This window comes from Stenotrophomonas sp. YJH_SMC_32 (assembly GCF_059369975.1).
Genome location: NZ_JCAFTE010000005.1, coordinates 111,919 through 167,868 on the forward strand (window position 1 = coordinate 111,919; position 55,950 = coordinate 167,868).

At 67.2% G+C, this 55,950-nt stretch carries 50 protein-coding genes (2 of these 50 cut by a window edge); 21 read left to right on the top strand and 29 right to left on the bottom strand.

Translation table 11 applies throughout. The annotated features are described in order from the left end of the window. Positions 1 to 246 carry the 5' portion of a hypothetical protein gene (locus AC5P7S_RS09560; protein ID WP_095377127.1) on the bottom strand. Its footprint begins 141 nt before the window's first position, so the window shows 246 of its 387 coding nt (coding positions 1-246); it begins with the start codon at positions 244 to 246; its stop codon lies beyond the left edge, outside the window. A 186-nt stretch (positions 247 to 432) separates the two neighbouring features. Here AC5P7S_RS09560 and AC5P7S_RS09565 point away from each other — a divergent pair, with 186 nt between their 5' ends. After that, positions 433 to 1,257 (top strand): alpha/beta fold hydrolase, encoded by an 825-nt coding sequence (locus AC5P7S_RS09565; RefSeq protein ID WP_095377128.1) that lies wholly within the window; start codon positions 433 to 435, stop codon positions 1,255 to 1,257. A gap of 102 nt (positions 1,258 to 1,359) precedes the next feature. Here the strand turns inward: AC5P7S_RS09565 and AC5P7S_RS09570 are convergent, their stop codons facing one another. The 7 genes from AC5P7S_RS09570 to AC5P7S_RS09600 all read right to left on the bottom strand — a co-directional run bounded on the left by AC5P7S_RS09570 (position 1,360) and on the right by AC5P7S_RS09600 (position 8,139). Next, the gene (locus AC5P7S_RS09570) at positions 1,360 to 3,009 is read right to left on the bottom strand and encodes an MFS transporter (protein ID WP_065196125.1); all 1,650 of its coding nucleotides are present in this window, start codon (positions 3,007 to 3,009) and stop codon (positions 1,360 to 1,362) included. Further along, on the bottom strand, positions 3,003 to 4,286 hold the full coding sequence (locus tag AC5P7S_RS09575) for an alginate export family protein (protein ID WP_095377129.1): 1,284 nt from the start codon (positions 4,284 to 4,286) through the stop codon (positions 3,003 to 3,005). Before AC5P7S_RS09575 ends, AC5P7S_RS09570 begins: the two co-directional genes overlap by 7 nt. Then, a complete protein-coding gene (locus tag AC5P7S_RS09580) occupies positions 4,265 to 6,112 on the bottom strand; it encodes an amidohydrolase (protein WP_170944893.1) in 1,848 nt (615 codons plus the stop codon). The genes AC5P7S_RS09575 and AC5P7S_RS09580 overlap by 22 nt, the downstream gene beginning before the upstream one ends. 119 nt (positions 6,113 to 6,231) lie before the next feature. After that, complete coding sequence (locus AC5P7S_RS09585) at positions 6,232 to 6,657, bottom strand: DoxX family protein (RefSeq protein WP_065185735.1); 426 nt, start codon at positions 6,655 to 6,657, stop codon at positions 6,232 to 6,234. Positions 6,658 to 6,659: 2 nt separating this feature from the next. Then, the gene (locus AC5P7S_RS09590) at positions 6,660 to 7,316 is read right to left on the bottom strand and encodes a hydrolase (RefSeq protein WP_005417006.1); all 657 of its coding nucleotides are present in this window, start codon (positions 7,314 to 7,316) and stop codon (positions 6,660 to 6,662) included. Further along, entirely contained in the window at positions 7,313 to 7,756 is a 444-nt protein-coding gene (locus AC5P7S_RS09595) for a helix-turn-helix transcriptional regulator (protein WP_050562701.1), read from the bottom strand. The genes AC5P7S_RS09590 and AC5P7S_RS09595 overlap by 4 nt, the downstream gene beginning before the upstream one ends. A 50-nt stretch (positions 7,757 to 7,806) precedes the next feature. Then, positions 7,807 to 8,139 (bottom strand): hypothetical protein, encoded by a 333-nt coding sequence (locus tag AC5P7S_RS09600; RefSeq protein WP_005417009.1) that lies wholly within the window; start codon positions 8,137 to 8,139, stop codon positions 7,807 to 7,809. 96 nt (positions 8,140 to 8,235) lie between these two features. On the opposite strand from AC5P7S_RS09600, the gene AC5P7S_RS09605 reads away from it, so the two are divergent. Then, entirely contained in the window at positions 8,236 to 11,265 is a 3,030-nt protein-coding gene (locus AC5P7S_RS09605; RefSeq protein WP_095377131.1) for a sensor histidine kinase, read from the top strand. Next, the gene (locus AC5P7S_RS09610; RefSeq protein WP_095377132.1) at positions 11,258 to 11,911 is read left to right on the top strand and encodes a response regulator; all 654 of its coding nucleotides are present in this window, start codon (positions 11,258 to 11,260) and stop codon (positions 11,909 to 11,911) included. The genes AC5P7S_RS09605 and AC5P7S_RS09610 overlap by 8 nt, the downstream gene beginning before the upstream one ends. A gap of 598 nt (positions 11,912 to 12,509) precedes the next feature. Here the strand turns inward: AC5P7S_RS09610 and AC5P7S_RS09615 are convergent. Continuing rightward, positions 12,510 to 13,703 carry an MFS transporter gene (locus AC5P7S_RS09615; RefSeq protein ID WP_095377133.1) on the bottom strand — a complete coding sequence of 398 codons (1,194 nt, stop codon included), beginning with the start codon at positions 13,701 to 13,703 and terminating at the stop codon, positions 12,510 to 12,512. A gap of 93 nt (positions 13,704 to 13,796) precedes the next feature. Here AC5P7S_RS09615 and AC5P7S_RS09620 point away from each other — a divergent pair, with 93 nt between their 5' ends. Beyond that, positions 13,797 to 14,726, top strand: a complete 930-nt coding sequence (locus AC5P7S_RS09620; protein ID WP_005417015.1) for a LysR family transcriptional regulator — start codon at positions 13,797 to 13,799, stop codon at positions 14,724 to 14,726. A gap of 93 nt (positions 14,727 to 14,819) precedes the next feature. On the opposite strand, the gene AC5P7S_RS09625 is transcribed toward AC5P7S_RS09620, so the two are convergent. Together AC5P7S_RS09625 and AC5P7S_RS09630 are read right to left on the bottom strand one after the other, a co-directional pair. Then, positions 14,820 to 16,277 (bottom strand): amidohydrolase family protein, encoded by a 1,458-nt coding sequence (locus AC5P7S_RS09625; RefSeq protein WP_095377214.1) that lies wholly within the window; start codon positions 16,275 to 16,277, stop codon positions 14,820 to 14,822. Positions 16,278 to 16,331: 54 nt separating this feature from the next. Beyond that, positions 16,332 to 17,033, bottom strand: coding sequence for an ankyrin repeat domain-containing protein (locus tag AC5P7S_RS09630; RefSeq protein WP_065185738.1), 702 nt, complete (start codon positions 17,031 to 17,033; stop codon positions 16,332 to 16,334). A 115-nt stretch (positions 17,034 to 17,148) separates the two neighbouring features. Between AC5P7S_RS09630 and AC5P7S_RS09635 the strand changes: the two genes are divergently transcribed. Both AC5P7S_RS09635 and AC5P7S_RS09640 read left to right on the top strand, forming a co-directional pair. After that, complete coding sequence (locus tag AC5P7S_RS09635) at positions 17,149 to 18,030, top strand: LysR substrate-binding domain-containing protein (RefSeq protein WP_065185739.1); 882 nt, start codon at positions 17,149 to 17,151, stop codon at positions 18,028 to 18,030. A gap of 131 nt (positions 18,031 to 18,161) precedes the next feature. Beyond that, a complete protein-coding gene (locus AC5P7S_RS09640; protein ID WP_095377134.1) occupies positions 18,162 to 18,599 on the top strand; it encodes a DUF3806 domain-containing protein in 438 nt (145 codons plus the stop codon). A gap of 48 nt (positions 18,600 to 18,647) precedes the next feature. On the opposite strand, the gene AC5P7S_RS09645 is transcribed toward AC5P7S_RS09640, so the two are convergent. Further along, positions 18,648 to 19,808, bottom strand: a complete 1,161-nt coding sequence (locus AC5P7S_RS09645; protein ID WP_005417027.1) for an amidohydrolase family protein — start codon at positions 19,806 to 19,808, stop codon at positions 18,648 to 18,650. Between the two features lie 183 nt (positions 19,809 to 19,991). Here AC5P7S_RS09645 and AC5P7S_RS09650 point away from each other — a divergent pair, with 183 nt between their 5' ends. After that, the gene (locus tag AC5P7S_RS09650; RefSeq protein WP_005417028.1) at positions 19,992 to 20,633 is read left to right on the top strand and encodes a hypothetical protein; all 642 of its coding nucleotides are present in this window, start codon (positions 19,992 to 19,994) and stop codon (positions 20,631 to 20,633) included. Between the two features lie 78 nt (positions 20,634 to 20,711). On the opposite strand, the gene AC5P7S_RS09655 is transcribed toward AC5P7S_RS09650, so the two are convergent. Further along, positions 20,712 to 23,438 carry a TonB-dependent receptor plug domain-containing protein gene (locus AC5P7S_RS09655; protein WP_495213625.1) on the bottom strand — a complete coding sequence of 909 codons (2,727 nt, stop codon included), beginning with the start codon at positions 23,436 to 23,438 and terminating at the stop codon, positions 20,712 to 20,714. Positions 23,439 to 23,617: 179 nt separating this feature from the next. Between AC5P7S_RS09655 and AC5P7S_RS09660 the strand changes: the two genes are divergently transcribed. Further along, positions 23,618 to 24,253 carry a GNAT family N-acetyltransferase gene (locus AC5P7S_RS09660; protein WP_065185742.1) on the top strand — a complete coding sequence of 212 codons (636 nt, stop codon included), beginning with the start codon at positions 23,618 to 23,620 and terminating at the stop codon, positions 24,251 to 24,253. On the opposite strand, the gene AC5P7S_RS09665 is transcribed toward AC5P7S_RS09660, so the two are convergent. Beyond that, the gene (locus AC5P7S_RS09665) at positions 24,250 to 25,029 is read right to left on the bottom strand and encodes a CDP-diacylglycerol diphosphatase (RefSeq protein ID WP_095377136.1); all 780 of its coding nucleotides are present in this window, start codon (positions 25,027 to 25,029) and stop codon (positions 24,250 to 24,252) included. The genes AC5P7S_RS09660 and AC5P7S_RS09665 overlap by 4 nt on opposite strands. A 68-nt stretch (positions 25,030 to 25,097) precedes the next feature. Then, positions 25,098 to 25,757 (bottom strand): hypothetical protein, encoded by a 660-nt coding sequence (locus AC5P7S_RS09670; RefSeq protein ID WP_032954259.1) that lies wholly within the window; start codon positions 25,755 to 25,757, stop codon positions 25,098 to 25,100. Positions 25,758 to 25,926: 169 nt separating this feature from the next. Between AC5P7S_RS09670 and AC5P7S_RS09675 the strand changes: the two genes are divergently transcribed. Continuing rightward, positions 25,927 to 26,223 carry a hypothetical protein gene (locus AC5P7S_RS09675; RefSeq protein WP_005417035.1) on the top strand — a complete coding sequence of 99 codons (297 nt, stop codon included), beginning with the start codon at positions 25,927 to 25,929 and terminating at the stop codon, positions 26,221 to 26,223. 98 nt (positions 26,224 to 26,321) lie between these two features. Here the strand turns inward: AC5P7S_RS09675 and AC5P7S_RS09680 are convergent, their stop codons facing one another. From AC5P7S_RS09680 to lldP, 5 genes are all read right to left on the bottom strand, one after another. Beyond that, complete coding sequence (locus tag AC5P7S_RS09680) at positions 26,322 to 27,206, bottom strand: hypothetical protein (RefSeq protein ID WP_095377137.1); 885 nt, start codon at positions 27,204 to 27,206, stop codon at positions 26,322 to 26,324. 110 nt (positions 27,207 to 27,316) lie between these two features. Further along, positions 27,317 to 29,023 carry a D-lactate dehydrogenase gene (dld, locus tag AC5P7S_RS09685; RefSeq protein ID WP_095377138.1) on the bottom strand — a complete coding sequence of 569 codons (1,707 nt, stop codon included), beginning with the start codon at positions 29,021 to 29,023 and terminating at the stop codon, positions 27,317 to 27,319. Beyond that, positions 29,020 to 30,159 (bottom strand): FMN-dependent L-lactate dehydrogenase LldD, encoded by a 1,140-nt coding sequence (gene lldD / locus AC5P7S_RS09690; protein WP_095377139.1) that lies wholly within the window; start codon positions 30,157 to 30,159, stop codon positions 29,020 to 29,022. Before lldD ends, dld begins: the two co-directional genes overlap by 4 nt. Before the next feature lie 4 nt (positions 30,160 to 30,163). Further along, a complete protein-coding gene (gene lldR / locus AC5P7S_RS09695; protein ID WP_005417039.1) occupies positions 30,164 to 30,928 on the bottom strand; it encodes a transcriptional regulator LldR in 765 nt (254 codons plus the stop codon). A 53-nt stretch (positions 30,929 to 30,981) separates the two neighbouring features. Next, positions 30,982 to 32,640: an L-lactate permease gene (lldP, locus tag AC5P7S_RS09700; protein ID WP_095377140.1), complete on the bottom strand. Its 1,659-nt coding sequence runs from the start codon at positions 32,638 to 32,640 to the stop codon at positions 30,982 to 30,984. Between the two features lie 238 nt (positions 32,641 to 32,878). On the opposite strand from lldP, the gene AC5P7S_RS09705 reads away from it, so the two are divergent. Beyond that, on the top strand, positions 32,879 to 33,271 hold the full coding sequence (locus AC5P7S_RS09705) for a hypothetical protein (protein WP_049422813.1): 393 nt from the start codon (positions 32,879 to 32,881) through the stop codon (positions 33,269 to 33,271). Between the two features lie 71 nt (positions 33,272 to 33,342). Here the strand turns inward: AC5P7S_RS09705 and AC5P7S_RS09710 are convergent, their stop codons facing one another. Together AC5P7S_RS09710 and AC5P7S_RS09715 are read right to left on the bottom strand one after the other, a co-directional pair. After that, positions 33,343 to 33,792, bottom strand: a complete 450-nt coding sequence (locus AC5P7S_RS09710; protein ID WP_049422814.1) for an MgtC/SapB family protein — start codon at positions 33,790 to 33,792, stop codon at positions 33,343 to 33,345. A 126-nt stretch (positions 33,793 to 33,918) separates the two neighbouring features. Next, positions 33,919 to 34,677: an SDR family NAD(P)-dependent oxidoreductase gene (locus tag AC5P7S_RS09715; protein ID WP_095377141.1), complete on the bottom strand. Its 759-nt coding sequence runs from the start codon at positions 34,675 to 34,677 to the stop codon at positions 33,919 to 33,921. A gap of 320 nt (positions 34,678 to 34,997) precedes the next feature. Here AC5P7S_RS09715 and AC5P7S_RS09720 point away from each other — a divergent pair, with 320 nt between their 5' ends. Further along, positions 34,998 to 35,951: a helix-turn-helix transcriptional regulator gene (locus tag AC5P7S_RS09720; RefSeq protein WP_053499560.1), complete on the top strand. Its 954-nt coding sequence runs from the start codon at positions 34,998 to 35,000 to the stop codon at positions 35,949 to 35,951. 251 nt (positions 35,952 to 36,202) lie between these two features. After that, positions 36,203 to 36,667, top strand: coding sequence for an SMI1/KNR4 family protein (locus AC5P7S_RS09725; RefSeq protein WP_134956073.1), 465 nt, complete (start codon positions 36,203 to 36,205; stop codon positions 36,665 to 36,667). A gap of 72 nt (positions 36,668 to 36,739) precedes the next feature. On the opposite strand, the gene AC5P7S_RS09730 is transcribed toward AC5P7S_RS09725, so the two are convergent. The 3 genes from AC5P7S_RS09730 to AC5P7S_RS09740 form a co-directional block, all read right to left on the bottom strand. Then, positions 36,740 to 38,650, bottom strand: coding sequence for a CocE/NonD family hydrolase (locus AC5P7S_RS09730; RefSeq protein ID WP_095377142.1), 1,911 nt, complete (start codon positions 38,648 to 38,650; stop codon positions 36,740 to 36,742). 222 nt (positions 38,651 to 38,872) lie between these two features. Next, positions 38,873 to 39,259: a DUF4440 domain-containing protein gene (locus AC5P7S_RS09735; protein WP_095377143.1), complete on the bottom strand. Its 387-nt coding sequence runs from the start codon at positions 39,257 to 39,259 to the stop codon at positions 38,873 to 38,875. Further along, on the bottom strand, positions 39,256 to 40,617 hold the full coding sequence (locus AC5P7S_RS09740; protein WP_095377144.1) for an MFS transporter: 1,362 nt from the start codon (positions 40,615 to 40,617) through the stop codon (positions 39,256 to 39,258). The genes AC5P7S_RS09735 and AC5P7S_RS09740 overlap by 4 nt, the downstream gene beginning before the upstream one ends. Positions 40,618 to 40,722: 105 nt before the next feature. Here AC5P7S_RS09740 and AC5P7S_RS09745 point away from each other — a divergent pair, with 105 nt between their 5' ends. After that, a complete protein-coding gene (locus tag AC5P7S_RS09745; RefSeq protein WP_095377145.1) occupies positions 40,723 to 41,628 on the top strand; it encodes a LysR family transcriptional regulator in 906 nt (301 codons plus the stop codon). 33 nt (positions 41,629 to 41,661) lie between these two features. Here AC5P7S_RS09745 and AC5P7S_RS09750 read toward each other — a convergent pair whose 3' ends face one another. From AC5P7S_RS09750 to AC5P7S_RS09760, 3 genes are all read right to left on the bottom strand, one after another. Next, positions 41,662 to 42,126 (bottom strand): hypothetical protein, encoded by a 465-nt coding sequence (locus AC5P7S_RS09750; RefSeq protein WP_005417053.1) that lies wholly within the window; start codon positions 42,124 to 42,126, stop codon positions 41,662 to 41,664. An 84-nt stretch (positions 42,127 to 42,210) separates the two neighbouring features. After that, positions 42,211 to 42,783: a hypothetical protein gene (locus tag AC5P7S_RS09755; RefSeq protein WP_141239333.1), complete on the bottom strand. Its 573-nt coding sequence runs from the start codon at positions 42,781 to 42,783 to the stop codon at positions 42,211 to 42,213. Between the two features lie 15 nt (positions 42,784 to 42,798). Then, positions 42,799 to 45,594, bottom strand: coding sequence for a beta-glucosidase family protein (locus AC5P7S_RS09760; protein ID WP_005417057.1), 2,796 nt, complete (start codon positions 45,592 to 45,594; stop codon positions 42,799 to 42,801). 338 nt (positions 45,595 to 45,932) lie between these two features. Between AC5P7S_RS09760 and AC5P7S_RS09765 the strand changes: the two genes are divergently transcribed. Next, positions 45,933 to 46,367: a VOC family protein gene (locus AC5P7S_RS09765; protein WP_005417059.1), complete on the top strand. Its 435-nt coding sequence runs from the start codon at positions 45,933 to 45,935 to the stop codon at positions 46,365 to 46,367. Between the two features lie 304 nt (positions 46,368 to 46,671). After that, positions 46,672 to 47,376 carry an AraC family transcriptional regulator gene (locus tag AC5P7S_RS09770; protein WP_095377146.1) on the top strand — a complete coding sequence of 235 codons (705 nt, stop codon included), beginning with the start codon at positions 46,672 to 46,674 and terminating at the stop codon, positions 47,374 to 47,376. Positions 47,377 to 47,385: 9 nt separating this feature from the next. On the opposite strand, the gene AC5P7S_RS09775 is transcribed toward AC5P7S_RS09770, so the two are convergent. Further along, positions 47,386 to 48,276: a sterol desaturase family protein gene (locus AC5P7S_RS09775; RefSeq protein ID WP_095377147.1), complete on the bottom strand. Its 891-nt coding sequence runs from the start codon at positions 48,274 to 48,276 to the stop codon at positions 47,386 to 47,388. A 104-nt stretch (positions 48,277 to 48,380) separates the two neighbouring features. Between AC5P7S_RS09775 and AC5P7S_RS09780 the strand changes: the two genes are divergently transcribed. The 6 genes from AC5P7S_RS09780 to AC5P7S_RS09805 all read left to right on the top strand — a co-directional run. Beyond that, positions 48,381 to 49,331 (top strand): LysR family transcriptional regulator, encoded by a 951-nt coding sequence (locus AC5P7S_RS09780; protein WP_170944891.1) that lies wholly within the window; start codon positions 48,381 to 48,383, stop codon positions 49,329 to 49,331. Between the two features lie 92 nt (positions 49,332 to 49,423). Then, the gene (locus AC5P7S_RS09785) at positions 49,424 to 50,074 is read left to right on the top strand and encodes a DsbA family oxidoreductase (RefSeq protein WP_032954262.1); all 651 of its coding nucleotides are present in this window, start codon (positions 49,424 to 49,426) and stop codon (positions 50,072 to 50,074) included. Between the two features lie 36 nt (positions 50,075 to 50,110). Then, a complete protein-coding gene (locus tag AC5P7S_RS09790) occupies positions 50,111 to 51,118 on the top strand; it encodes a cyclase family protein (RefSeq protein WP_095377148.1) in 1,008 nt (335 codons plus the stop codon). Positions 51,119 to 51,428: 310 nt separating this feature from the next. Further along, entirely contained in the window at positions 51,429 to 52,043 is a 615-nt protein-coding gene (gene imuA, locus AC5P7S_RS09795; protein ID WP_021204497.1) for a translesion DNA synthesis-associated protein ImuA, read from the top strand. A 9-nt stretch (positions 52,044 to 52,052) separates the two neighbouring features. Continuing rightward, positions 52,053 to 53,462, top strand: a complete 1,410-nt coding sequence (locus tag AC5P7S_RS09800) for a Y-family DNA polymerase (protein ID WP_095377149.1) — start codon at positions 52,053 to 52,055, stop codon at positions 53,460 to 53,462. Between the two features lie 6 nt (positions 53,463 to 53,468). Further along, a protein-coding gene (locus tag AC5P7S_RS09805) for an error-prone DNA polymerase (protein ID WP_095377150.1) crosses the window boundary here: on the top strand, positions 53,469 to 55,950 show its 5' portion. The gene runs 629 nt beyond the window's last position; the window shows 2,482 of its 3,111 coding nt (coding positions 1-2,482); it begins with the start codon at positions 53,469 to 53,471; its stop codon lies beyond the right edge, outside the window.

Sequence of the window (55,950 nt, forward strand, 5' to 3'; positions counted from 1 at the left end):
ACCGTGCGCCCGCGCCGCACGCCGTTGCCGGGGCGATGGCTTCGGTGTCGAGGCCGCTGGCGCCACAGCGCCGCGGGACAATGACTGCTCCGCGGGCACGTCCCAGCGCCATGCGGCACGCCCCTGGCAGGGTGTCTGCTGGTAGACCGGGTGCGGTCCATCCACGCACTTGTAGACATGGGTCTGTGCCGGCGCTGCCATGGGCAGCAGCAGGCACAGCATCAGCGACCATCGCATGGCGGGCATCCGTGCGTTCCTGTGGCGGGCTGCGCTCATCCTCGGCATACGGCTCCCGTCCTGCCAGAGCGATACGCGTCACATCCGATGCAATCCAGCACAGCCGTGCAAGTCGGTCGCCTGCGCCTGCGCTGTACTGCCGAAGGCACCGGCATCCTGCCGAAGCCTTCCCTCCCTTCCGCCAAGGAACCTGCAATGAGCAACTTCGTCACCGTCGCCGATGGCGCCCGCATCTTCTACAAGGATTGGGGCACCGGCCAGCCGATCGTGTTCGCCCACGGTTGGCCGCTGTCTTCCGATGCCTGGGATCCGCAGATGCTGTTCATGGGCCAGAACGGCTTCCGCGTGGTCGCCCACGATCGCCGCAGCCACGGACGCTCCAGCCAGACCTGGAACGGCAACAACATGGACACCTATGCCGATGACCTGGCCGCGGTGATCGAAGCGCTGGACCTGAAGGACGCGATCCTGGTCGGCCATTCCACCGGCGGCGGTGAAGTGGCCCATTACATCGGCCGCCACGGCAGCGCGCGCGTGGCCAAGGTGGTGCTGGTCGGCGCCGTGCCGCCGCTGATGCTGAAGACCGCTGGCAACCCCGCCGGCACCCCGCTGGAGGTCTTCGACGGCATCCGCAAGGTTACCGGCGGCGACCGTTCGCAGTTCTTCAAGGATCTGACCACCCCGTTCTTCGGCGCCAACCGGGATGGCAACAACGTCACCCAGGGCATGCGCGATGCGTTCTGGCTGCAGGGCATGCTCGGTGGCGTCAAGGGCCAGTACGACTGCGTGCACGAATTCTCGGAAGTGGACTACACCGAGGACCTGAAGAAGATCGACGTGCCGGCGCTGGTCGTGCACGGCGATGACGACCAGATCGTGCCGTTCGATGCCTCGGCCAAGCTGTCCTCGCAGATCATCAAGGATGCCGAACTGAAGGTGTACGCCGGTGCGCCGCATGGCCTGACCATCACCCACGCCGACCAGTTCAACGCCGACCTGCTGGCGTTCGCACGCAAGTGAGGTATCGCGGCGGCGCTACCCAGCGCCGCCGCAAAAAAGGGGACGGAGGGGATTAAGTCGTTTGTGCACAAACGACTTAATCCCCTCCGTCCCCTTTTTGTGTCAGATATCGCTGTGATGGTGTGGTACCCCGGTCTTCGGCAGCGGATCATGGCCACCCACGAAGTGGCGTACCACCGGTGCGCGCTCACCGCGATGCAGTTCCCGCAGCACTTCCTGGATCGCCTTGTCGTCGGCGGTGATGCGCTCATGCTGGCGCAGGTGCTCCAGCCACGACGGGGTCACGAAATACTCCAGGTGGATGCCCGGGCTGGCCACGTCCTCGACCACGCCCCAGACCACGGCGCCATCGCGGCGGCGGATCGTGCCCAGCGCGCGCATCTGCGCCTGGAACGTGGCACGATCAGCATCATCGATGCGGTACTCGATGGTGACCAGCACCGGGCCTCGATCATTCGACACCGGCACCGACAGCTCGGGTGCCGGCCAGTGCCCGGCCGGGCGCAGGTTCAGGTCTTCGGTGCCGGCGATGCGCACGCGCCACACCAGCAACCCACCGATCACCGCACCGGCCGCTGCCACCAGCAATGCCAGTTCGGGCGAGGTGCGCTGAGCGAGCGCGCCCCAGCTCAGGCCGCCGGCGGCCATGCCGGCAGAGAACACCATGATGTACAGCGCCAGCGCACGCGCACGTACCCATGCCGGAACCGCAGTCTGCGCAGCGATCTGCAGCGACGACAGCACGGTGATCCACGCAAAACCATTGACCAGCATCACCGCCGGAAGCACGTACCAGCTGCGGGTCAGCGCCAGCCCGACCAGGCTCAGGGCCAGCGACAACGTCGCCAGCAGCACCAGCAGGTCGCGATCCATCCGTGCGCGCAGCTTCGGCAGCAGCAACGCACCACCCACTGCGCCGATGCCGATGCAGCCCAGCAGCATGCCGTACTGCCCCGCCCCACCCTGCATCTGCCCACGCACTACCACCGGCAACAGCGCGTTCATTGCCGCGGCAAAGAAGAAGAAGCCGACCGACTTGATCAGCACCGCCTGCAGCCGTCCGGCACGGCTCGCGTAGCGCAGGCCCGCTTTCAATCCGGCACCGAAGCCTTCCGGCGGCAAGCTCGACTGCTTTGGGTCGCGCTTCCAGCCCCACACCACGAACAGCATCGCGGCGAAGGTGATGGCATTGAAGCCGAACGCCCAGACCGCACCCAGCTGGGCGACGATCACGCCGCCGATGGCCGGGCCGATCGAACGGGCGATATTGATGCCGATCGAGTTCAGCGCCACCGCCGAGGCCAGCATCGGCTGTGGCACCAGTTCGGAGACGATGGCGGCCTGCGCGGGCATTGCCATCGCCGCACCGCAGCCCATGCAGAAGGTCAGCAGCACCAGCAACTGCGGGGTCAGCAGGTCCATCGCGGTCAACGCAGCCATCGCTGCGGCCACCAGCAGCATCCAGCCCTGGGTCGCCAACAGGTACTTCCGACGATCGACAATGTCGGCCAGGGTGCCGGCAGCGAGCGCCAGCAGCACGATCGGCACCGTGGTGGCCGACTGCACCAGGGCCACCATCAGCGGCGAACCGGTGCGCTCGGCCATCACCCAGGCGGCGGCCACATCATTGACCCAGGTGCCGATGTTGCTGGCCAGGATTGCCAGCCAGATCGAACGGAACATCTGGATCTTCAGCGGGGACCAGGCACCTGCGTCCTGTACGGGGGGTTGCGACGCGGTTGCGTTCACCATTGCCATGCTCCAACGATCGAGGCGAACAGCGTGTCCTGGCCTCCAGCCTGCTTCAGTGCAGGACCGGCGTCGACCCAGGCCAGCTGCAGCTGCCATTGCCAGTGTTCGCTGGCCTGCCAGCGGGTTTCGGATTTGTACTGGGTGCCGATGCGGCGCGCGCCACCGGCGCTGCCCGGCAACGCCACCAGCGGCGCCGGCGTGGTGTAGACCGCATCGGCACGACGATGCTTCCAGGCCATCTGTACGCCCAGTTCCGTCGTCACCGCGTCGTGCAGGCGCAGGGCCAGGGTCGGCTGCAGGTCCATCAGATTGGCCGGGGCCAGCAGGCTGGCCTCGCTGAAGTAGGCCGATTTCGGGAACAGTGCATTGAAGGTGCCCAGTCGCCGGTCGTGCAGGTTGCCATCGCCACCGGCGATGTCGGCCTTCAGCCCCAGCCGCGGTTGCAGTGGCCGCTCCCTCCAGCGCCAGCCCGTGTCGGTCGCCAGCGTCCAGGCACGGACGTCGAGTGGGCCGGTGGCGGCACGCAGTTCACCACCCTGCGCCACCAGCTCACTGTTCCAGTCCAGCGGACCTGACTGGCCGAACCAGCGCGCACCGAGTGTCTGCCGGCGCTCGGTTCCCGAGCCCGCCGCAAAGCGCGCACCGTCGCGACGATAGTCCAGCAGGTACAGATCCCACTGTCCCACGCCCTGCCCGCGTGCCGCGGTGGCATAGGCACCCCACAGGTGCGCACCCTGTTCGCTGCGATCATCAAAGGCACCCGGCCGGTTCTCGACCGGCCGCAGGGCCATCAGGTCAAGCGTGCCGAGCCGCCCCTTCCAGCCCAGGCGCGCACCATCGAAGGCCAGGCGGATGTTCGGCCCATCGCGTACCGACAACAGCCGCGAGCTGCCATAGCCGGCTTCCTGCCGGCCGAGCTGCACATGGAAGCCACCGCGCTGCCAGCGCCAGTACGCCTGCTGCACGTCCAAGGCACCACGGTCGGTGCGGCCCGGGCCGCCTGCCTTGCCATTCTCGGCATGCACGCCCAGCTGCAGTTTTGCCTGCCAGGTGTCCTCCACATAGGTGGCCGAAGCCAGTGCGCGCAGCAGGCCATAGCCATCTTCGCTGCCGCCGATACCGAACCGGGTCGGGTCGTAGTGCAGGCCACGCAGGCGCAGCGATGCGTCCAGCTGCAGCTCGCCGTTGCCCGCGTCGCTGCAGCGGCCGCCCTCGCAGGCCAGCGCCAGCGAGGGCACGGACAGCAGCGCCAGGCTCAGAACGCGAAGCACGAGCATCCCATCGCGCCCCAGAACCCGGCCAGGTCATCGGTCGGCGCCGGGTGATGCGCGGCATGACCGTGAGCACCATGCGTACTGCAGGCCACACCGTGATGGTGGCGATGGGCAGCGGCCAATCCGGTGGCGGCACCACCAACGTGGTAACCACCGAACCGGTTGACCGGCGACCAGTCCGGCATCGCCGGCGGCAGCTGCGGCGCCAGCCCAGCATAATCGCCGTCGGCGTGCACGATGCGCCCGCCGACCACGGTCAGCATGCTGGTGATGTCAGCGATCTGCGCGTCGTCGACGCGGAAGAAATCGGCCGAGAGCAGGATGAAGTCGGCCAGCTGACCAACCTTCAATGTCCCCTTCACTGCTTCGTCGCCGGAGAACCAGGCGCTGCCCTGGGTCCACAGGCGCAGCGCCTGCTCGCGTTCGAGCAGGTTTTCCTCGCCATACAGGGCCAACCCGCCCACGGTGCGCCCGGTCACCAGCCAGGACAACGCCACCCACGGGTTGTAGCTGGCCACGCGGGTGGCGTCGGTGCCTGCGCCCACCGGCACGCCCTCGGCCAACATGCGCTTGACCGGCGGCGTGTGCCGTGCCGCCTGCACGCCGTAGCGCTCGACGAAGGCTTCGCCCTGGTAGGCCATGCGGTGCTGCACGGCGATACCCCCACCCAGCGCGCGGATGCGCTCGATATTGCGCGGAGTGATGGTCTCGGCGTGGTCGATGAACCAGTGCAGGCCATCGAATGGCACCTCGCGGTTGACCTGTTCGTATACATCCAGGATGCGGGTGATGCTCTCGTCGTAGGTGGCGTGGATGCGGAACGGCCAGCGCTTCTCGACCAGCAGCTTCACCACGTCGTGCAGTTCGGGCTCCAGCTCCGGCGGCAGTTCCGGGCGCGGCTCGTTGAACAGTTCGAAGTCGGCGGCGGAGAACACCAGCATCTCGCCCGCGCCGTTGTGGCGCAGCAGGTCATCGCCCTGGCGCGGCTGCAGGATCTCGCTCCAGCCACGGAAGTCATGCACTTCCCTGCCCTTGTTCTGGGTGAACAGGTTGTAGGCGATGCGCACCGTCAGCTGGTCATCGCGATGCAGCTTCTCGATGACCTGGTAGTCCTCGGGGTAGTTCTGGAAGCCACCGCCGGCGTCGATCACCGAGGTGATGCCAAGCCGGTTCAGTTCGCGCATGAAGTGGCGCGTCGAGTTGGCCTGGTATTCGATCGGCAGGCGCGGGCCCTTGGCCAGCGTGGCGTAGAGGATCAGCGCGTTGGGCTTGGCCAGCAGCAGCCCGGTCGGGTTGCCCAGCGAATCGCGCACGATCTGGCCACCCGGCGGATCCGGTGTGTCCTTGCTGTAGCCGCAGGCGCGCAGCGCGGCGCGGTTGAGCAGTGCGCGGTCATACAGGTGCAGCAGGAACACCGGCGTATCCGGTGCGATGTCGTTGAGCTCCTGCAGCGTCGGCAGGCGCTTCTCGTTGAACTGCGCGGCGGTAAAGCCACCGACCACGCGGACCCACTGCGGCGCGGGAGTACGGTCTACCTGGACCTTCAGCGTGTCCAGGGCATCGCCCAGCGAACGCAGGCCGTCCCAGCGCAGCTCCAGGTTGTAGTTCAGGCCACCACGGATCAGGTGGGTGTGGCTGTCGTTGAGGCCGGGCAGCAGGCGCCGGCCCTGGGCGTCGATCAAGGTCGCTTCATTGCCCCAGCCGCGCATGATCTCCTCGTCGCTGCCGACGGCGACGATGCGGCCTTCCTGTACAGCCAGCGCCTGCGCATGCGGCTGCTGCGGGTCGAGGGTGGTAATGCGGGCATTGCGGATGACCAGCGTGCTCATGCGACGTTCCTTGGAAGTGGAATCGAGTGCGGCACCGACACGACCTGCCAGACCGAGCGCAACAGCGGCGCCGCTGGCCAGCACCACGTTGCGGCGGCCGTGATCGAGGGGATCGTGACTCATGCGAATTCTCCCGGAAGGCGTTGGCCGTCCAGCGCCCAGGCGCCGGGGCCGGCCAGCGCGAGGGCCAGCAGCACCGTGGTCCACATCAACGGGTACTCACTGCCGCCGCGCATCCAGAACCAGCCCTTGGGCAGGGCCAACAGCACGGTGAAGCCGATGAAGGCAGCCGCCGCAAGCGCGGCGATGCGGGTCTGCCACCCCAGCAGCACGGCCAGCCCGGACAACACCTGCAGCAAGGCCAACAGCAATGGCAACGGTGCCACTGCCGGCAGCCCGAAACCGCGCAGCTCGGTGGCGAAGCCGGAAAGCCCCGGCCCCCCGAACCAGCCGAACAGCTTGCCCAGCGCGTGCGGCAGCAGGAAGCCTCCTGCCGCCACGCGCAGCATCAGCAGGGCCAGGTCGAGGCCATGGCCGGCAACCATGCTCAGTGCCCGCCTTCCTGCGCACCGAACATCCGCTTGGCGTACTGGATGCCGATGCCGTAGCCGCCAGCGTGATCGCGCGCAATGCCGGTGGTCAGGTCGTAGGTTTCACCCCGTGCCCAGTCGCGCTGCAGTTCGAGCAGGTACTGCACGCTGGTCATCGGCACCGCGCCGGCCTGCACCATGCGGGTGATCGCACGCTCGTGCGCTTCCTCGCTGACATCGCCACAGGCATCGGTGATCACATACACCTCAAAGCCCTGCGCCAGCGCCGACAGTGCCGGGCCGACGATGCAGACGCTGGTCCACAGGCCGGCGATGACCAGACGGCGCTTGCCGATGCGGTTGATCTCATCGATCACAGGCTGGTCTTCCCAGGTGTTCATCGAAGTGCGATCGAACACCGTCTGGCCCGGAAAGATCTGCGGCAGTTCCGGGAACATCGGCCCGGAGAACGATGCTTCGGCGACTGTGGTCAGCACGACCGGTACATTGAAGCCCTTGGCGCCCTTGCCGATCAGCGACACGTTGTTGCGCAGCGCGGAAATGTCGATGGTGTGGGTGGCGAACGCCATCTGCGACTGGAAGTCGATCAGCACCAGGGCGTGGTCGGTCGGCGACAGCAGCGCCGGGGCGGGAGTGGCGGTGGCAAGGCTCATGGGTGGACTCCGTTGGAAACACGATCAAGGGGATGCAACAGGGCGGCATCGCCGGCAACGTACTGGCCGGGGCTGCAGCCGGTCTCCGCGCGGAAGCTGCGGACGAAATGGCTCTGGTCGAAGAAGCCCAGCTGCTGGGCCAGGCAGGCCATCGGCAGCTGCGCGCCCGGCAGCAGCTGGCGCGCGCGCTCGATGCGACGGCGGCGGACATAGCGCAGCGGGCTGGCGCCGGTACCGGCGCGGAACAGGCGTACCAGATGGAAGCGGCTGACGCAGGCGGCCGCCGCCAGCTCGGTCACCCGCAGCGGCTGCGACAGATGCTCATCGACATAGCGCAGGGCGCGCTGCAACGCGGCGGCCTGTTGCGGTGCCAGTGAAGCGGCGGGCGGATCAGGCGGGAAGAGGGTGGCCATGCGGGACGCCGCGAAGGGGTGCCCCATGGTGCGTGACCCCTGCGTGATGCCCCACCCCCGTCGGTCGAGGCCAGCACCTACCCGAATGGGGGAGGCCGACGGCCGAGCAGGCGGCGCCCGAACAACCGCGCATCCAATGAATAGGCGCCAGGGCCCAGCATCAACAGCGCCAATGGCAGCACCGCCTGCGGCCACGGCGCCTGCTGCGCGAACATGCCCACGGCCGCCATCAGCGCCGCCAGCGGCGTCAACGCACCCAGCACGAGCATCAGCACTGCCAGCAGGCACAACGCCGACCACCCGCCCGCCTGCATGCCGGGCGTGAACAGCGCAGCGGACAGGCACAACCGCAACCACAGCAGGCCGATGCCCGGACCGCGGTCGGGGAACATCACGAACAGGCGCTGCATGGCGGGGCTCCGGAGGGCATGCCGGCGTGATAGCCGACGCCGGCGCACGCCGCCTACCCCGTTCGGGTCACCCCGGACTGCCCCACACCTGCCAGAATGCGCGCCATGCGTGGCCGCCCCTTCCCGTCCGTGCGTCGCCTGCCGACGCTGCTGACGTGCCTGCTGCTGTTGACCTCCCTGCCCGCCTTTGCCGTGCAGCGCCCGCCGGTGAGCGGCGGGCTGCCCGATTACGAACACACCGCCTGGCGTGTCGGCCAGGGCGCGCCGGGCGATATCTGGGACATTGCCCAGGACCGTGAGGGCCTGTTGTGGCTGGCTACCGGCTCGGGCCTGTACCGCTTCGATGGCCGTCGCTTCGAACGGCAGGCGGCGCCCGCCGGCAGCCAGTTCCCGTCCACCAACATGGTCACGCTGGCGCATGCCGCCGGCGGTGCGCTTTGGATCGGCTACTTCCAGGCCGGCATCAGCCAGTTCACGCATGGGCAGCTGCGCAGCTACGGCCGCGAGCAGGGGGTGCCGGTCGGCGTGGTCCCACGCTTCAGCCAGGATCGCCAGGGGCAGCTCTGGGCGGCGATCAATGGCGGGCTGCGCCGCTTTGACGGACATCGCTGGCAGCCACTGCCGGCCGCTGCCGGCCTGCCAGAGCGCCGTGTGCAGTGGGTGCTGCACGACAGCCGGGGCAGGTTCTGGGTGCTGGCCGACCTGAAGATCTGGATGCGTGCGGCGGGCCAGACCGCGTTCGAGGACACCGGCATCGCGGTCTCGCAGATGGCGACGCTGGCCGAAAGCCCGCAGGGTGAAGTGTGGCTGGCCGACCGGGTGCGCGGCACCTCGCCGCTGGCCAACGCGCAGGGTCTGCTGGCAGACAGCGAACGTGAGGCGCGGCGGTTGCCGGAACTGGTTGCTGCGCGCCTGCAGTTCACTGCCGATGGCGCGCTGTGGGCCACGATGAGCCCGCACGGCGGCGTCGCCCGCATCACCTTCGACGGCACCCGGGCCGTGCGAATGGAACGCTTCGATTCGCCGCAAGGACTGACTGCCACATCGGCAGTGCCGATCATCGTCGATCGCGAAGGCAATCTCTGGGTCGGCACCAATCTCGGCCTCAACCGCTTCCGCGCACGCAGCGTGCACGCCCTGGTGGTCGGCCCGAGCGATCCCTACCGCTCGCTGGTACGGGCCAGCGATGGGCGCGTGTATGGCTATGGCGAAGACCTCAAGCCCTACGACCTGCGGCGCCCCCTGCTGGATGGCAGCGCCACGCAGCTGCAGGCCGCCGCTCGGCAGGCACCCACGCCGATCTGGCAGTTCGACTGGGTCAACCTCGCGCGCACGGTCGCCGGCCACACCACATTGATCCCGCTGCCGGCGCCGTTCACCGGGCAGCCGCTGCATGCCCTGTTGTTCCCCGATGACGGACAGGCCTGGGTCTGCGCCGGAGAACGCGGGGTGCTGCACTACCAGCATGACCAGTGGCAACGTGAAATCCGCCTGCCAGAGCAGGCCTGCTCATCGCTGGCGCTGGATGCCGATGGCCAGCTGCTGCTCGGCTATGCCGATGGCCGCCTGCGCCGCCTGGGTGCGAATGGCACCGAGACCTTCGACGCCGGGAACGGCCTGTCGGTAGGGCCGATCACCGCGATGCTGCACCACCGGGACCTTCTGCTGGTCGCCGGCGAAGCGGGGCTGGCGGCACGGCTGGGCAACGGCCGGTTCGTTCCGGTGCACACCGACATGGCCGGTGTCCTGGAGGGCATCACCGGCATGGTCGCCGATGCCAATGGGCACCTGTGGCTAAACGGCAGCCGTGGCCTGGTACGGATGGAAAGCGGGTTGCTGCGCCGTGCCCTGCGCACCGGTCTGCCAGTGACGCCACGCCTGTTCGATGCCATCGACGGCATGCCCGGCATCGCCCTGCAGAGCGGACCGATCTCCACCGCCGCCCTGGCCGACGACGGCCTGCTGTGGCTGGCCACCAACCAGGGCCTGGCCTGGCTGGACACCACCCGCTCGCACGTCAATACGATGGCTCCCAGCGTGCGTATCGGCGAGGTGCTGTATGGCAGCGAGCACGCGCCGCTACGCGATGGCCTGCGTCTCCCGGCCGGCACCAGCCAGCTGCAGATCGATTACGTGGCGCTGTCGTTGGCACGTCCGGAGCGCAACCGATACCGCTACCGCCTGTCGGGCGTGGATGATGGTTGGCAGGACGCTGGCAGCAGCACACGTGCGTACTACACCAACCTCGCGCCCGGCAGCTACCGGTTCGAGGTGGAAGCCGCCAACGAGGACGGCATCTGGAGCACCGCACCGGCCAGCCGCAGCTTCCGCATCGCTCCCACCTTCATGCAGACAGTGTGGTTCAAGCTGCTGTGCACCGCCGCCGTGCTTGCACTGCTGGTGCTGGCGGTACGCATCCGCAGCGGGCAGCTGGCCGCACTGTTCCGCGCCCGACTGCAGGAACGCAACGGCGAGCGCGAACGCATCGCGCGCGACCTGCACGACACCCTGCTGCAGGGTAGCCAGGGTCTGATCCTGCGCCTGCACGCGATCAGCCAGTCAGCGCAGACACCGGAGCCTGTGCGCAGTCAGCTTGAGTCAGCGATGCAGCTGGCCGAGCGCAACCTGGCCGAGGGTCGCGAGCGGGTCAATGCGCTGCGCGAGGCGCCGTTTGCGGGCCGCGACCTCGCTTCGGCGCTGGCCGACGTGCACGCCGAATACGCCGGGCATGGCATCAATCCCCTGCGCCTGACCGTGGAAGGCGCGACGCCACCGCTGCAGGCCGACGCGGCCGAAGAGGTGTTCCTGATCGGGCGCGAGGCCATCCGCAATGCGTTGCGCCATGCCAATGCCAGTGCCATTGAAGTGGAACTGTCCTATGGCACGCGTTGTTTCCTGCTGCACGTGCGCGACGACGGCGCCGGCATTGCCGACGAGAACGCCGGCCATGGCCATTGGGGCCTGCAGGGCATGCGTGAGCGCGCCCAGCGCCTCGGCGCGGAACTGCAGCTGTGGACCCGCCCCGGGCTGGGCACCGAGGTCGCGCTGGCGGTTCCCGCCCGTCGCCTGTATCACCGCCGCCCATCGCGTTGGCGCTGGCCCTGGAGTAGAACGAGCCATGACTGAATCCCCTACCCCGATCGGCGTACTGGTGGTCGATGATCACCCGCTGCTGCGTGATGGCCTGGCGGCACTGCTGGGCGCCCATGCCGACCTGCGCCTGCTGGGCGAAGCCGCCGATGGCGAAGAAGCCATCGCACGCTACCAGCAGCTGCAGCCTGACGTCGTGCTGATGGACCTGCAGATGCCCCGCCTGGACGGTGTGGAAGCCATCGTGCGGATCCGCGCGCTGGACCCACGCGCGCGCATCATCGTGCTGACCACCTACCGTGGTGACGTACGTGCGGTGCGGGCGCTGCAGGCCGGCGCCAGCGCGTACCTGCTGAAGGACATGCTGCGCCATGAACTGGTCGACACCATCCGCATGGTCGCCGGCGGCCGGCGCGCACCGATTCCCCCGGCCGTGGCGGCCAGCATCGCCGCGCATGTAGTGGAAGATCGCTTGTCGCCGCGCGAGACCGAGGTACTGCGGCACGTGGCCGGAGGGCTGTCGAACAAGCGCATCGGCGAGCGCATGCAGATTTCCGAGCAGACGGTGAAGGCGCACATGAAGAGCCTGATGGACAAGCTCGGCGTGGGTGATCGCACGCATGCGGTAACCCAGGCGCTGCGGCGCGGCATCATCAGCCTGGACGACAGCGGTCACGATTAGGGGGTTGTCCGGCAGGGCTGCGCCCTGCACCCACGGTAGTGCCGGCCGCTGGCCGGCAACTTCAACAGCAAAATCAAAAGCGCGCTCTCCGTGGGATGGCGCGGCGGTGTCGGAGTGCGGGGACGCTGAAAGTACGTCCCTGTAAGCTTGGCAGCCGCATCCATGCGGCTGACACCCCGCACTCCGACACCGCCCCACCTCTGACAGATTCCTGCGGCTGTCGGTAGGCGTCGACCTTGGTCGACACTTCTCTCAGATATCGAAATCAATCTGGGGTCAGATCCGTTTTCCTCCGGAAAACGGATCTGACCCCAAGAGCCATTCAAACAGAAGGCGGGGGGGGCCGGTTGCGGGGGGCCAGATCAGTGAGCGCCATGGATGGCGCGACCGAGCCCCCATGGGTGAGGGCGCTTCGCTTGCGAAGCATTGCTTCGCAAGCGCCCGAACGCCCAGCCGCCAGCGGCTGGGCCGGACTGGGGATTCACGGCGTCCCCCGCAACCGGACCCACCCCGCCTCCCTACAGGAACCCCGCTGTTGCTGTTGCTGTTGCTGTTGCCTCCAGCAGGTGCAGGGCTGCAAGCCCTGCCGAACAACCCCCTACTTCAAACGCAGTGCCAGGCTGCCCCCCGCACACACCACCGCCAGCCAGGCCACGCCGTGCCACCCCCACTGCGCCAGCGCCAGGCTGCCCAGCGCACCACCGGCGGCCATGCCGATGAACATGCCGGTGAACAACAGCGCATTGAGCCGGCTGCGTGCCGGCGGCACCAGCCCGTAGACCAGGGTCTGGTGCGCCACCAGCGCCGACTGGAAGCCGAAGTCGAACAGCAGCGCACTCACCACCAGCAACGGCAACAGCGCGGCGGCCGGCAACCAGGCTTCGGCCAGCAGCAGGCCGAAGCCCAGCAGCGCCACCGCAATCGCCAGCCGTGCCACCGCATGGCACCCCAGTCGATCAGCGAAACGGCCGGCAAACGGCGCGGCCAATGCACCGGCCGCACCGGCGATACCGAACGCACCCGCCGCCGCACTGCCGAGGCCCAGACGTGCATGCAGCATCAGCGCCAGGGTCGACCAGAACGCGCTGAATCCCACGGCCAGCAGCGACTGGCTGGCCACCGCACGGCGCAGCTGCGGCTGCTCGCGCCACAACGCCAGCAACGAACCCAGCAACGCCGGATAGCGCAGCGTGCTGGTCGGCGCGAAACGCGGCAGTGCACGCGCCATCACCGCGCCCATCGCCGCCACGGATACCGCCGCCAGCACGAACTGCGTGCGCCAGCCCCACGCTTCAGCCACCACGCCACTGACCACCCGCGACAACAGGATGCCGAGCAGCAGGCCGGTCATCACCCGGCCGACGATCTGGCCGCGCTGCGCATCCGGTGCCAGCACCGCAGCGGCGGGAACGATGTCCTGCGCCAGCGTTGCCATCAGCCCGACCAGCAGGCTGGCCATCAGCAGGCCCGGCAGGTGCCCGGCCATCGCGGCGGCGCCCAGTGCCAGCGCCAGCAGCGCGGACTTCAACAGGATCAGACGGCGGCGGTCGAAGCGATCGCCCAGCGGTGCCAGCAGCAGGATACCCAGTGCGTAGCCGAGCTGGGTCAAGGTTGGCACCAGGCCGGCGGCGCGCTCACCGGCGCCAAGGTCCTGGGCGATCAGGCCCAGCATGGGCTGGCTGTAATACAGCGACGCGACCGAGAAGCCGGCACCGGCCGCCATTGCCAGCACCAATGGGGCGGAAGGCACGGTCGCCGGTGCGGCCGCAACAGACAGCGAGGGGGTAGACATGGGGGAGCCCCGTAGAGGAAGTGGGCGTATCCTGCCTGTATTCGCCAAACGTCTGTAGTAGGCTCTGGCACATATATTTCATACGCCACACGCATGAATGACCTCGCCACCGGCGCTGATCGCCTGGATCTGCTGCGCACCTTCCTGCGCATCGTCGATGCCGGCAGCCTGTCTGCTGCGGCCCTGCAGCTGGGCACCACCCAGCCGACGGTCAGCCGACGCCTGCAGGCACTGGAGCGGCAGCTCGGCCTGCGCCTGCTGCAGCGCTCCACCCATGGCCTGCAACTGACCGAGGACGGCCTGCGCTGCCAGCGTCATGCGCAGCGCGTGGTCGACGAATGGGAGTCGCTGCAGGCCGAGCTGAACGGCGAACCGGAAACGCTGCGCGGACGCCTGCGGGTGATGGTGCCGCACGCCTTTGGCCAGGCGCAGCTGCTGCCGACCATGCTCGCATTCCTCGCCCAGCACCCGCAGCTGAGCCTGGAGTGGATCCTTGAAGATCGTCGCCCGGATTTCATCGCAGAAGGCATCGACTGCGCGGTGCGGGTGGGCCCTGTCGACGAACCGCGCATGGTTGCACTGCCGCTCGCCGAAGTGCCGCGCATCGTCGTGGCAGCGCCCTCGCTGGTGGACGCCACGGCGGTCAGTACGCCGGAACAGGCACAGTCACTGCCGTGGATCTCGCTGGTCACCTACTACCGCGAACGCCTGCTGCTGCATGATGCGCAGGGCCGGGCGCATACGCTGTCAATCAGCCCGCGCCTGCTCAGCGACAACCTGTTCGTGGTACAGCAGGCTGCACGCGCCGGGCTGGGCGCAGCGGTGGTCTCGGCCTGGCTGGTGGCCGACGACCTCGCACAAGGGCGGCTGGTGCAGCTGCTGCCGGACTGGCAGGCACCGGCACTGCCGGTACACGTCGTGTTTCCTGCCGCGCGCCAGCAGCCGCCACGGCTGCGCGCCTTCATCGATGCGATGAAGGCCGCACTGCCGCAGCTGCACGGCATGCGGCCGGCACCGCGTTAGGTCACCGGCCCCATCATCCACGCATGGCGTGGATTTCGTTCAAGACCACAGGGTCAGAGCCCTTCCCGTTGAGAAGGGATCCGACCCTGTCGATCATTGCGCCTTCTCAGCCTCGGCATTCCACGCCGCGACCTTGGCCTTGGTGTCGGCCAGCATCTTGTCCAGCGCGGCGCGGTCATACACGTTGCCGCGCAGGATCACGCTGTCGATCTTCTCGGTGGCGGCGATGTCCTGCAGCGGGTTGGCGGTCAGCAGCACCAGGTCGGCGGCCTTGCCCCGCGCGACATCACCGTAACGGTCCATCTGGCCAAACCAGGCCGGGCCGGAACGGGTTGCGGCCGACAGCGCCTGCGGCGCGCTCAGGCCCTCCTTCACGAACAGCTGCAGTTCCTGGTGCAGGGCGATGCCCGGGAAGTTGAACGAGTTGAGGAAGCCCGCATCGGTGCCGGCAATGATCGTCACGCCCGCCTCCTGCAGCAACCGCAGCACGGCCGCCACCTGGTGGTACTGCGCGTGGCGCGCCTCGATCTGTGCCGGCGTCGCCTTCGCGGCGCGGTCCACGCGCCACTGGTAGGTCGCGCGCAGGCCCGGGCCGATGTAGGCCAGGTACGGATCGTTGGCGTGGTCATCCTGGTCCAGGAAATCGAGGATACGGCCACCGTTGAGGGTCGGGGTCACGAATACGCCGCGCTTGGCGAAATCACGGTAGGCGTGCATCGCGGTGTCACGGTCGAAGCTGGCGTCGAGGCGGCGATTGGCTTCCGCGCGGTCGATGCGGCCGGCGCCCAAGTCGGCGGCGATCTTCGCTTCGTCCTTGCTGCCGGCCTTGAATGCGTAGTCCAGGTGCTCGATCGAGGCCAGGCCGGCATCGACCGCCTGCTCCACCGTCAGCGCCATCGGAATGTGGCCCGAGGCCTTGAAGCCGGCCTTGCGCGCTGCGCTGGCCGAATACAGGAACAGATCCGGCTTCAGCGTGCTGTCGGTGATCTTCACGAAGTCGACCCTGTCGTGCTGCAGTCGGGTGATCGCCTTGTCGACGTCGGCCTCGCTGCCCACTTCGATCGTGCCCTTCCAGACCGGCTTGATGCCTTCGATCTTCGCGCCGGAACTGAGCAGGCGCGGGCCGAACAGCGTGCCCCTGGCGATCTCGCCACGCCACTGCAGCACCTGCTCGGGCAGGTCGCCCGAGCAGTCACGCACGGTGGTGATGCCGTGCGCGATGTACAGCGGCAACAGTGCCTTGTTCTCTTCGATCAGCGCCGGGCCACCACCGAAGTGCACATGCATGTCCCACAGGCCCGGGATCAGGTATTTGCCCTTGGCATCGATCTGGCGGGCCGCGCTCCACTGGCTGCGCAGCTGCGCGTCCGGGCCCACCGCGACGATGTCCTCGCCGCGGATCACCACGCTCTGCCCGGCCCGCGTGCTGGCGTGCTCGACGTCGACCACGATGGCATTGCGGATCAGCAGGTCGGCGCGCTCGGCAGCAGATACCGACAGCGGCGCCACCGCAAGAAGGATGGCAAGGGACAACGGGCGGGAACGGAACATGATGGACAGCATCCTGGTAGGCACGGCCAGCGTGCGGGTGGAAGGAGTAGCGGTTCAGCGCGCCGCGCCGTGCTGGCGCAGCAGGGTTTCAATGCCGGCATAGCCACGCTGGCGCGCGTGCGCCAGTGGCGTTACGCCATCGCCATCGGCCAGCTCCGGGTCGGCACCGGCCTCCAGCAGCAGCTGCACGATCTGCACATGGCGTTCACCACCGTCTCCGAGCAGGATCGCTTCCAGCAGCGCGGTCCAGTGCAGGCGGTTGACGTGGTCCACCGCCACACCTGCACGCAGCAGCATGCGCACGGTGCTGACGTGGCCGCGCTCGGCGGCCGGAATCAACGCAGTGCCCCCATAGCGGTTGGTGCTGCGCAGATCGGCGCCGTGCGCCAGGGTCATCGCCAGGATCTCATCCAGGCCGCGCGCGCCGGCATACAGGTAGGCACTGTCCTGCAGCGCATCCTTGGCATTGACGTCCGCCCCGGCCTCGATCAGTTCGCGCGCGGCGTCCACGTTGTTGCCCTGCGTGGCCAGCAGCAGCGCCGTGCGGCCCTGGCCATCGTGCGCCTCCAGCGTGGCGCCATCCTCGATCGCCTGTCGCACCGCATCGGCGTCGCCGCGGCTGGCGGCATCACGCAGGCGCGCGTCTGCGTCGGCTCTGGAGGTGGCAGTGCAGGCAGGGGTGACCATGGCCAGCAGACACAACAACAGCACGCGCGTGAACGGTGCAGGCCAGCCAGCAGGGCAATGGAAGCGCATCACGGTGTCTCCTTTTCTCCATCGCCGCAGGGCGATGGTCGCAGGGGCCGCGCATTGCCGGCCCCTGCCCCGCATGGTAGAAGTCGGCCTGGGTATCCAGAAGTGAAATGTTCAAATGCAAGACAGTGCCAAATCGAATAGAACCCTGTTCGAACTGGACCTGCTGCGGGCGCTGGTGATGGTGGCCGACTGCGGCAGCTTCACCACGGCGGCCACGCGCCTGCATTCGACGCAGTCCACGGTCAGCCAGAAGGTACGGCGGCTGGAGGAACTGGCCGGGCATCGCCTGCTCGAGCGCGGCCACCGCGATGTACACCCCACCGACGCCGGCCACACCCTGCTCGGCTATGCGCGGCGCATGCTCGACCTGAACGAGGAAATGGCACAGGCGCTGGCCGGCGCGACGGTGGAAACTGCGGTCCGCATCGGCGTACCCGAAGACTTCGTCAACCCGCAGACCACCCGCATGCTGGCCGCCTTCAGCCGCCGCCACCCGCAGGTGAAGCTGGAGATCAGCAGCGGCCTGAGCCGTGACCTGGCCCAGGGCTTCGACCACGGCGAGCTGGACCTGGTGCTGGTCAAGCAACGCCGCAACAGCCGCCAGGCGGTGCATTGCCGGCACGAGCCGATGCACTGGATCGACAGCCTGCGCAGCAGCTGCCTGCAGCAGGACCCGCTGCCGCTGGTCACCTTCCCGCCGCGAGGGCTGTACCGCGACGAGATGATCCACGCCGTGGAAGCGTTGGGCCTGCGCTGGCGCATTGCCTTCACCAGTTCGTCGCTGAGTGGCATCCAGGGCGCGGTGGCTGATGGCATCGGCATCAGCCTGCTGCCGCGCCGCGCGGTCACGCGCGAGCACCGCATCATCGATGGCGAGCGCGGGCTGCCGGTGATCGACAACTACGAGATCGGCCTGCTGCATCGCGCGGACGCCGATGATGCCGTGCGCGCACTGGCCAGCGAGCTGTGGCGGCAGGTGCAGCGCGAACCGGATTGACCACGGTAGATCCACGCCATGCGTGGATGCCTTTCGCGCATTGATCATCGATATCTGATCAATCTTGCCGCACGGCGGGCATCATCGCCTCGTACAGTGCCCCCTGCTTCCGTGCTCCACGGCGCCTCGCCATGTCCGACCAACCCCCGACCCGATTCGATCCCCTGCCTGCAGCCCTGCAGACGCACCTGCAGCACCAGCGTGCACGGATCGCCTCACGCGTGGCCGCCAGCTTCCCGACGTTGCCGGTGCGATGGCCGCTGGCCGCCAGCACATTGCAGTGCGTGGTCGATGCCGAACTGATCGATCGTGACGACTGCGGCGGCTGGGAAGCGCTGGGCGTGGCGTTCGGTGACATTCTGGCCCAGCGCGTGCCGGGCCTGGCCTGGATGCAGGTCACCGATGCCTGGGGCATCGATGCGGTGCTGCGCTATGCCGACAGCAGCCTGCAGATCGGCGCCAGCACCCTGCTGCTCAAGCGCGTGGAGCAGGGCGAGGTCATCGACATCGCCCATCTGCTGGCGTGGCTGGAAGAGTTCGTCGCCACCCGCGCAGACGATTACGCCTGAAAGCCGCCGGGCATGGCTCGGTGCTACAGAGGTTGGCGCGGCCTGGATCTACAGCCAGCGGCCGTCCACCACCACGCGTCGCTCCACCGGCACTGCGGCCACGGCCGCCGGACCGTGATCGGCGCGCACCGCCACGAAGGTGGCCGGCAGGCCTTCGGCAATGCCGTGCTGCGGCAGCCCGATCACCTGCGCGGCGTGGGTGGTGACCATGTCCAGCGCCAGCATCAGGTCGGCATCGGTGTAGAAGCCCGAGCGGTAGCCCAGCAGCATCGCCCGCTGCAGCAGATCGCCGTTGCCGTACGGCCACCAGCAGTCACGGATGTTGTCATTGCCAGCGAACACGCGCACGCCGGCATCATGGAGCGCACGCAGCGGCGGGAACGGATGATCCCCCGGCGCGTTGCTCATGATCGCCACACCCGCCGTCGCCAGCGCCTCGCCCACCTGCACCGCGCGCGCCAGCGGCACTTCGCCCAGCGAGTAGGCATGACTGACCGCCACCCGCCCCTGCAGGCCAGCGGCCCGGGTCCGCGCGGCAATGCGCAGCAACTGGGCCAGTCCGGTTTCGCCGGGCTCGTGCAGGTGGATGTCCAGGCGCACGCCATAGCGCTCGGCCAGGCCGAACAGCAGTGCCAGTTGGCCTTCGGCATCGCCATCCAGCGTGGTCGGGTCGATGCCTCCCAGCACCTCCACGCCCGCTGCAAGGGCCTGCTCAAGCACGGCGGCGGTACCCGGACAGGACATCACCCCGGCCTGCGGGAACGCTACCAGCTGGATGCGCATGAGGCCGGCACAGCGGAGCGAGGCTTCGCGTACCGCCTCGAGATGACGCAGGCCCGTGCTGCCGTCGATGTCGACGTGGCAGCGCATGGCCACCGTGCCGAAGCGGCTGCACTGGCGGATCAATGCCTCGGCACGGTCCACCATCGGCGCGGCACCCGCTACCGCGGCCTTCTCCACCGCCAGCCGCTCACGCAGGCTGTTCACCGGCTGATGCGGGTGCCAGCGGTCGCCGACAAAACTCTTGTCCAGATGGATGTGGCCGTCGACCAGCCCGGGCAGGACCGCGAAGCCCTGCAGGTCGACGCATTCCGCCCCGTCGGCCGGCGAGGCCTCGCCATTGAGGCCGCTGATGCGGCCATCACGGATATGGAAATGCAGCGGCGCACCGTTGCGGTCGACACCGCCATGGACGAACTGGAGGGTCATCGGGAACTCCCGGAATGCCAAGACTGCCGCCATCGTGCGCCCCGCTGCACCCATCGACCAACGAAATATCTGGATGGCACGCATTCACCAGGACGATGATTGCGCCTGCGACAACCGGTCGCAGCCACGCCGTGCACACCCCTGAACAGGTAACATGGGCGCCTGTTTCCGTTGTGATGCCGCATGGGCCCGTCCGACCGCCACGATCGTCTCCGCCGCTGGCAGGCCGCATCCCTGCTTGCCGCCGCCCCGATCGCCAGCCTGTCCGCCACTGATGCTGCGGCCGCTGCACCGCTGCAGTCGCCGCCGGGCCAGCAGCGCATCGCACCGGCTGCACTGGTCGAGCGCCTGCACCAGCGCGTGCTGTCCGGGCAGAGCGCCACCGCCACGCTGGAACACTGGTGCGCCGAACATGGGCTGGCCGAACAAGCCCGGGTGCGCGCGGTGCGCGTGCACGGCCAGGACAAGCCTGCCCCCGCCGACGTTCTGCAGGCGCTGGGCGCGACGCCGGGTACCGAACTGCGCTATCGCCGCGTACAGCTGGTCTGCGGCAGCCGCGTGCTGTCCGAGGCCGACAACTGGTACCTGCCTGGCCACCTCAGCCCGGCCATGAACCAGGTGCTGGACAGCACCGACGAACCGTTCGGTCGCGTGGTCGGCCCGCTCGGTTTCCAGCGCCAGACCCTGGCTGACCAGACGTTCTGGCCGCCGCGGGGCGAAGGCGATCACGGCGTGATCCTCGAGGTGCGTGCCTTGTTGCGCGACCGCCAGCAGCAGCCTTTCAGCTACGTCATCGAGTCGTACCTGCAACAGGCGCTGCCCTAGGCGACCGCGCGCGCCATCACCGCGGTGTCTAGACAGCAGAAGGCCCGGCATTGCCGGGCCTTCTGTCTGCCCGCCCGGTCAGCGGAACCGGTAGTCCAGCTGCAGCCAGTATTGGCGGCCATACGGGTCGTAGTTGCCGACCGGGTAGAACGGCCAGCCGCCCCCGTTCCTGTCTGCCGGCGGGCGGCTGTCACGCAGGTTGTTGACGATCACGCCCACCGACAGGTTCTCGCCGAACTGGCGGAACACGCTGGCGTTGTAGGTCATGTACGGCGCGATGCGACCACTGCCATCGGTCTTCGGCAGTGAACCGAAACGATTGCCGCACAGCGTGCTGGTCCAGTCACCCTGGTTCCAGGTGATGCTGCCGTTAGCCTTGCTGCGCCACTGGTAATCATCCAGCGAATTGCGGATGTCACGCTCCGGATCATCGGAGAACTGCCGGTATTTGTGCTCCAGCACCACGGTGTAGGCCAGGCGCGTGGTGAAGCGGCCATAGCGGCCGGCATCGAAACGCCAGTTGCCCTTCAGGTCCAGGCCGCGCACCGATTCGGAGGCCGCGTTGATCGGATTGATCAGCACGCGGGTCACCTGGTCCGGCTGCACCGTGGCGTTGGACGGATTGCGGATCACCCGCGACAGTGCGTCCTGGCACAGCGGTGAACCGATATCGCGCGCTTCGCCGCCCAGCGTGCGGCCCAGGCGGCAATCGGCCTCGTCACGCAGGATACGGCTGGTATCGAGGCTGGTCACCTCGTTGTCGATGCGGATGTCGTAGTAGTCGGCGCTGAAATCCAGCCCGGACAGCGGCGACCAGACCACGCCGAAGCCGTACGACTTTGCGGTTTCCGGCTGCAACTGTGCGTTGGCGCGGTTGCTGTAGTCGATCGACAGGCCGTTGTAGTCGCAGTTGTCGTACGACTGGCCTGCAGTACGGCAGCGCCAGTAATCGGTCATGCCCGGGTTGTAGCCGCGGGTCTCGGTGGCGAACACGTAGTTCATGTCCGGCGCACGGAAGCTGGTCGCGGCAGAGCCGCGGATCAACAGGCTCTCGATCGGGCGGAACTCGACGCCGAAGCTCCAGGTCGCCTTGCCGATGTGCTCGCCGCCTGCGCGGTACTGGTCGTAGCGGCCGGCCAGCGTAGTGGTCAGCGATTGCAGCAACGGCAACTGCAGTTCAACGCCGGCCGCATAGCGATCGCGATCACCGCCGGCACCGATACCGGCGCTGGTGTTCCAGAACTCGCCGGTGCCCAGCCGCGGGTCCGGGCGGTTGCGGTAGCCCTGGCTGCCGGCCTCGACCACTGCGGCCAGCGCAGCATCGCCGCCCGGCAGTGCGAACAGGCGGCCATTGACACTGGCACTGAAGGTCTGCAGCCACGCCGCGTTGCGACTTTCCTGATAGTCGGACAGGCCCGCATACTCGTTCGGAGTCAAAGGCTTGAACAGGCGCACCGGGTCCGGCGCATAGACCTCCACGCCATTGCGCACGCCCAGCTTCGGGCCCAGCAGGTACTCGTTGATGCCGGCCAGCAGCACCGGGCGACGGGTTCGGTTCTCGTAGCGCGACCGGCTGTAGACCGCCTCGTAGTCCCAGCCGCTGTCGCCGATCTGGCCGCGTGCGCCCACGTTGAACGACCACGAGTTCTCCAGGAACCGATTGGCATTGCGCGGCAGGCCACCGATTTCTTCCGGCGCGAAGCGGCGGTACCAGCTCTCCAGGTTCCCGCTGTTCTGGTTGTAGAAGTAGTTGCGTGAGGACGTCCAGGTCGGCGCGCGCGTGTTGTTGTAGATGCGCGCGCTGCCCACGGCGACATCGGCGAACAGGTCGGTGGTGTCGTTGACGTGGAAGGTCAACAGGCCATAGCCATTGAGGTTGCGCTTCTGGGTCTGCACGGTCCAGTAGCTGGCGGCGGCCTCGTTGCTGCCGCAGTACCAGCCCTGGCGCGGGTTGTTGGCACGGAACACGCTGCCGCCATAAATGCCCGACGCTGCGTCGCAGCCGCTCACGCCCGGATCGATGTTGCGGCCGGTGGCAGCATTGCGGCGATAGGCGATCGCGGTCGCCTGCGGCGCCTTGCCGGCCGGATCATCGTCCAGTGAATCCATGAAGTCGCGTTGGCGCGCGTGGATCGCCTTGCGCACGTCGAACTCGAAGCCGAACAGCGCATCCCAACGCTCGCCGGAACTGCCACCGACCACCTGCGCGCGCTGGTTGTCACCCCCGCCCTGCTGGGTGCCGCCGGCGCGCACGTTCACGTCCACGCCTTCAAAGCGGTCCTTGAGGATGATGTTGACCACGCCGGCGATGGCATCGGAGCCATACACCGCCGACGCACCCGCGGCGAGCACCTCGATGCGCTCGATCAGGGCGCTGGGAATGTTGGCGAGGTTGACCACGTTCACCGAGCCCTCGTAGGCCAGCGGGTAGTCGGCCTGGCGGCGGCCGTTGACCAGCACCAGCGTGCGGTTCGGGCCCAGCCCGCGCAGGTTGATGGTGTTGGCGGCCGGGGTGAAGGTATTGCCGAAGTCCTCGCCCTGCACGTTGCCGGTGTTCTCGGTCAGCGCGCTCAGCGCATCGAAGGCATTGCGGTAGCCCTGCGCATCGATCTGCTCGCGGCTGATCACCGTCACTGGCGAGGGCCCCTCGACACTGGCACGGGGAATGCGCGAGCCGGTGACCTTCACTTCCTGCAATTTGGTGGGCGGGCTTTCCTGCGCGAAGGCCGGCAGCGAAACCAGCATCAGGGACGACAGTGCGAGCACCAGCGGACGCGGGCGCAGCGCCTTGGGGGAGGCGGACATGGGCTTCCTGGGGGGAGTTGGGCGGGTGGTAGCGGGAGCGGCCTGTGGGGCACATAACGATCCCGTAACGAAAGTGTCCTGAATGGGTGGTTTCAACGGAAATGACCAGGCCTGATGGCCTTATGCCTGAACCGAATCAGACGGACCCACGGCACCGCCACACTTTTGCAATGAATTGCATGGTCTGGCGCGCTTCCGATACGCATCGTGCATGGATGACCAACCGCGCCACCTACACTCACCTCGCCCCGCTGCGCCCCGTCCTGCGCCGCCACCTGCTGCACCTCCAGGCAACGCCCATCACCCTGCGTTCCTTCCAGCGCACCGATCTGCCGCGCTGGCGCACCTTCGACGACCGTCGCCAGCGCGGCCAACGGCCTTCCTACGGCATTGATGAAGAGGCCCGCTTCCTTGCCAGCGTCCATCGTTCACGCCTACAGGAAGACAACGATCTGCTGGTACTGGGCGTGTTCGACGACGCGCAGGGCATCCTGCACGACCAACTGCATGTCCGCCTGCAGTCACTGCATTCGCGCTGCGCAGAACTGCAGTCGCTGCAGCACCGCAACGCCCATCCACAGGCCGCACTGCGCGCGCTGTGCCCGTTCCTGTTCGACAATGTCGGCCTGCATCGCATCTTCGTACTGCTGCCACCGGGTTGCACCACCCCTTTCGCCCAGGCACTGCAGGCCCTGGGCTTCATGCGTGAAGGCATCCTGCGCGACTTCCACCTGGACGCCGAGGGATGGCATGACCGCCAGTTGCTGGCGCTTACCGCGCCAGCGTGGCGCAGCCACCTGCAGCGGATCGGCTAGCGCACCCGCTCCAGTGCCGCACCCGCGCCGGTCAGCACCGTGCAGGCGTGATCCTGCAGTTCTTCGCCGCTGGCATCGTTGCCGCTGGCGGCATCCACGCGGGTGGCCAGCAGGATGAAGCCGGGGCCACCCTGCACGTCATCGCGTCCGGCCACCACCAGGCTCCACTGGCCCACATCGCCTACGCCGCTCAGGCCATAGGCCAGCAGGTTGAGCGGATTGGCGGTCATTTCCGCACCGGGCAACAGATAGGCCTGGTACTGATGCCCGCGCAGAAGCACCGGCAACGGTGACCAGCGTGGCCCCAGGGCGCCGGCGTGTGCATCCAGGGCCTGCAGGACGTCCGTGCGCAGGCAATCGACATGGATATGCAACTGGTGCTGCGATCGTCCGTGCGGTGAATTCAGCGCCAGGCTGGCTACGTTGCGCGGTAATGGCTGGCCCAGGGCCTGTTCGGTGTGCGCGCGCGCCTGCCAGGCGGCCGCGAAATAGTTGGGCGCCCCACGCTGGTAAAGACCGCGGCTCTCGATGCCACTTACCTTGTCCAGCGGCATCAGCAGGAACTGGTAGTCACCGTGTGCATCCTTGACCAGCACGTCACGGCGGCCGGCCGCCGTCTCCACCCGCAGGCAGCTGCCGCGCGGGCCGTCAGCTGCCTGGCAGTCACGCTCGATCAGGCGCCACAGCGCATCGGAATGGACGGGCGGCGGAGGCGGCGCGCTCGCACAGGCGGACAACAGCAGCAGCGGCGACAGCAGCAACGAGCGCAGGGACACGGCGGCGACTCACGGAACAGGCACGGCAGGCGGCGCCGCACTGCATTCTAGCCAGCGCGGTGCTGCAATCAGTAGGTGCCGAACGGCACTTCAACCACGATCGGAGCCACGCCCTCGCCCGCCTGCAGGGTGTAGCGGTCCAGTGCGCCATCATCTTCGGCGTGCGGCTGGCGCTGGAAATGCAGGGGATAACGGTCATCACCCAGGCGCACGGCGCTGCCATCGGCCTCCAGCGCGGCACCTTCGGGAATGAGCAGCCCCCCCAGGTCGCTGTAGGCCCCCGGCACATCGGTGAAACCATAGTCAGCCAGTTCATCCACGCGCTGCATCGCATAGACGTGCGGCAGGTAGGGGCGTGCCGGGCTGCGGCCATTGCTGAGGTCGGTCACCCAGGCCTGTGGCAGGTGGTATTGCTCGCGCAGTGCGGCCACGCCCAGCGACGGGCTGGCCACCTGCAGGCAGCACACCGCGCGCTTGCCCTCACGATCGACAATGGCGAATCGATCGCCGCGGGTGGCGGCCTGCGGCAGCATCGCGAACGCCAGGTTGCGCTGGGCGGGTGCGTAGCCTGCCTCGGTCTGCAGGTTGCGCCAGGCACCGAACACCGGCGCTTCCGCAGCGGCGTCCGGCGTCGGCTCGATGGCAGAGGCGGCAAACGCCACGCCCAGCACCGACACTGCCAGTACTCTTCTCGCCCTGCGCTTGTCGCGCAAACTGCCTGCCGTCATAGCGTATCCAACACCTGCACCGGAATGGCCCGGCCTGCCCGCTGGCGTGCTGCCAGCCATCCCTCCCACTATGCAATGACCACGCTGTGCCGGCAATGACCGGAGTGCTGACGCCTTTCGCGCGACGGGTGCTATCGTTCCGCCATCTTCCCTGCGCAGGAGCGCTCGCATGTCCGCCTTCCGTCTGTCCCTGTTACTGCCTGCGTCGGCCCTGCTGCTGTCGGCCTGCGTCAGCACCCCTGGCCCGCAGGTCAAGGGTACCGGCCACTGCGATGCCAGCCAGCTGGGCTGGGCAATCGGCCAGCCGGCCAACGAACCCAACATCCGCCGCCTGTCCAGCGAGAGCGGCGCCGGCCTGGTCAACCCGATCGGCCCCAGCACCATCACCACGAAGGACATCCGCCAGGATCGCCTGCGCGTGTACGTGGACAAGGACAACATCATCACCGCTACCCGTTGCGAGTAAGCGCCGCCTCAGTTTTTGTAGAGCCGAGCCCATGCTCGGCTGCTCTGCGGTCGGGCCACGCGAGAACCCGAGTCGAGCATGGCTCGGCTCTCCAGGGCTCAGGGTTCGGTATACCCCGCGCAGTCCGGCAGCGCCTGGTCGGGGTGGAACATCCCCTCCCCGAAGCGGAACAGCCGCGTGTAGCTGCACACAGGGTCCTGCTCGGTGCGCACGTCCTTCTTCTTCAGCGGGCCCTTGGCCAGCGAATCCTCGAAACGCGAAACGCCCGCCGGAAAGCGGGTTGCCACCGTCTGGTAGCGCAGCACCGGCATGCCCTCGGCCACCGGATCCAGCCCGAGCCTGGCCGAGAACCCGTATTCGTCGTGGCAGGCACCTGCGCGCTGCTTCATGTCCTGCTCGCTGAAACACGCACGGATCATCGCATTGCCCAGCCATGGCACCGTCAGCACGTCGTCGTCCACCTGGATGTCGTCCTGCAGGTGGCGCACGCGTGCCAACTGCAGCGTGGACGCGTCGGCACTTCCACCGGAGTACATGGTGCTGAACTTGACGATGCCGCCTACCAGCACATTCTGGTGGGCGCGCTGCTGCGGGTCGGTCACCGGCTCATCGCTGCCGATACCCGGAGCCAGGCGCACGATCCACGGCCACAGCGACAGCTCGCTTTCCTGCGACACGTCGATGCTGACGTGGTAGGTATGCGCTTCGCTTTCGCCGGCCACCCGTTCAGAGACTTCCAGCGTCGTTGGCCGATCACCGTCCTCGGCCACCGGTTGCACACGCACGCACCAGACACGATCAAGCGTGCAGTACTGCGTGCGTACTTCGCCCTGCCCGCCCTGTTCCAGCACCTGCCCCAGCGGTTCCATCACGTTGCCGGCGGCATCGCGCTGCTGCGGCAGGATAGAAGACTGCGCCAGCACCAGCAGCGGGGTCGCCAGCAATGCAGCGCACAGGGCGGCGCGGACGGGAATGGAAGGCATGGGCGGCTCCTGTGGCTGGGATTCCGATGGTAACCGTTACCCGGACGGCGGCGGACCTGCCCGGCATCGCCCTTGTAGCGTCGAGCCATGCTCGACTGCCCTGTCCGTCCTCAATGCCCACTGCAATCGCAGCTGCCCCACCCCTTCGCCTTCGACGTCTGGCCAATACCCGGGTTGAAGGTATTGCTCGGGTCCAGCTGCCGGTAGAAACCTGCCAGCGCCGGCTTGGCCGGGTACAGGTGGCCGACGTTGTGCTCGGCCGGATACTCGGCGCCACGCTGGTCCAGCAGCGCCCACATCGCATGCTCGATCGCCACCGGGTCTTCGCCCTTGCGCGCGATGTAGTCCTGGTGGAACACGTGGCACAGGAAGTGGCCGTAGTACAGTTTGTGCAGCAGGCGGCCGTCGATATCGGCCGGCAACTGCTCGAACCAATCCGTATCGTCGCGGCGCAATGCGATATCCAGCGCGACGATGTCCTGCACCTGCTCACGATGCACTTCACGATAGCGGACTGCCGCACCGGCCACCGCGAAGCGATGCAGGAACGCCTTGCGTCCCTCCTCGGCCGTGCATTGGAAATAGCCGCCTTCGTGCCCGGCGAAGAACCCGCGCAACCAGGCCTCGGTTTCCGCAGCGTCCTGGGCAGAGACCTTCAGCAACAGGTGATGCTCGTAGCGTTGCCGGAACTCGCCCATGCGCTTTGGCAGGTGCGAGGGCAGCAGGCCGGTCAGCACCTGCATCACCCGGTCGGTCACCCCGCGCAGGCCCAGCCGTTCGAACCAGCCATCGACGCGGCTCTTCAATGCGAACGCCGCGGGCACACGGGAGGTACCGAGGCGATCGATCAGCAGGAAGCTGTCCTTGCCGTAGCGCTCGCCGATGTCATAGGCATCGCGGTGAATGTACTCGCCCGCGATCGGCAGGCGCTCGAAGCCGGTCAGCAGCTGGCGACGGATCGCGGTGAGGCTGTCGGTGCGATTGCTGCCGATATAGAAGACCTCGGCAGCCTCCTTCTCGAAGGTGTCCAAGCGCACCGCGAACACTGCCAGCTTGCCGGCAGATCCCGCTGCCTCGAAGTGGCGGCTGGGATCCGCATTGAAGCGTGCGGGAGTATCGGCACCGACTTTGCGTACTTCCTCGGCATAGCGTGGATCGGAAGCCGCACGGCCGTCGCCATCGCCCACGTCGGCGGCCGTGTAGTCACCGGCCTGCAGGCGCTGCAGGATCTGCTCGGGCGTATCACCCAGCGCGATGCCCAGATGGTTGACCAGCTGCAACTGGCCCTGCGCATCGACCTGCGCATACAGCGCCAGCTCGGTGTAGGCTGGGCCACGTCGCACCAGCGCGCCACCGGAGTTGTTGCAGATGCCGCCCAGCACCGAGGCACCGATGCAGGACGAGCCGATCACCGAATGCGGTTCGCGACCCAGCGGGGCCAGCGTCTGCTCCAGGCGGTCCAGCGTGGCACCGGGCAGGCACAGCACCTGGCGGCCTTCGTTCAACAACTGGATGCCGGTCAGGCGCAGCGTGTTGACCAGCACGATCGGCCGGCCATAGTCATCGCCGTCCGGGGTCGAGCCGCCGGTCAGGCCGGTGTTGGCCGCCTGCAGGATGATCGCCGCGCCGCCCTGCACCGCTGCCTGCAGCACGCGCCACAGTTCCAGCAGCGTCCCCGGGCGCACCACCGCCAGCACTGGGCCATCGCCGAAACGGTAGCCGCGGCGGAAGCGGCGCGTAGCCTTGTCGCCGGTCATTACATGGCGATTGCCGACCGCATCGCGCAACTGTGCCAGCACGGCGTCGTGGCCGCTCATGGCAGGCTGACCAGCGAGTCGCGGCCGATGTCGGCGATGCGGCGCGCACCGGTCAGCGTCATCGCCACGCGCATTTCCTTGGCGATCAGGTCCAGCAGGTTGGCCACGCCGGCCTCGCCCTGCGCGGCCAGCGCATAGATGAAGGCGCGGCCCAGCAGCACGGTATCGGCCCCCAGCGCCAGCATGCGCACCACGTCCAGGCCAGTGCGGATGCCGGAATCGGCGAGGATCTTCAGGTCGCCCTGCACCGCATCGGCGATGGCCGGCAACGCACGTGCGGTGGACAGCACGCCGTCCAGCTGGCGGCCACCGTGATTGGAGACCACGATGCCATCGGCACCGAACTTCACCGCATCACGCGCGTCATCCGGGTCGAGGATGCCCTTGATCACCATCGGGCCCTTCCAGAATTCGCGGATCCACTCCAGGTCCTTCCACGAAATGGAGGGATCGAAGTTGCTGCCCAGCCAGCCGATGTAGTCCTCCAGCCCGGTCGGGTTGCCGCGGTAGTTGGAGATGTTGCCCAGGTCATGCGGGCGCCCGAACAGGCCCACGTCCCACGCCCAGTGCGGATGGGTGATGGCCTGGCCGATACGGCGCAGCGAGGCGTTCGGGCCGCTCATGCCGGAGTGTGCATCGCGGTAGCGCGCACCCGGCACCGGCATGTCCACGGTGAACACCAGCGTGGTCACGCCCTCAGCCTGTGCCCGCTCCAGCGCATTGCGCATGAAGCCGCGGTCGCGCAGCACATACAGCTGGAACCACATCGGCCGCTGGATGGCCGGGGCGACTTCCTCGATCGGGCACACCGATACAGTGGACAGGGTGAACGGGATGCCGCGGCTGTCGGCCGCGCGCGCCGCCTGTACCTCGCCGCGCCGCGCATACATTCCGGTCAGGCCGACCGGCGCCAGCGCCACCGGCATCGCCAGTTTTTCGCCGAACAGCTCGGTTTCCAGGCTCAGGTCGGACATGTTGCGCAGGATGCGCTGGCGCAGCGCGATGTCGGACAGGTCGGAAACGTTGCGCTTCAGCGTGTGCTCGGCATACGCGCCGCCATCGATGTAGTGGAACAGGAACGGCGGCAGCCGGCGTTCGGCAGCAGCACGGTAATCGGTGGAGGCGGAGATGATCATGGGGTCAACCGTGGGGGGAAGGCAGGCGCGAGGCCCGCGCACGCCGGGCTTCGTTGTCATCGAGGGTGCGCAGCGTGGTGTGCACGAACTCGAGGTGGGCATGCGCGGCGGCGCGCGCGCGTTCGGGGTCGCCGGCCAGCACCGCATCCATCATCTCGCGGTGCTGGTCGGACAGCGGCGAGAAGGTCCTCGCCGAGGTGTAGAGCTTTTCGCGGCTCTGCGAGATGTTGGTCTGCAGCAGTTCGAACAGCCCGCGCATCACCTGCAGCAGCACCAGGTTGTGCGAGGCCTCGGCGATGGACAGGTGGAAGGCCGCGTCGGCCTCCGCCTCGCCAGTGGGGTCGTCCTTGCCGTGCGCGTCCATCATGGTCTGGAAGGCCTGTGCGATGCGCGCGCGGTCCTCGTCGGTGGCACGCAGCGCCGCATGCCAGGCGGTGGCACCTTCCAGCGCGTGGCGGATCTCCAGCACGTCGAAGCGGTATTCCGGGTCGCCCTGGAACAGCGGCAGGTACGGCGCCAACGGTTCATCCAGCGCCTGCCGCGCGCGTGCCGCAGGCTCGGCCACGTAGGTGCCACCACCGACCCGTGCGGTCAACAGGCCCTGGCTGGCCAGCTGCGCGATGGCCTCGCGCAGCGCGGTGCGCGAGACCCCCAGCTGCACCGCCAGGGTGCGCTCGGCCGGCAGCCGGTCGCCCGGCCGCAGCTGTTGTTCCTGCACCAGGCCGCGCAGCTGCGCAGCCACCTTGTCCGAAATACGTTGCGTGCTCATGGCGCCATTGTGGCCCGAAGCGCGCAGCGGGTGGTCGGCCAGCCGCGCATGGCTCAGGGAATCATCCAGGTCAGCCAGTAAGCCTGGGCCAGGGTGATCAGGCCGACCATCGTGGTGAAGATCAGGCTGTGCTTGACCGTGAAGCGGAACAGATCCGACTCCTTGCCGGCCAGGCCGACCGCCGCGCAGGCAATGGCGATCGACTGCGGTGAGATCATCTTGCCGGTGACACCGCCGGTGGTGTTGGCCGCTACCAGCAGCACGTCGGACACGCCGATCTGCTGTGCGGTGGTGGCCTGCAGTGCCGAGAACAAGGCATTGGACGAGGTGTCCGAACCGGTCAGGAACACGCCCAGCCAGCCCAGGAACGGTGAGAAGAACGGGAACGCGTCGCCGGTATGCGCCAGTGCCAGGGCCAACGTGGCAGACAGTCCCGAGTAGTTGGCGATGAAGGCGAACGCCAGCACCATGCCAATCGAGTAGATCGGCATGCGCAGCTCACGCACGGTCTCGCCGAAGGTCTGCAGCGCCGAACGTGCAGGCATGCGCAGCACGATGATGGCAATCACCCCGGCCAGGATGATCGAGGTACCGGTGGCCGAGAACCAGTCGAACTTGTAGATGGCGTCATAGCTCAGCGGCGCATCCACGATCGGTGGCATCTTCTGCACCAGCTGGTCCAGGCCCGGCACTGGGATCTTCAGCACCCAGCCTTCCAGCGGACCGCCCGCCGCGAACAGCGACTTGAACGGCTTGATGCTCCACAGCGTGACCATCGCGGTGAGGATCAGGAACGGCGACCATGCCCTGGCGATCTGGCCGACGCTGTGGCGCGGTGCCTCCAGTGCCTGTGCGGCCGCCTCGGCGCTGGTTTCGGTGTCGAAACGAAAGATCCGCACCGGCTTCCAGCGGCGCAGGAACAGGGTCAGGCACACCAGCGACGCCAGCGACGCGGTGATGTCCGGCAGTTCCGGGCCGATGAAATTGGAGGTCAGGTACTGCGCGATGGCGAACGAACCACCCGCAACCAGCACCGCCGGCCAGGTCTCCTTGATACCGCGCCAACCATCCATGATCGCCATGATCCAGAACAGCACGATGATGGTCAGGAACGGCAACTGGCGGCCGGCCATCTGGCCGATCTCGAATGCGTCCAGGCCGGTGACCTGCCCGGCCACGATGATCGGAATGCCCATCGCGCCGAACGCTACCGGCGCGGTGTTGACGATCAGGCACAGGCCGGCGGCATACAGCGGCTTGAAGCCCAGCCCGACCAGCAACGCTGCGGTGATCGCCACCGGCGCACCGAAACCGGCCGCCCCTTCCAGGAAGGCGCCAAAAGCGAAGCCGACCATCAGCATCTGCAGGCGCTGATCTTCGGTCACCGAGAGGATCGAGGCCCGGATGATGTCGAACTGCCCGGTCTTGACCGAAACTTTGTAGAGGAACACCGCACCGATGATGATCCACGCGATGGGCCACAGGCCGTAGACGAAACCGAAGCCGGCCGCGCCCAGCGCCTGGGGCACCGGCATGCGGTAGAACAGCAGGGCCACGCCGAGTGCGATGGCCACGGTGATCGTGCCGGCCAGCCAGCCCTTCATGCGCAGCACTGCCAGGGCAACGAAGAAGAACGCGATCGGCAGCAGCGCGATCAGGCTCGACAACCACAGGTTGCCGGCGGGGTCGTACAGGTGTTGCCAGGGCTGCATGAAGACTCTCGACTGGGGACGGGTTCAACACCGCAGGGGTGGGCGGTCGTGGGCTCCAGCATTATTGGTCGTACCAATAATGGATTTATGGAACCGTTGGACGCAGATTGAACCGCCGATTGCGCGAAGAGCCTATTAGACCATAGGGCTAGAACGAACTATTGGTACGACCATTAAGACGGTTGAGACCGTGGCGCGCATCCACCACACTGGATCCTGCCCAATGTCTGGTACACGAATGACACTCGCCCCCACCCGCGACCTGCAGTCCATGCAGCAACAGGCAGCTGACTGTCTGGCCGGCTACGCTGAAGCGAACCTTCTCAATCATGCAGGCTTGGATGCGCTCATCGCCCACCTGCGCGCATATCCGGATTCGGGCGAACCCATGGCCCTGCCAGACTGGGATCAGGCAGGCTCAGAGCTTCAGATCGCGGGTCGAGGCGATCCATTGCCGCCATCTCTGTTGGGGCAGATCGCCACAGACAAGCACGAGGAGTTGAATGACCTGATCTGTTCCTGCGTTGAAGTGGGAATCGCAGATCTGTACGGCGCTACGACGGATGTTCCTGACCAGATGCTGGCCAGAGCACTGGCCATCCTGCAGCGCAACACTTCGCAGCAGACCTGACTGCTTCAACTCCGCCTTGGAATCACGATCAGATCCCCCCGAAGGGACTCTGATCCCACTCCCTCAACCCCTTAGATCTTCTTCTCCAACCGCCGCATCACCGCCAGCACCAGCACGCACAGCACGCTCACCCCGATGGCGATCACGTACTTGCTGATCCCCACCGCAATCCCTATGGCCGCTGCCATGATCAGCGAGCTGGCCGTGGTCAGGCCGCTGACCTGGTCCTCGCGTGACCCACGCAGGATGGTGCCAGCGGCAACGAAGCCGACACAGGCCACCACCGCTTCGATCAGGCGCACCGGATCAACCTGCAGCAGGTCGCGGTAACGCTCCTGCTGGAAATGCTCGGCCACCGAGTCGCCGAGGCCGACGATCAACGCGGCGGCCCCTGCGATCAGCATGTGCGTACGCAGGCCAGCGGCGTGCTTGCCCATCTCGCGCTCGACGCCGAGCACGCCGCCGAACAGCATCGCTGCGGCAACGCGCAGCAGGATCGAGACATCCTGGGTAAGTTCCATGGGAAAGCTCCGGAATTTTCCCGGAGCGTCGCGCGGCGGTCGTGGGACGGCGGTGAAAGCGATGGCACGCCTTCTTCACCGCACGCTTTCATCCACGCATGGCGTGGATCTACTGACCGCATTCGCTCATTGCGCCAGGTAGCCACCATCGATGGCGTAGTACGTGCCGGTCGCGAACGAGGCATCGTCGCTGGCCAGCCAGGCTACCAACGCGGCCACTTCCTGCGGCGTACCCAGCCGCTTCAACGCGTGCCGCCCTTCCAGCGTGGCGCGCACCTTCGGGTCCATCTTCTCCAGCAGTGGCGTGCTGATGAAGCCCGGACCCACCGCGTTGACACGGATGCCGTCAGCCGCATGTTCCCATGCTGCGGTCTGGGTCAGCCCGACCACGCCGTGCTTGGCCGCCACATACGCGGTGGAGCCGGCATAGCCCACCTGGCCCAGGATCGAGGCCATGTTGATGATGCTGCCGCCCGTGCCTGCAGCGCGCATGGCCTGGATCTGCGCACGCTGGCACAGGAACACGCTGGTGAGGTTGACATCGATCACGCGCTGCCAGCCATCAATCGGATAGTCGCCGCTGCTGGCCGCCGGCCCGCTGATGCCGGCATTGTTGACCGCAACGTGCAGGCCGTCGAGTTCCTTGATCGTGCGCTGCACCGCTGCCTCCACCGCCGCCTCGTCGGTGACGTCCAGCGCGATGCCGATGGCCTGTGCACCCGAATTGCGCAACTGCGCCACGGTGGCATCCACCGCATCCTGCTTCAGGTCCCAGACCGAGATACGGGCACCGGATGTGGCCAGTGTCTGGGCCACGGCCAGGCCGATGCCCGACACGCCGCCGGTCACGATCGCGGTCTTGCCGGTCAACTGGTAATCAATCATCTCCATTCTCCATCGGTGGGGGTATCAAAGTGGCCTGCAACAGCCAACCGACCCACCCTACGCGCACGCCCGTGATGGTCGGGCTGACATCGCATCTCCAGATCGTTCCAGCCATGAAACCTCAACCGCAGTTTATGTATGGAACTACGTACGGATATGCGTGCAAAACGCCGGCGTATGTTCTTCGGCATTTTCACTTTGGCCGTAATCGCCAATCGTTTTGACCTTATCGAAGTCAAAAGCGCGCGAATCGCGGCGACAATGGGAAACGCTTCCAGATTCTTCGACACATTCAATTCAACCTGTGTTTGCGCAGAGCGATGTCCCGATATTTCACTTTTGCTGATTACCGCCAGTTCGGCGAACGCCATGGCTACGACTACCGGATCGAAGGGAGTGAACTGCGCGACGACCAATGGGCAGGGCGTGGCGACGTCCACGAACAGTCACTGCGCGGTGGCCTGGGCCTGATCGCCTCGGACGTGCACAACCGGTTCACCTACACGGCCACCGCTGTGCACGGTGCCGGCCTGACCATCCGCTTGATGCTTCAGGGCGAAGTGGATGTCCAGTTTCCTCGTCGCAAGGGGTTCACCCTGCGCGCCGGCACAGGCATGACCACCAGCCACCATGAACCTGTGTCGATGGCCGGGCTGCATCCCGGTGGCAGCCACCTGCGCGGGGTCAGCTTGAGCGTACCGGCCGATCTGGACGTGGACATGCTGCGCCTGCCGGCACTGCAACGGGTCCTTCATTCCCCTCTGCAGTGCCGCCACTGGGCCATTCCGCATGCCTTGCTGCCGACGCTCGCGCAATTGTTCGACAGCCCCTGGCAGGACGACATCGATGCGCTGTGGCGCGAAGGCGTGGCCCTGCAGGTGTTGGCCGTCGGCCTGCAGGCCGAGGATATGCAGACCGAGCATATACGCACGCTGCGCGCCGGCCAGCGCGAGCGGCTGGAGCGAGTGCGCAGCTATCTGCATGACGACCCCAGCCATGCCCACAGTCTGATCGAACTGGCCCAGCTGGCCTGCATGAGCCCCAGCTCCTTGCGCCGCCATTTTGCCCAGCAATATGGAAGCTCGGTGTTCGACTACCTGCATGAGCAGCGCATGCGCCATGCCGAACAGGGCCTGCGCGAAAACGGATGGACCGTCGAGCAGGCTGCCGCCGCCAGCGGCTACCGCCACCCCAGCAACTTCGCCGCCGCGTTCCGCAAGCGCTTCGGCCTGGTCCCCAGCCGCTGGCGTACGGGCCCGTCGAAGGTGGGCTGAAGGCCCGGGCCCTGGCAGGTGTCGACCTTGGTCGACACGCTCCTGCGCCATTGCGGATGCCGGCCAGCGGCCGGCACTACCACACCCGCCTGGATCCACCTGCCATGACTCAGCCCCGGTAGGTGTCGACCTTGGTCGACACGCGCTGAAAGCGATCATATTCCCGGCACATCTTTGCGCATGTCGCAGATGCCCATTGCGGCGAAAGATGGGCCGCGGCATCGTAGTAAGGCTGACTACAGGGACTTCTCGTGGACAACCGAGATCAGCCAAGCACGCCTTACTTCATCCGATGCATCCAAAGTCCGTGGCTACCCGAGACAGGCGCGCATACGGACGATCTACGCAGCTTACAGGCACATTGGAGCGAGGCAGCGATTCCAGAGGGCTTCATACAGCTCCTGCGTTGGTCAAACGGTGGGCGCTGCGTGTTCCCTCATGCTTATGTCGACCTGTGGTCCATCGCCAGCATCATTCAGCTTAACGGCAGCTACCAGATCCGTCGTTATCTTGGCGACTCCCTGATGGGCATTGGAACGGACGGTGGATCGACGCTCATTGCGCTCGATCTCCGTTTGCTCAGACCCGGCCAGATCGTCTCATTCGATCTGGCCGATCTCGATATCAGCCAGGGCAAGCCCATCGCCGAATCTATTGCCGAACTCTTTCGTAAGTTCGACAGCGGCCTGCTGACTAGCGACAACCTTTATCCTTGAACATGGAAATGCCGGCCAGCGACCGGCACTACCACGTGCTACCAGGCACGGCCCGGCGTCACCCTGCGGGCCTCAATACACCGGTAGATCGATGTAGCTGGCCTGCGCCGCGCTGTGCCACACGCGCTGCGTGGCCTTCTGGTAATCGCCCGGCTTGGCCAGGTAGATGTTCGGCACGTAGGTCTGCGGGTTGCGGTCGTACAACGGGAACAGGCTGGACTGCACCTGCACCATCACCCGGTGGCCCTTCTGGAACGTGTGGTTGGCGTTGGGCAGGTCAAAACGGTACGGCAGCACCTGGTTGGCGGGCAGCGGCTTCGGATCGCTGAAGCTCTCGCGGTAGCGGCCACGGAAGATCGCCAGCGACACCGGCAACTCATAGCCCCCCATTTCCGGCGTCGACGCTTCCTGGTCCGGATACACGTCGATCAGCTTCACCACCCAGTCGCTGTCGGTGCCGCTGGTCGAGGCCTGCAGGTGCACCACCGGCGCGCCGCCGATGCGCAACGGCGCGGTCAGCGGTTCGGTGATGAAGGTCAGCACATCCGGACGACCATCGACAAAGCGCTGGTCCTTGACCAGCCAGGTGGTCCACATGTCGCGGTCACCGAAGCGGACCGGGCGCGGCACGAACGGCACCGGCTTGGCCGGGTCGGACACGTATTCCTCGAAGTCGCCCTCGCCCGCCGCCGGTGCCTGGAACGCCAGCTTGCCGCCGGCGCGCAGGTACAGCGGCTTGCTGCTGGCGGCACAGCCCTTGTCGCAGCTGCGCGGCCAACCCTTCAGGCGGTCCCAGTGGTTTTCGCCGGTGTTGTAGATCAGCACCGGCGGCGTATCGGCCTTCGGCGCGCCATCCACCAGGTACTGATCGAAGAACGGCTTGAGCACGTCGCGGCGGAACTGCAGCGCGGTATCGCCGTCGAACTTCAGCGCACCCAGTTCGCTGCCGCTGTAGTTCACCTGGCTGTGTCGCCACGGGCCCATCACCAGGTAATTGCGGTTGTTGCCGCTATCGCGTCCTTCCATCGCCTGATAGGCGTGGTTGGCACCCCACATGTCCTCCTGGTCCCACAGGCCCTGCAGCCACATGGTCGGCACCTTCAGCGGTGTCTTGGCCATCACCGCGTCCAGCGCCTGGCCCTGCCAGAAGCCGTCATAGGCCGGATGCTCGACCAGCTTCTTCCACCAGGTCAGCTGGTCCACGCCGGTGAAACGCGCGTAGTCGCCTGCCGAGCCGATGCGCAGGAAGGTGCTGTAGTCGTCGTAGCCGAGGCTGGGCAGCGGCGTACCCTTGCCGCGCTTCTCGGTCTGCATGGCGAAGTAGTTGAAGTTGACCTGGCGGAACGCACCGTAGTTGAGCCAGTCGTCGCCCATCCAGCCATCGACCATCGGGCTCTGTGGTGCGGCCACCTTCAGTGCCGGGTGCGGGTCGGTCAGCGCCATCACCACGGTGAAGCCCTCGTACGACGAGCCGAGCATGCCGACCTTGCCATTGCTCTCCGGTACGTTCTTCACCAGCCAGTCGATGGTGTCCCAGGCGTCGGTGGAATGGTCGACTTTGGTGTTGTTCAACGGCCCGCGCAGCGGCCGGGTCATCACGTAATCGCCCTCGGAACCATACTTGCCGCGGATATCCTGGAACACGCGGATGTAGCCGCCGTCGACAAACACCTCGTCACCCTGCGGCAACAGGTCGCGCATGCGCGGCGAATCACTGCGGCTGGCGCGACCGGCAGCATCATAGGGAGTCCGGGTCAGCAGGATCGGCGCATTATGGGCGCCCTTGGGCACCACGATCACCGTATACAGCCTGGTGCCATCACGCATCGGCACCATCACCACGCGCTTGTCGTAGTCGCGACCGACATCGGGGGCAACGAACGGCTTGCCGCTGATATCCGGGGTCATCGGCGGGGTATCGGCGGCCAGCACGGTGCTGGACAGGCAAAGGGCAATGGCTACAGCGACGGCACGCACACGCATGGACAACCCCTCCCGGCAGGAAAGCCTCAAGCCTACTCCTGCCTGGCGCCGTGAAGTGTGTGCATGCTTTGCATTCTGCGGTGGATGCGGGCAGGACTGATGGCACATGTGCCTGCGTTGCCGCTGCGCTCGTCGGCGAAAGGTAGTGCCGGCCGCTGGCCGGCAACCGCGTAACGCGCCCCAGGATCATGAAGTTGCCGGCCAGCGGCCGGCACTACCCGATCAGGCTGCCGTTACTTCATGCAACGCCAGCCAACGCCAACGGCCGTCTTCCTGCCGCAGCACGGCCAGTGCTTCACGCCAGGCCATCCCACCTTCAGCAACGCCCTGCCCTTCACGGTAGCGCAGCATTACCAACGGTGCCGGCACCGCAATGAACTGCAGGGCATCGATTTCGATACACAGGCCCGGGCGGGCACCGTGGCCGCCAGCGAACATGCCGGCCAGTGCTTCGCGGTCCAGGCGCTGCCCAGCAATACCGACCATGCTGAAGTCGGTGCAGAAATGATCCATCAGCGCATCCAGCGTACTGGCGGCTGCTTCCGCACGGAACCAGGCCTGCAGCTTGGCGATCAGATCATGGAACTCGTTCTCTGCGGTCATCGTCATTGCATTGTCTCGGGTTGGGAAAGAGAGATCGATTGCGAACGGCGCAGCAGCGCCATCGGCAGCAGCGTCATTGCAGCGGCCAAACCCAGCGCCACGCTGGTGGCGCGTGCCGGCAGCCATTGCATGGCCAATGCCAGCAGCAGTGCGATGGCGGCGGTGCCGAGGCAGAAGCTGAGCTGGCGGTTGAGGTTCCAGAGTGCACTGGCATCGCCCAACGCCTCACCTCCCACGCCATGGAAGGCCAGCGTCTGCGCGGTGCTGCTGCACAGGCTGCCGCCGGCGCCCATCAACGCGAACAACAATCCGGCCAGCACGAAGGCCGGCTGCAGCAGCAGCGCCATCAACAACAGGCCGCTGGCCTGCAGGAGCATGCCGGCGCGGAGTACCGCGGCCGGACCGAAGCGAGCCAGCAGGCGCTTGCTGGCCATGATCGCGATGGCCGCAGCCAGCGCCCAGGGCAGCATCAGCGCGCCGATGCGTGCCGCGCTGTAACCGGCGTGGTGCAATTGCAGGGTACTGACCAGTTGGCTGCCGATGAACACACCGGGTACGGCGAGATACACCAGCATCGCCAGCCGCAGCCCGCGATGGGACAGCAACGACCAGCGCAGCAGTGGCTGCGCCTGCCGACGTGCATGCCGCAGGTGCGTCGCCGCCAGCAACAGCGCGGCCAGCAGCAACACGGCACCTGCACCGCGATGTCCCGATTCGCCCAGCCAGGTCAGCGCCAGCAGCAGCGCGCCCAGCGCCAGCATCGCGGTGGACAGGGCATAGGCCTGCAGGCGCGGCGCACTGCGCGCGCAGTCGGCCGGCATCCAGGCCAGCACCAGACCGATGGCCACCACCGCCAATGGCAGGCTGGCCCAGAGCACGCCGCGCCAGGACAGCCACTGCACCAGCAGCCCGCCCAGCGCCGGCGCCAGTGCTGGCACCAGCAGCGCCACCAGCAGGATGCGGCGGGTCAGCGCGCCACGTTGCCCGGCCGTGCATTGCCGGTACGCCGCGGCTTGCGCCACGGGAATCAGCAGACCGCCGGCCAACCCCTGCAGCAGGCGCCATCCGAGCAGCCAGCCGATCCCCGATGCGGAACCTGCCAGCGCAGCGCCAACCGCGAACAACAGCAACGCCACCAGCAGCAAGCGACGCTCGCCACAGCGCGCGGCCAGCCACGGCGCCAGCGGAATCACCACGCTCAGGCCCAGCATGTACGCTGTGCCGACCCAGGCCAGGGTGCTGACGTCGGCGTGCAGCTCCACTGCCAATGCCGGATAGGCCACCGTGGCGATGAACATGTTGACCAGATCCAGGGCGAATACCAGCAGGAAGATCGCCTCATGGCGCAGGCGGGGGGACGGCATCGGCGGCGCTCCAGCGAGGAAGCAGCCAGCATGCCGTCCGGACCCCATTGGAAAAACACGACGGCAGCTGCAACACTGTCAAATCTGTTTTGACAATGGATCGCCATGGTCAGCCTTGATCGCTTCGATATCTTCCGTGCCGTGGTCGAAGCCGGCAGCCTGACCGCTGCGGCCGATCGGCTCGGCCTCAGCCGCGCGGTGGTCAGCTTCAACCTGAAGCGGCTGGAGCAGGAGCTGGGCGTGACCCTGCTGTTGCGCAGTACCCGCCACCTGTCCCTGACCGAGGCCGGCGAGCAGTTCCTGCAACATTGCGTGCAGGCATTGGATGCTGCGCAGGCGGCGATCGATGCCGCGCGCCGCGACCAGCACCAGCTGCAGGGCGTGCTGCGCCTGACCACCACACCGGAGTACGCCCAGCTACGCCTGATTCCCGCGTTGGAGGCGTTCCGCGCGCAGCACCCGGCCCTGCAGCTGCACCTTTCAACTTCTCCAGCGCCAGCGGACCTCATTCCCGAACGCTTCGACCTGGCGATCCGCCTCGGCCGCCTGCCGGATTCGGGCCTTCACGCCAGTGAACTGGAGCGCCACCCACTGTGCGCGGTGGCCGCTCCCTCGCTGCTGGCGCGCCTGCCCTCTGCCGAGGCTGCCGATGACCCGGCACAGCTGGGCACCCTGCCCCGCCTGGGCTATCCGCGCCTGGCCGATGTGCCGGTGATCGCACCTGATGGCAGCGGCGCCCTGTTTGCCACCAACCCGGGCAACGCGGTGGTACGCGTGGATGGTGCCAGCAGCCTGCGCGCGTTCGCCCTGGCCGGCGCCGGGGTCACCGTGCTGCCACGCTGGCTGATCGAGGACGACCTGGCCCAGGACCGGCTGCGCCCGGTGCTGCGCCAGCACCGCTTCCCGCAGCAGAGTGTCTACGCGGTCTACCCGCACAGCACGCAGCCCTCACCGAAGGTACGGCAGCTGATTGATTTCCTGCGTGGGTGGTCTGAAAGCGGGCGCGGGTAGCCTCCTGCGGCCAATCGCCAGGCCGCAGTGAAGTTACAGAGGGTACGAGCCTCCACGAACATCGCCAACCCAGCTATCGAACAAACTCCCCGGTGTCAGATCGTCACTGTGTGAGAACTTTGGTTCATACGACATTTTCGCCCGCATCTCATTGCTCCCCACAACGTAGTGAATGCGGATCTCAGTAGGCATCTCAGCGCCGAACTCATTGCACTTTTCTTCAAGCGCATCTATTTCATCCAGCCCAGCATCAAGCACCCAAGCCAAGCTCTCATTCAACGAGTCATACATCCCACCTCCAGATTTTCGGACGTCATTCAGCTGTTCCTTCTCCACCACAGAACCGTTGAGTCTGTAGAAGAAATCAAACATTGAAATCCCATCTTCACTCGCAACGAAGATGAATACTTCGTCAGCCGTCGCACCGGCATAATCGAGCGCGAGTCGAACCATGCTCGCCTGAGCGTCTGAAACGTGTTCCTCAAAGATCTTGTTCATTGTTCGATCCTCGTAGCACTCGCTTGAATTGGCACTGATACTGAGTTGACCGAGTGAGTGCACTCCGTGCTGCTCGGCTCGAGATCACACCTGCTGCAGCCTTCGCTGGGCTGACGCCGCCACCATCTCGTCAGGGTCACCCGTTAGCAGCTCCAGGACCTCCCTGGATACCTTTGGATTGCAGGCGATTCGGTGACGGACGCTTGCATCGGAATCCCTTGCAAGGCGTGACATCAATGCTGGATCCAGCCGGCGCTTGCTCGCAATTTTCCAGCGGACATCTACGTCATCGCTGGCAGCCAACTGCTCGATGATGGCTAGGGGAATCGTTTTGTTTCCGGCAACGCAACGCGCCAGCTCCGGATAGGTCGACAGGATATCGCGCCACGTCTGATCGTCAGCGTGCCGCAAAGCGAACGAGGTATCCGACTCGTTTTCACACAACCGTTTGAATTCCCATGCGCTCGCGATCATTCGCTGGCCCTCCTGCGCCAGCCTTCCAGTATTGGCTGACCGGCAATTGACCTCCAGTGGCAGAAGCGACATGACTATCCGCCCCGGCGCCTGCTGTTCCATCGTCCGCCGGGCATGGCCCGGCGAGCGCAGCGGCACCCCACAAACAGAAACGGCCCCTTTCGGGGCCGTTCCTTCAAGCATCAACAACCTGCAGTATCAGCGCAGCACCTGCTCCACCAGCTGCACGTCCACGGTCTGCAGCGGCTCGGCGGCATTGCGCGCCAGCTGCACCTGGTAGGTGCCACCGTCGATCTTCCACTGGCGCGCCTGTGCATCGTAGTGGGCCAGGGTCTTCGGCTCGGCTTCGATGCGGATGCGGCGCTGTTCGCCCGGCTGCAGGTTCACCTTGTCGTAGCCGATCAGGCGGATCGGCGTGGTGCTGCCTGCCGGCAGCTTCAGGTACAGCTGGGCCACATCGGCGCCGGCGCGCTTGCCGGTATTGCGGATATCGACGCTGGCGACCAGGCGCGAGCCTTCCACGCTCACCTTCAGGTTGTCATAGGCGAACGAGGTGTAGGACAGGCCATGACCAAAGGCGAAGGTCGGGGTCAGGCCCTTGACCGCCATCCACTTGTAGCCGACGTTGGCGCCTTCGATATCGAAATCGAACACATCACCGAACGGCTTGGCCGGCTTGAAGCCGAGGCCATCGATATGCGGGCGCGGCAGCTGCGATTCGTCCGTCACCCAGGTCACCGGCAGGCGGCCCGACGGATTGACCTGACCGGTCAGCAGCGCGGCGATGCCTTCGCCGCCGCGGATGCCCGGGTACCAGGCCTGCAGCATCGCTGGCACCTGCGCCAGCCAAGGGGTGCGCACCGGGCCGTTGGTTTCCAGCACCAGCACGGTCTTCGGGTTTGCCGCGGCCACCGCCGAGATCAGTGCGTCCTGGTTGTCCGGCAGCTGCATGTCCGGCAGGTCCACCGATTCGGCGGCCCACTGCGTGGCAAACACAATGGCCACATCGGCCTGCGCGGCGGCCCTGGCCGCAGCGGCGGCATTGGTCCCGTCCACATACTCGATGGTTGCGTCAGGGCGCGCCGCACGCAGCGATTCCAGCGGCGAGGACGGGTGGAAGATCACCGGGCCCGGCCAGGTGGTCGGCAGCACGCCCGGCACCGCGTTGGTGCCCTTGGCGGTCACGCCCACCATCGACGAACCACCACCACCGATCACGCCCTTGTCGGCGTGGCCACCGATGATGACGATGCGCTTCACGCTGTCGGCCAGCGGCAGCAGGTTGCCTTCATTGCGCAGCAGCACGCTACCCTCTTCCACCGTGCGCTGGGCCACGGCGAAGCCGGCCTCGGCATCCACCTTCTGGTGCTGCGGAGGGTTGTCGAAGTTGCCGTGCAGGAACATCGTGCGCAGGATGCGCGTGACCATGTCATTCAGGCGCGCCTGCGGCACCACGCCGCCATGCACGGCCAGACGCAGCGGTTCGTCGAAGAACACCGCTGCGTCGAACACTTCACCGGCCGACTGCTGGTCCAGGCCGGCCAGCGCCGCCTTCGAACCGCTGTGCACGCCGCCCCAGTCGGACATCACGAAACCGGGGAACTTCCATTCCTGCTTCAGCACCTGGTTCATCAGGTAGCCGTTCTCGCAGCCGTAGGTGCCGTTGATCTTGTTGTACGAGCACATCGCCACGCCCGGGCGGCCAGCCTCCAGCGCGATCTCGAAGGCCAGCAGGTCCGACTCGTGCATGGCCTGTTCGCCGATGCGCACGTCATGGAAGTTGCGCCGGGTCTCCATGTCGTTCAGCGCGAAGTGCTTCATCGAGGAGATCACGTGCTGGCTCTGCACGCCCTGGATCAGCGCGCCGACCATCGAACCGGCCAGCAGCGGGTCCTCACCGGCATATTCGAAGTTGCGGCCGTTGCGTGGATCGCGCTGCAGGTTGACGCTGCCCGACAGCAGGATGTTGAAGCGCTGCTGCCATGCCTCGCGGCCCATGGTCGCGCCACCGGCGAAAGCCACTTCGCGGTTCCAGCTGGACGCGGTGGATGGGCCCGATGGCATCGCCGTGGCGAAATCACCCGGGCGGATGCCGCCCGGATTGGTCACGCCGACACCGGCATCGGCCGACTGCTGCGACGGAATGCCCAGCCGCGCCACGCCCGGCACGAAACCGGCCGAACCGACCGCGCCTTCCGGCAGTGGGCCACCATCCTTGCCCAGCCCGAAGTAGCTGTGCAGCATCTGGAACTTCTCATCCTCGGTCATCGCCTTCAGCAGCAGCGCGGCGCGCGCATCGGCGTTGAGGGTGGTGTCCATCCACGGCCTGTCGCCATGCGTGTCGGCGGCATAGGCCAGTGTCAGCAGGGTGGCGCGCAAGGCGCTGCCTTCCACCTTGAACGGCGCGCTGCTGGCGGCCTGGAAACCATCGCTGAAATAGCTGGCATCGGCTTCCAGCGCCACACGCGCCGGATCGAAGCCGGCGGCCTTGGCCGATTCACCGGCCACCGCGCCGAGCAGCACCGCCGGTGCACCCAGCCGCGAACGGGTGACCAGCGCTGGCAGCTGCGTGGCACCCGCACCGGCATCGGTATAGACCGCCACGGTGTGGCGGCCATCGTCCAGGCGCAGGTAGTTCAGGCCCGGCTGGTCCGGGCCGGATTCAGCGGCGATCGGCAGCCGGGTCAGTACGGCCTGGCCGCGCTGGGTCTGGCCATCATCCCTGCCCGCAGCAATGAAGCGGTATTCGTAACCCAGTCCGTCGGCCAGCACCTGCAGCGGATCGACCTGGCCGATGCCGCGCTGCACCTGGCGCACGCTCACCGCGTCCACCTGCAGGGTCTTCAGCTGGGCGGCCAGGGCCGGCATCGCCTCGGCGGTCGGGGCCTGTTCCAGGGTCAGCACGGTGAACGCGGCAGGGTCGGCCCAGGCCGGAGCGGCCAGTGCAGCGGACAGGGCCAGGGACAGTACAAGCTGCTTTGTAAACGTTTTCATCGACGGGCGTAATTCCGTTGCCAAGGCAATCGGTCCAGGGAAAGTGCCGCCGAAGGGTGCAGCGTTCATGCCGCGCAGGGGTTGCCAGGCAACCTCCCGCAGGCCGAAGGACGGGCCGGTCTGCGCGCGGGACCCTCCTCCCGGCGTGACAACCTGCCTGCCCGGGCCGCGCAGGGCGACCCAATCCTGTGAAGATTGTGCGAGGGCGTTCACACCTGTCAACAGGACCTAAGTCACAGGGGCGATCCCAGCCTGCAGTTATCAGGCCATCACCGGCGGTCATCAGCGCGCCGTGCGAGGCTGCCGATAATGAAGCTCCCTGGCCACGAACCGAGCCCATGACCGTCCACCGCGACTTCGACCATCTCTGGCGCGACCGCTGCGATACCTCCAGCCAGCGCGCACCGCGCGTGCTGATCCGGGTGTTCGTGGCCCCCGGTGAGCTGGAACGCAGCGTGTCCTTCTACGAGCAGCTGCAGGGCGTGGTGGCCGATGCGGGCTTTCCGTTTCCGGAGGCCGGGCTGCGCCTGGCCATGGTCGGTGCGTTCCTGTTGATCGAGGGCAGCGAGGCGGCGCTGGCGCCGTTCACCTCGACCACGGGGACACTGCTGGTCGATGACGTTCGGCCTTATCACGACAAACTGGTTGCCGCCGGCGCCGAGATCATCTTCCCGTTGCAGGTGGTCCCGACCGGGGCGGCGTTCAATGCGGTGCATCCCGATGGCACGGTGGTCGAGTACGTGCATCACCGGCCGGATCCGCAGGGGCGCTGAGGGGGCGAACGGCCAGGCTGCGCCCGGCCCCCGCGGTAGTGCCGGCCGCTGGCCGGCAACCTCAGAAGCAACAGCCGAAGCAAAAGCGGGCTTCCTGTGGGATGGCGGGGTGGGTCCGGTTGCGGGGGACGCCGTGAATCCGTCCCTGGAGGCTCGGTCGCGCCATCCATGGCGCTCACGCCCCCGCAACCGGACCCACCCCGCCTTCGACAATCCGTCGCAATCTGCAGTAGATCCACGCCATGCGTGGATGCTCTTCGATCAATCGTCGAATTACTCGATTTCGATGGAGATTCATCCACGCATGGTGTGGATCTACAATCCCGTCATGCCCTCCCCCGCCCTGCCCTGGAATGGCACGCTGCTGCTGGATGCTCACGTGGCCGTGTTGCAGGGGCGTGCCGGTGACAGCGATGTACACGCGCACTATGCCCATCAGCTGCTGTTGAGCGAAGCCACTCCCTGGCACGTCGAGATCGACGGTGTGCGCCAGCAGGGCCAACGGCTGTGGGTGCCGTCGTTCCGGCCGCACGCGATCCTGTCTGCACCGGACGCGGGCTGCACGGTGTTCCTTGAGCCGGCGCATGCCGACCTCGAACAGATCCAGCAGCATCTGTACGCGTTGCCCGGCACTGCGGCCGGGCTGCACCGCTGGCTGCCACGGCTGAGCCGCGCGCAGCCACTGGACCGGCGGGTAGAGGCAGCGCTGGCCCGCATCAGCCACTACCTGCCTAGCCCGGTGCCGGCTGCCGACATCGCCGGAGCCGCGCACCTGTCGACCAGCCAGCTGCACCGGCGTTTCCAGTCCGACCTGGCGGTGACCCTGCGCGGCTGGGTGCTGTGGCAGCGTTTGCGTACTGCGCTCGCGCACCACCTGCAGGGGCACAGTCTGACCGCCAGCGCGCATGCCGCCGGCTTCGCCGACCTGGCCCATCTCTCGCGCAGCCTGCGCCGCATGTTCGGCATCGGTGCCGCACAGCTGCAGGGCCTGCAGTTGCGCACGACCTGACACGGCCGATCACCCACGCCTGCGCAGGCCTTCGGGCAGCTCCGGCACCTCGCCATGCGGCAGTTCACGAAACGGCGCCAGCAGCTGCCCCGCGTAATCGCGTGGATAGTCAGGTTGGCTGCCGATGCCGAGGTCGCGTTGCTGCAGTCGATAGCCCGGCGCATCGAAGGCGGTCCCCAGCAGGTGATCCCAGACGGTCAGGAACAGGCCGAAGTTGACGTCACCGGCGGTGCCGTAACGTATGTGATGGAAGCGATGCAGCGGCGCCCAGGCCATCACCCGGCCCAGCACGCCGGGACGCATGTCTACGTTGGAGTGCTGCAGCAGCAGCTGGATGGCAATGGCGAAGGCCAGCACCGCCGCCACCGGCATCGGCAGGCCCAACAGCAGCAGCGGCAGCACACCGCCCACCGCTTCGGCGGCCTGGTGCAGTGGGTGTTTCATCAGCCCGTTGAAGCCATACATGCGGGTCACGCTGTGATGCACCGCATGCAGGCGCCACAACCAGCCGATGCGATGGCTTGCGTAGTGCACCAGGGTGATGCCGAGATCGGCAGCGATGATCGCCACCAGTACCTGCAGCGCGAACGGCCACTGCAGCGGCCAGACCTGCCACGGAATGATCGCCGCCAGCAGCGGCACCGCAGCGATCGATAGCAGGTTCAGGCTCTCGTTGACCAGCGCGTGCAGGGCATCACGCACACGGTCGCCGTGGTCGCGGTTGAACGCAGGGTCATACGGCCAGGCGCGCTCGGCGACGAACGAAACCGCAATGGCGATCGCCAGCAGGGCCAGCAGCCACAACGGATCGCCATGGCAGTGGCCGACCCAGACGACGGCAGTGGCAACGAACCCCAGCAGGAACAACGGGGCATACAGGCGCAGGATCCAGTGCTTCATGGGCAACCCGGGAAATGAGGGGCCTGCATGCTGGCGTGGCGTGTGGGTTGCTGGCTTGAACAAACGGCGCAACCCTGCGGGCACCACGCTTCCCACATCCACGCATGGCGTGGATCTACAATGACGCCCTCATCGCGCCCGGGACCGGCATGGATTCCTTCAACCTGATGCGCGCCTTCCGCCGCATCGTCGAACGCGGCGGGCTGGCCCGCGCTGCCGAAGACCTGGACATGTCGCCCGCCGGGCTCAGCAAACAGCTGCGCACGCTGGAAGCGCATCTGGGCGTGGTACTGCTGCAGCGGACCACGCGGCGCATGAGCCTGACCGAGACCGGCCACGCCTATTACCGTGAATGCTGCCGCCTGCTCGACGAACTGGACGCATTGGAACGTGGCATCGCCGAGCAGCGTGGCGAGGTGACCGGGCGCCTGCGCGTCAATGTGCCCCAGTCGTTCGCGCTGAGCACGCTGTCGCCGCTGCTGCCCCGCTTCCTGCAGCAGCATCCGCAGCTGTCGCTGGATCTGGTGATGGAAGATCGCCTGCTCGACGCGGTCGGCGAAGGTTTCGATGTGTCGCTACGACTGCGTGCCGAGCTGGATGATTCACGCTTGGTGGCACGCCGGCTGGCCTCGCTGCAGCAGGTGCTGTGCGCGGCGCCGTCCTACCTGCGGCAGCATCCGGCACCGCAGGCAGTAGGGGATCTGCAGGCCCATAGCGTGCTGGCCTACAGCCTGTCCGACTCACCGGGCAGTTGGCCGCTGCTCGGCCCGGATGGCCAGGTGACGATCACCCTGCCGGCACGCGTGACCGTCAACAACAGCCTGCTGCTGCGTGACCTGCTGGTGGCGGGCATGGGCATCGGCGCCCTGCCTTCGTTCCTGGCCGCGCCGGCATTGGCGCGGGGCGAACTGCAGCAGGTGCTGCCCGACCACCGCTATCCGCCGCGCTTCGTGCATGCGGTCTACCCCACCTCGCGCCACCTGCAGCCCAAGGTGCGTGCCTTCATCGACTTCCTGCACGCCGAGCTGCCCGGCTGCGCCGGCCTGGATTCGTAACTGCCAGCGAAAACTGAGCTGTCCGCAGCGTGCTGTTTCGGCCACGCCGCGCTGCCTACTCTGCCGCCTCTCCTCTCACCGATGGCAGGCAGATGTCTCCCGTTCCTTCCCCCGCCACCGCAGCGCCGGTGGTCGATTTCTTCCACGACGTGGTCTGCGGCTGGTGCTTCGTGCTGGCCCCGCGCCTGCAGCAGGTCTCCGCCGAACTCGGCATCCAGGTGCGCCACCGCAGCTTCGTGCTGCAGGACTCGCGCGCGCAGATGGTCGAGGTGTTCGGCTCGATGGCGCGCGCCAAGGCGATCATCCTGCGCCACTGGACCGACTGCGCCGCGCATGAAGACATCGCGCGCATCGATATCGAAGGCATGCGCGCACAGGACTTCGAGTATCCGTCCGGCTGGCTCGGCGCACTGGCCTGCCAGACCGCAGGGCTGATCGGTGGCAATGATGCCCATGGCGCGATGTTCGACGCGGTGCAATGGGCGCACCTGCATCAGTACCGCAACATTGGCGATGCCGAAGTGCTGCTGGATATTGCCGAATCGCTGGGCCATCCACGTGGCGCCTTCGCTGATCACATGCGCAGCGACGCGGTGCGCCAGCGCGTGCAGGCCGATCGCGCCGAAGCTGCCGCGCTCGGCATCCGCTCCATCCCCACCGTGATCGGCGGCAACGGCCTGCGCCTGCAGACCCTGCCGCTCCCACACCTGCGCCAGGCCCTGGCGCCCCTGGTCGCGGCCTGAGCCGCCCCCTCCCCCACCCTGCAAGGAGATTTCCCCATGACCCCACGTACCCTGTCCACCGCGCTGGCCCTGCTGCTGGCCGCCACCGCCGCGTCCACCACCGTGTCCGCGCACGAACGCGTTCCCTCCGGCCAGCAGGTCGGCACCAGCCCGTGGGGGCCGAAGGACGAGATCGGCCGCCTCAACCTGATCACCGAAGCCTCGCGTGCGGCGATCCTGTCGCGGGTCAGCGGCGGCAAGGCCTATGACCTGGCCACCGACTACTACGTCGGCATGCCCAGCTGGCAGGATGCCGGCGACCCGCACTACCAGTTCTGGATGACCCACACCCCGCGCGGCACAGTGATGGACGATCCGATGGGCGTGGGCGAGGCCATGAACCTCACCCGCAGCTACACCGGCACCGCGTTCTCGATGTACAGCCACACCGGCACCCACATCGATGCGCTGAACCACTTCGGCATCCACGGGAAGATCTGGAACGGCTTTGAGGCCGACAAGCACCTCGGCGACCGCGGCTGGAATGTCACCGGCATCGAGAAATTCCCGCCGCTGATCGCGCGTGGCGTGCTGATCGACGTGGCCGGCGCCAAGGGCGTGGACATGCTGCCGGACAGCTACCGCGTCACCCGCCAGGACCTGAAGGATGCGCTGGCACGCCAGAAGGTGAAACTGCAGCAGGGTGACGTGGTGCTGATCCGCACCGGCCGCATGCGCCTGTTCGAGCAGCCCAGGGCCTACATGGCCAACCCGCCGGGCATGGGCCTGGACGCGGCACGCTTCCTGGTGGAAGACAGCGGCGCGATGATCGTCGGTGCCGACAACCTCAGCTTCGAGACCTTCCCCTCGGAGGTGCCCGACGATTACGTACCGCTGCACACCTACCTGCTGGCTCAGCAGGGTGCGCCGATCATCGAGCTGGTGGCGCTGGACGAACTGGCCCGCGACAAGGTCTACGAATTCGCCTTCATCGGCGGCCCGCTGAAGATCCGTGGCGGCGATGCCGCGCCGCTGCGCCCGGTGGCGTTGCCGGTCCACCCGTAACCGCATCCTGTGGGTGCCGACCCTGGTCGGCACCGCGCTTTACCGCTATCCACGCATGGCGTGGATCTACCAGGCTGCGGCTGGATTTGCCGGGGCTCTCCAGTAGATCCACGCCATGCGTGGATGCTTTACCCCTTCAGCAACCTGAAACCCGGCCCTCCGATTTCATTAGTAATTCTACTTACAACGCGAGTAGCATGTCTGGTCTCAGCCCCTGATACCGGCTCGTCGATACTCGCGCCATGCCCGCCGTTTCCGCCCGTTCCTGCCGCTTCCAGCCCACCCGGCGCCTCCCCTGGAGGATCGGCTGATGGGTGCGGTCGTTGCCCTCGACCGGCTGCTGGACGGGCGCCAGCTGTGGCGCGGCCCGGCCCGCCAGGGCCCAGCCAGCGACCATCTGGCCAGCGGCCATCCGGCACTGGATGCACGCCTGCCCGGCGGCGGCTGGCCGGCCAGCGGACTGTGCGAGGTACTGCAGGCGGCGCCCGGCGTTGGCGAACTGGCGCTGGTATGGCCGGCGCTGGCCAGGCTGAGCCAGCGCGACCGCCCGATCGTCCTGGTCGCTCCGCCCTACCGTCCGCATGCCCCGGCCTGGGCCGCCGCCGGGCTGGACCTGGGCCAGTTGCAGATCATCCACGCCGCGCCGAAGCAGGCACTGTGGGCCGCCGAACAGTGCCTGCGCTCTGCGGCCTGCGCGGCGGTACTGTGCTGGCCGCATCAAGCCGACGACCGCGCCCTGCGCCGCCTGCAGGTGGCCGCCGACAGCGGCCAGTGCCTGGGCTTCGTGTTCCGCGAGGCGCAGGCCGCGCGCAATCCCTCCCCGGCCAGCCTGCGCCTGCAGCTCGACCACGGCCAGGTGCGGGTGCTGAAGTGCCGTGGCGGCCTGCCGCCGGCACAACCGTTGCCGCTGGCCATCGCCCACTGAGGACGCGCCATGCACTGGGCCTGCCTGTTGTTGCCGCAGTTGGCGCTGGACAGCGTGCTGCGCCTGCAGCCCGACCCACAGCGGCCCTTGGTGCTGCTGCAGGGGCCGGCACAGCGACGCGTAGTGCGTGCAGTCAGCCCGTCGGCACGCGCCGCGGGGTTGCGCCCGGGCATGCTGCTGTCGGCTGCACAGGTACTGGTGCAGGATATGCACCTGCACGACTACGACCCCAATGCCGAACAGCACACCCGGCAGCTGCTGGCCAGCTGGGCCTATGCCTACAGCTCGCAGGTCAGCCTCGATTTTCCGCATGCACTGGTGCTGGAAATCGGTGCCAGCCGCGCCCTGTTCGGTGACTGGCTGACGATCCAGCAGCGCCTGCGCAACGAACTGCACGAACTCGGCTTCCGCCACCGCCTGGTGGCCGCGCCTACCCCACATGCCGCGCGCGTGCTGGCCAACGTCCACGATGGCCTCGGCCTTGATGCGCAGCAGCTGCCGGCGGCGCTGGCGCAGCTGCCCCTGGCGCGCTGCGGCCTGCCCAGCGAGGCGGTGACGGTGCTTGGCCGTTCCGGCCTGCGCACGTTGGGCGCGGTGCTCAAGCTGCCGCGCGACAGCCTGGCCCGGCGCTTCGCCCCCGAGGTCCTGCAGCAGCTGGATGCATTGCGCGGGCTGCCCACCGCGCCATTGCGCTACTACCAGCCACCGGACCGTTTCGATGCGCGCATCGAATTCGAATACGAGATCGAATCCAGCCAGGCCCTGCTGTTCCCGCTGCGCCGCCTGCTGCTCGACCTGGCCGCCTTCCTGTGCTCGCGCGATGGCGGCGTGCAGCGCTTCGACCTGCATTTCGAGCATGACCTGTTGCCGGCCAGCGTGCTGACCATCGGCCTGTTGGCGCCCGAACGCGATCCCACGCTGCTGTTCGAGATCGCACGCAACCGCATGGAAGCGTTCGCCCTGCCGGCCGGCAGCCGCGCACTGCGCCTGCAAGCCGAACAGCTGCCGCCGTTCGTACCCGCCGCGCGTGACCTGTTCGACACCCGGCCGGCACAGGCGATGCCCTGGAACCAGCTGCGCGAGCGCCTGCGCGCGCGGCTGGGCGATGACGCCGTGCAGCCGCTGGCGGTGCAGGCCGACCATCGCCCCGAACGCGCCAGCGGCATCCAGCCAGCGGCCAGGCCGCCGGCATACTGGCCACTGCGCCCCGGTTGGCTGCTGGACACCCCACAGCCGCTGCGTGACCCGCGCCTGCGCATCATCGCCGGGCCGGAGCGGATCGAATCGGGCTGGTGGGACCAGGCTGACGCGCGCCGCGACTACTACGTGGTGGAAACCGCGCATGGCCAGCGCGGCTGGGCCTTCCGCGCGCGCAACGATCCGCATGCGCCGTGGATGCTGCACGGCTGGTTCGGCTGAGCCGCCATGCGCAGCGAACTGCCCGGCTACGCCGAACTGCACTGCCTGTCGGCCTTCAGTTTCCAGCGCGGCGCTTCGATCGCCGAAGAGTTGTTCGCGCGCGCCGCTGGCCAGGGCTACCGCGCGTTGGCGATCACCGACGAATGCTCGCTGGCCGGCATCGTGCGCGCCTGGCAGGCAGCCAAGACACATGGCGTGGCGCTGATCGTCGGCGCCGAATTCCAGGTCGAGGACGGGCCGAAGCTGGCCCTGCTGTGCACCGACCAGGCCGCCTATGCCGGGCTCTGCCAGTTGATCACGACCTGCCGGCGGCGGGCTGCCAAGGGCGAGTACCTCTGCCTGCGCGAGGACCTGCTCGGCCTGCCCAACGGCCTGCTCTGTCTATGGCTGGACCGGCAACCGGCCGCTACCGACCTGGAACTGCTGCGCACCGGCTTCAATGATCGGCTGTGGCTGGCGGTGGAACTGCACCGCGAACACGATGACGCACGCCGCCTGCAGCAGCTGCAGGCCTTCGGCGAACGCCACCGCCTGCCCCTGGTCGCCAGTGGCGACGTGCACATGCACGTGCGACGCCGCCGCGCCCTGCAGGATACGCTGACCGCGATCCGCCACCGCTGCAGCGTGGCCGAGGCCGGCTGGCGCCTGTTTCCCAATGGCGAGCGCCACCTGCGCCCGCGTACCGCGCTGGTCCAGCTGTATCCGCCCGAACTGCTGGCTGAAACCCTGCGCATCGCCGAGCGCTGCCACTTCACCCTGGAACAGCTGCAGTACACCTATCCGCGCGAGCTGGTGCCCGAAGGACACGATCCGGACAGCTGGCTGCGCGTGCTGGTCGAGCGCGGCATCCAGTGGCGCTGGAAAGGCGGCATCGAAGCGAAGCAACGCACGCAGATCGAGCACGAACTGGCGCTGATCAAGCAGAAGAACTACGCCTCCTATTTCCTCACCGTGCAGGACATCGTGCGCTTTGCGCGCAGCCAGGACATCCTCTGCCAGGGCCGTGGCTCAGCGGCCAACTCAGCGGTGTGCTTCGTGCTGGGCGTGACCGAGATCGACCCAGCACGCAGCAACCTGCTGTTCGAGCGCTTCATCTCCGCCGAGCGCGACGAACCACCGGATATCGACATCGACTTCGAGCACGAGCGGCGCGAGGAGGTGCTGCAGTACGTGTTCAAACGCTACGGCCGCGAGCGCGCCGCACTGACCGCGGTGGCGATCAGCTACCGTGGCCGCAGCGCGATCCGCGACGTGGCCCGCGCGCTGGGCCTGCCGATGGACCAGGTCAACGAACTGGGCGCGGCGATGGACCACTGGGGCGGCAACATCCCGCTGCCGGAAACCCTGCGCGAGCGTGGCTTCGATCCGGACACGCCGTTGATGCGGCGCCTGCTGGCACTCACCGCAGAGCTGATCGATTTTCCGCGCCACCTGTCGCAGCACCCGGGCGGTTTCGTGATTTCCGAGCATCCACTGTCGACCCTGGTACCGGTGGAGAACGCGGCGATGGCCGACCGCACCGTCATCCAGTGGGACAAGGATGACCTGGATGCCACCGGCCTGATGAAGGTCGACTGCCTGGCATTGGGCATGCTCACGGCCATCCGCAAGTGCCTGGCGATGCTGCAGCAGCATGGCCTGCACAGCGGGCGCATGGATGCGATCCCCGACGAAGACACCCCCACCTACGACATGATCAGCGCCGCCGACACCATCGGCGTGTTCCAGATCGAGTCGCGCGCACAGATGGCGATGCTGCCGCGCATGCAGCCACGCAACTTCTACGATCTGGTGATCGAAGTGGCGATCGTGCGTCCCGGCCCGATCCAGGGCGACATGGTGCATCCCTACCTGGAGCGGCGCCGGATCCTGCGCGAACAAGGCCCGGACGCGTTGAACGACCCGGACAACCCGCTCTACCCACCGCAGCTGGAACGCGTGTTCGCGCGTACGCTGGGCGTGCCATTGTTCCAGGAGCAGGTGATGCAGCTGGCGGTGGATGCGGCCGGCTACACCCCGGGCGAGGCCGATGCCCTGCGCCGTTCGATGGCGGCCTGGAAGCGCCGCGGTGGGCTGGAACCACATCGCGAGAAACTGCTGGCCGGCATGCTGAGAAACAACTTCAGCCGCGAATACGGCGAGCACCTGTTCGAGCAGATCAAGGGATTCGGCGATTACGGTTTCCCGGAAAGTCATGCCGCCAGCTTCGCCCTGCTGACCTATGCCAGCTGCTGGCTGAAGTGCCATCATCCCGCCGCGTTCACTGCCAGCCTGATCAACAGCCAGCCGCTGGGTTTCTACAGCCCTGACCAGCTGCTGCAGGACGCGCGGCGGCATGGCATTACCGTTCTTCCCGTGGACGTACGCCACAGCGACTGGGACTGCACGCTGGACTTCAGCAGGGGGCCGGCGGCGATCCGTCTGGGCCTGCGTCTGATCGACGGCTGCAACGAAGATGCCGTGCAGGCCATCATGCGCGAGCGCGCGC

Excerpts from the sequence above, each read along its gene's own strand:
- AC5P7S_RS09565 (WP_095377128.1), top strand. The coding sequence starts at position 433 with ATGAGCAACTTCGTCACCGTCGCCGATGGCGCCCGCATCTTCTACAAG.
- AC5P7S_RS09570 (WP_065196125.1), bottom strand. The coding sequence starts at position 3,009 with ATGGTGAACGCAACCGCGTCGCAACCCCCCGTACAGGACGCAGGTGCC.
- AC5P7S_RS09575 (WP_095377129.1), bottom strand. The coding sequence starts at position 4,286 with ATGCTCGTGCTTCGCGTTCTGAGCCTGGCGCTGCTGTCCGTGCCCTCG.
- AC5P7S_RS09580 (WP_170944893.1), bottom strand. The coding sequence starts at position 6,112 with ATGAGCACGCTGGTCATCCGCAATGCCCGCATTACCACCCTCGACCCG.
- AC5P7S_RS09585 (WP_065185735.1), bottom strand. The coding sequence starts at position 6,657 with ATGGTTGCCGGCCATGGCCTCGACCTGGCCCTGCTGATGCTGCGCGTG.
- AC5P7S_RS09590 (WP_005417006.1), bottom strand. The coding sequence starts at position 7,316 with ATGAGCCTTGCCACCGCCACTCCCGCCCCGGCGCTGCTGTCGCCGACC.
- AC5P7S_RS09595 (WP_050562701.1), bottom strand. The coding sequence starts at position 7,756 with ATGGGGCACCCCTTCGCGGCGTCCCGCATGGCCACCCTCTTCCCGCCT.
- AC5P7S_RS09600 (WP_005417009.1), bottom strand. The coding sequence starts at position 8,139 with ATGCAGCGCCTGTTCGTGATGTTCCCCGACCGCGGTCCGGGCATCGGC.
- AC5P7S_RS09605 (WP_095377131.1), top strand. The coding sequence starts at position 8,236 with ATGCGCGCCATGCGTGGCCGCCCCTTCCCGTCCGTGCGTCGCCTGCCG.
- AC5P7S_RS09610 (WP_095377132.1), top strand. The coding sequence starts at position 11,258 with ATGACTGAATCCCCTACCCCGATCGGCGTACTGGTGGTCGATGATCAC.
- AC5P7S_RS09615 (WP_095377133.1), bottom strand. The coding sequence starts at position 13,703 with ATGTCTACCCCCTCGCTGTCTGTTGCGGCCGCACCGGCGACCGTGCCT.
- AC5P7S_RS09620 (WP_005417015.1), top strand. The coding sequence starts at position 13,797 with ATGAATGACCTCGCCACCGGCGCTGATCGCCTGGATCTGCTGCGCACC.
- AC5P7S_RS09625 (WP_095377214.1), bottom strand. The coding sequence starts at position 16,277 with ATGTTCCGTTCCCGCCCGTTGTCCCTTGCCATCCTTCTTGCGGTGGCG.
- AC5P7S_RS09630 (WP_065185738.1), bottom strand. The coding sequence starts at position 17,033 with ATGCGCTTCCATTGCCCTGCTGGCTGGCCTGCACCGTTCACGCGCGTG.
- AC5P7S_RS09635 (WP_065185739.1), top strand. The coding sequence starts at position 17,149 with ATGCAAGACAGTGCCAAATCGAATAGAACCCTGTTCGAACTGGACCTG.
- AC5P7S_RS09640 (WP_095377134.1), top strand. The coding sequence starts at position 18,162 with ATGTCCGACCAACCCCCGACCCGATTCGATCCCCTGCCTGCAGCCCTG.
- AC5P7S_RS09645 (WP_005417027.1), bottom strand. The coding sequence starts at position 19,808 with ATGACCCTCCAGTTCGTCCATGGCGGTGTCGACCGCAACGGTGCGCCG.
- AC5P7S_RS09650 (WP_005417028.1), top strand. The coding sequence starts at position 19,992 with ATGGGCCCGTCCGACCGCCACGATCGTCTCCGCCGCTGGCAGGCCGCA.
- AC5P7S_RS09655 (WP_495213625.1), bottom strand. The coding sequence starts at position 23,438 with ATGTCCGCCTCCCCCAAGGCGCTGCGCCCGCGTCCGCTGGTGCTCGCA.
- AC5P7S_RS09660 (WP_065185742.1), top strand. The coding sequence starts at position 23,618 with ATGGTCTGGCGCGCTTCCGATACGCATCGTGCATGGATGACCAACCGC.
- AC5P7S_RS09670 (WP_032954259.1), bottom strand. The coding sequence starts at position 25,757 with ATGACGGCAGGCAGTTTGCGCGACAAGCGCAGGGCGAGAAGAGTACTG.
- AC5P7S_RS09675 (WP_005417035.1), top strand. The coding sequence starts at position 25,927 with ATGTCCGCCTTCCGTCTGTCCCTGTTACTGCCTGCGTCGGCCCTGCTG.
- AC5P7S_RS09680 (WP_095377137.1), bottom strand. The coding sequence starts at position 27,206 with ATGCCTTCCATTCCCGTCCGCGCCGCCCTGTGCGCTGCATTGCTGGCG.
- dld (WP_095377138.1), bottom strand. The coding sequence starts at position 29,023 with ATGAGCGGCCACGACGCCGTGCTGGCACAGTTGCGCGATGCGGTCGGC.
- lldD (WP_095377139.1), bottom strand. The coding sequence starts at position 30,159 with ATGATCATCTCCGCCTCCACCGATTACCGTGCTGCTGCCGAACGCCGG.
- lldR (WP_005417039.1), bottom strand. The coding sequence starts at position 30,928 with ATGAGCACGCAACGTATTTCGGACAAGGTGGCTGCGCAGCTGCGCGGC.
- lldP (WP_095377140.1), bottom strand. The coding sequence starts at position 32,640 with ATGCAGCCCTGGCAACACCTGTACGACCCCGCCGGCAACCTGTGGTTG.
- AC5P7S_RS09705 (WP_049422813.1), top strand. The coding sequence starts at position 32,879 with ATGACACTCGCCCCCACCCGCGACCTGCAGTCCATGCAGCAACAGGCA.
- AC5P7S_RS09710 (WP_049422814.1), bottom strand. The coding sequence starts at position 33,792 with ATGGAACTTACCCAGGATGTCTCGATCCTGCTGCGCGTTGCCGCAGCG.
- AC5P7S_RS09715 (WP_095377141.1), bottom strand. The coding sequence starts at position 34,677 with ATGATTGATTACCAGTTGACCGGCAAGACCGCGATCGTGACCGGCGGC.
- AC5P7S_RS09720 (WP_053499560.1), top strand. The coding sequence starts at position 34,998 with ATGTCCCGATATTTCACTTTTGCTGATTACCGCCAGTTCGGCGAACGC.
- AC5P7S_RS09730 (WP_095377142.1), bottom strand. The coding sequence starts at position 38,650 with ATGCGTGTGCGTGCCGTCGCTGTAGCCATTGCCCTTTGCCTGTCCAGC.
- AC5P7S_RS09735 (WP_095377143.1), bottom strand. The coding sequence starts at position 39,259 with ATGACGATGACCGCAGAGAACGAGTTCCATGATCTGATCGCCAAGCTG.
- AC5P7S_RS09740 (WP_095377144.1), bottom strand. The coding sequence starts at position 40,617 with ATGCCGTCCCCCCGCCTGCGCCATGAGGCGATCTTCCTGCTGGTATTC.
- AC5P7S_RS09745 (WP_095377145.1), top strand. The coding sequence starts at position 40,723 with ATGGTCAGCCTTGATCGCTTCGATATCTTCCGTGCCGTGGTCGAAGCC.
- AC5P7S_RS09750 (WP_005417053.1), bottom strand. The coding sequence starts at position 42,126 with ATGAACAAGATCTTTGAGGAACACGTTTCAGACGCTCAGGCGAGCATG.
- AC5P7S_RS09755 (WP_141239333.1), bottom strand. The coding sequence starts at position 42,783 with ATGCTTGAAGGAACGGCCCCGAAAGGGGCCGTTTCTGTTTGTGGGGTG.
- AC5P7S_RS09760 (WP_005417057.1), bottom strand. The coding sequence starts at position 45,594 with ATGAAAACGTTTACAAAGCAGCTTGTACTGTCCCTGGCCCTGTCCGCT.
- AC5P7S_RS09765 (WP_005417059.1), top strand. The coding sequence starts at position 45,933 with ATGACCGTCCACCGCGACTTCGACCATCTCTGGCGCGACCGCTGCGAT.
- AC5P7S_RS09770 (WP_095377146.1), top strand. The coding sequence starts at position 46,672 with ATGGTGTGGATCTACAATCCCGTCATGCCCTCCCCCGCCCTGCCCTGG.
- AC5P7S_RS09775 (WP_095377147.1), bottom strand. The coding sequence starts at position 48,276 with ATGAAGCACTGGATCCTGCGCCTGTATGCCCCGTTGTTCCTGCTGGGG.
- AC5P7S_RS09780 (WP_170944891.1), top strand. The coding sequence starts at position 48,381 with ATGGCGTGGATCTACAATGACGCCCTCATCGCGCCCGGGACCGGCATG.
- AC5P7S_RS09785 (WP_032954262.1), top strand. The coding sequence starts at position 49,424 with ATGTCTCCCGTTCCTTCCCCCGCCACCGCAGCGCCGGTGGTCGATTTC.
- AC5P7S_RS09790 (WP_095377148.1), top strand. The coding sequence starts at position 50,111 with ATGACCCCACGTACCCTGTCCACCGCGCTGGCCCTGCTGCTGGCCGCC.
- imuA (WP_021204497.1), top strand. The coding sequence starts at position 51,429 with ATGGGTGCGGTCGTTGCCCTCGACCGGCTGCTGGACGGGCGCCAGCTG.
- AC5P7S_RS09800 (WP_095377149.1), top strand. The coding sequence starts at position 52,053 with ATGCACTGGGCCTGCCTGTTGTTGCCGCAGTTGGCGCTGGACAGCGTG.